Genomic DNA, 54,816 nt, shown 5'->3' on the forward strand with positions numbered 1-54,816 from the left:
CACTCGGCTTGAGTCACCGGTGAGGGCGCCACTCCTGACGACGACGATGTCATCAGCCTCGAGCCACTGAATGCGTGCCGCTGGGATGTCGGCGGGATCAACATAGACAAGGCCTGTGCTCGTAATCCGCCCTGCATCGATGTTCGTAGCTCGAATCAATGCCGTGCCTTCGCGGTGGTACAGCGGCGGCTCGCCGAGTCCGTATCTGATCGTAGCAAGGCGCTTCAAACGGATCATGCCTGTCGAGCCCTGGCCGATGAATGAATCGATCTCAGATTCTCGCCGCTCGCGCAGGGTGGCGATGAGCTGTTCCTGCTTCGCGATGAGGGCGTCGATCTGGGCGGTCTCGCGGTCGAGGTAGTCGGCGACTCGTTGTTGATCTGGGACGGGTGGGATCGGGACCGTCACGCGTGCAACGTCGTTGCGGCGTAGTGCGACGCGGGTCACTCCTGAGGCCAAGACCGACCACTGCCGGAGCACGAACTCTGACCGAAGCGCCCAATACACGAAGCGAGGCACTGCGGTGTTGGTTGGCCGGACCATCGTTAGGTGATAACCGCAGACGAGATCAGGCGCGTCAAATTCCACGTACGCCGGGATACCGATATCGTCCGCGGTTTCCGAATCCTTCGTGATGATCGTGTCGCCGATTTCCAGGCGGAATCGTTCGATCTGGTCGGGTGTTGCCGTCGCGCGCATGAACGTCAGGTCGCGGGTGATCGAGTCGTTCTTGTACACGTCCGTGTAGTTGCAGAGGCGGACCGGCTCTTGGCCTTCAACGGTATGTTTGTCGACGTTGCTGGGCCATGCTTGCGCTAGCTGGGAGAGCCGACCGGTCGGCCACGTCACCGCTCCACTTCCCTCAGCAGCTCCATGATCTCGCCGACGAGCTGGTTCAGTTCGGCGTCGATCTCTTCCAGCGGCCTCGGCGGCACATATTCGTAGAAGTGCCGGGTGAACGGGATCTCGTAGCCGACCTTGGTCTTGGCAGCATCGACCCAGGCATCCGGCACGTGCGGCAGCACCTCGGCCTCGAAGTAGGCCTTGATGACCTCGTCGCGGGCATCCGTTCCCGCCTCGTTGTCTCCCCAGGTGAACGGCACGTTCTCGGTGTCGCGCAGCTTGGCATCCGGCTTCGGGTTGCCCTTGCGATCGGTGACGACGTCACCGGTCTCGTCGCGCAGGGGGCGCTCGACGGTGATCGTCCAGTATCCGAAGGCAGAGGTGCGGAAGATCTTCGAGTGCTTCTGCTCGGCGTGCTCGTCATACAAGCGCACGATCTCGGCGCGGTCCTTCTCGCCGACCTCGCGGTTCTTCTGGCCGAGGTTCTTGCGCAGCTTCGTCCAGAACCGCGTGCCATCGATCAGCTGCACGGTGCCGATGCGGTCGGCCGGCTTGTTGTTGTCGAGCAGCCACACGTAGGTCGCGATGCCCGTGTTGTAGAACATGTTCGTCGGCAGGGCGACGATGGCATCCACGAGATCGTGCTCGAGCAGCCACCGGCGGATCTGGCTCGGGCCCGACTCCGCCGCACCGGTGAACAGCGGCGATCCGTTCAGCACGATGCCTGCGCGCCCGCCGCCCTCGTGCACCGGCCGCATCTTCGTGGCCAGGTGCTGCAGGAACAGCATCTGCCCGTCGCTGATCGGCGGCAGCCCGCCGGGGAAGCGGCTGTGCTCTCCGGCATCCTGAACATGCGCCTTCACCGCGGCCTGCGACGCCTTCCAGTCGACCCCGTACGGCGGGTTCGAGAGGCAGTAGTCGAACGTCTGCCCGGCGAACAGGTCATCAGAGAGGGTGTTACCGAGCCGGATGTTCGTGGCATCCTGCCCCTTCGCGATCATGTCGCTCTTGCAGATCGCGTACGACTGCGGGTTGATCTCCTGCCCGTACAGGCGCAGCCGAGCATCCGGGTTCAGCCCGGCGTGCTCGCTCGTGCCGACCAGGTGCTCCTCGGCGACCGAGAGCATGCCGCCCGTGCCGGCCGTGGGGTCGTAGATCGAGCGGACGATGCCGGGCTCGACGAGTGCCTTGTCATCGCCGGCGAAGAGCAGCTCGACGATCAGGCGGATCGCGTCGCGCGGGGTGAAGTGCTCACCGGCCGTTTCGTTCGACGCCTCGGCGAACTTGCGGATCAGCTCTTCGAAGAGGTCGCCCATCGCGGCGTTGGGAAGCGCCGCGGGGGACAGGTCGACGTCGGCGAAGCGCTGCATCACGATGAGCAGCCTGTTGCTCTCGGCCAGCGCCTCGATCTGGTCTTCGAACTTGAACCGGTCGAACACGTCGATGTTCCGCGAGAAGCCCGAGATGTAGTCGATCAGGTTCGCCTGCAGCCCCTGCGGGTCGCCGAGCAGGCGGCTGAAGGTCCAGTCGGTGGCGTTGTAGAAGCCGAGACCGGTCTTCTGCTTGATGCGGATGTCACGCAGGTCGTCGTTGTCGGTGCTCGCCAGCACCTCGGCGATCGCATCGCGGTGGGATGCCAGGATGCCGTCGAGCCGGCGCAGGATCGTCATCGGCAGGATGACGTCGCCGTACTGATGCGGTTTGAACGGGCCCCGAAGCTGATCCGCAATCGACCATACGAAGGTTCCGAGGCTACTCACTACTTAACCATGGCATGAAAGCACAGGCATACAAACCATGGCATGCACGCGTGCAGATCGAGAGCGCTTCGCCCGGATGCTGGATGGATGAAAGCCGTTCGTTCGCAGGCCAGCCTCAAGGTGGGGCTTCGTGTTCGCGAACTGCGCGACAAGCAGACGATGAGTCGCGCGAAGCTGGCGAACCGTGCCGACATGGACGTCTCGCACCTCGCCCGCATCGAAAGCGGAACCGGCAATCCGACGCTCTTCGTGCTGATCCAGCTGGCCACGGCTCTGGAGGTGTCGCCGATGACATTCGTCAAGGACCTGACCGCGAGGGACCTGCCCGACGACCTCAAGCCCTACTCAGAAGCCGACTACCGGCGCGAGCTGCGCAGCCGCGACGCCGAGTCACGCTGACGGCGCGCCGCTCTCCGTCACACGACGAATCGCCACACGTACTCCAGCCCGTCGGCCTGCCGGAACCACGCCAGCGTCACGACCACCTCCTCCGGGTCTGAGGCGCACAGGCACAGCTCGACGGTCTCGCCGGGCAGCACCTGGCCCCACAGATCGACCACCTGGTGATGGTCGACGTCGTCGCGGAAGACGCGCACGAAGTCGACCGCCTCACGGCCGGCGTTGAGCACCACAGGGTGCGCGCGGTCGCGTCGGGTGATCACCCACGGCACGCAGTATGCGACGGGTGGCGTGGGTTCGGCAGGATCGAGGGGATGCAGCATCCCGTCACCGTAGGAACGAGCTCAGACCTCGTCAGGCGGCAGCCGACGAAGATTCCCGATCGGTGGAGAACTCGGTGTCACTCGCTGTCTGTGGAGGAGGAGATCTCCGAGGACGACTCGACCGCCTGAGGCGCGCGGCGGAGCTTCGATCCGATGAACCGGGCGCCGTTCAGCATCCGGATCTCGAGCTTCTCGCTGCCCGGCGGTGGCTCGAGTTCTGCCGGGAGCGTTGCGGGCGGCGCCCCGAAAGCACGGCGCGATGTGGTGAGCACGCGCCGTCCGAGCAGATGGTTGCCGGCACCGCCGACGACCGCCCCGACGCCGAACGGCAGCGCCTTGCCGAGGATGGACGCCCCGCCGCGCTTCGCGAACTGGCGGATGAACGCCGACTTCAGGCGATCGACGATCGGGCCCATCGCCGCGCGCGGCAGCGACTTCGTCACCATCTCGCCCCAATACGACGAGCGCGTGCCGCCGGTGCCCGCCGCCTGGCGGGCGAGCTGCGAGACGAGATCGACGCCCTCCTTGCCGAGCATGAGCATCATGACGAGCGCACGCGCCCGCTCGGGATTGTCGACCGCGATGCCGTGCACCTCGGCGACCGACTGGGCGAACAGCGCGGTCGACTCCATGAATCCGATCGTCTCGACGCCCGACAGCGCCAGCGTGATGCCGGTGCCGATGCCCGGGACGACCGCGGTGGCGCCGACCGCCGCCCCGCCGGCCGTGACGGCGGCGAGATAGCGCGCCTCGAGGGCGCGCACGATCTGCTCGGGGGTCGCGTCAGGATGGCGGCGACGGATGCTGCGGATGTGCGCCACGACCAGCGGGCGCTGCACGCCCATCACCCGATCGAGGCTGCGCACGCTGAGTGGATGCTCTGTCGAGCCGACCGGGGGGACGGGCTTGTCCCAGGGGGAGTCCTCGGGGAGCGAGTGGATCTTGTGGACCTTCTCACGCATGGGGTGATCCTATGCACCACGGCCGCGAGAAAGCCGTAAGCCCCGACCCCCTTGACAGGGCGGGGCTCACGGCTATCTCAGGCCGGGTCACACGAAGAGGTTCGCGCGCTCCAGGTCCTCTGCGAAGTCGATCTCGACCGCGTACAGGTCGGAGACGTCCATCGGCTCGAGCAGCAGGCCGTCTTCGACGATGGCCAGCTCGAGACCGCGCTCGAAGTAGTCCTGGTCCTCGACGCGCTGCAGTTGACGCATGAACGCCTTCTTGTCGCGCGACGAGATGTAGTTGATGCCGACCGCTTCGCCGAGGCCGCCCTTGACCGTCTTCGACAGCTCGTTGATGTAGCCCTCAGCGGTGACGGTGTACTTGACCTCTTCGTCGCTCACCTTCGAGGTGTTGACGGTGACGAACGACTGGTCGCGCTCGATGAACTCGATGGCACGGCCGAGGATGCGCGGGTCGAACACGACATCGCCATTCATCCAGAGCACGCCGCCCTTTCCGGTGGCGTTCAGCGCGCGCAGCAGGCTCTTGGACGTGTTGGTCACGTCGTAGCGCTCGTTGTGCACGTAGTTCGCGGTGGGGAAGGCCTCGATGATCGTCTCGGCGCGGTAGCCGACGACGGTGGTGATGCGAGCGCTCTTGCCGAACGCTGCGCGGATGTTGTCGTGCTGCTGGCCCATGATCGTGCGGCCGTCGCTCAGCTCGGTGAGCGGCTTCGGCAGGGCGCGGCCCAGGCGCGAGCCCATTCCGGCTGCGAGGATGACGGTCTGAAGAGTCACGATTTCTCCTAATAAGAACTGTGTTCACTGTCGGTTCACCGACGGGACACCTCTTCGTGCCTCCGCAATGTTACCGACAGGTGCTGAATGACGACGGGGGAAGGCGGTCCCGTTGTCCTTTCGTGACCGATTGCACACGTTTCTCCCAGCGTCCGGCAAGGGGGTTGCATTCGCGATGTCGCCCGGTTTCGCCCGCCGGGGGCCTGTCAGCGGCGGTTGGTACCGTAGACGGGTGACAGCTGCGCTTGAGCCTGAGGATGCCCGTATCGACGACACGGCGAGCCCGAGCGAACCGTCGTCCGAGCCGAAGTCGAACGACGCTGCGTCCACGCCGTCGGCTGAGCCGAAGAAGCCGGCACGGGCGCCGCTGAAGACAGCCGGCGGCTCAGGCTCGAGCGCCGGTGCTGCCAAGACGGCCGCGGTGAAGAAGGCGGCGGCGACGTCGGCGGCCTCGAAGTCGGCAGCGGCGAAGAAAGCGGCGGAAGCGGATGCCGGCCGCGCGGCGGCAGTGAAGAAGGCATCTGCCACGGGCGCTGCGACGAAGACGGCGAACCGCACGACCGCCGCTCGGACCACAGCGGCGAAGACCACGGCGGCGAAGCGAGCCGAGACCGCCAAGAAGGCACAGGCCGCAGCCGCCGCGGCCGCGAAGAAGTCGGCCGCAGACGCCGAGAATGCGTCAGCAGCAGATTCCCCCGTCGATGGGCAGGACGTGACGCTCGAGGAGAGCACCACGACTCCGGCGAAGAAGACTGCTGCGGCCAAGAAGACTGCTCCGGCCAAGAAGACTGCTCCGGCCAAGAAGACTGCTCCGGCCAAGAAGACTGCTCCGGCCAAGAAGACTGCTACGGCGAAGACCACCGACCCGAAGTCTGTTGCTGACCTCAAGGCCGCCGCGGCGAAGGCGTCGGCGACCTCTGAAGGCGCGAAGTCCAGCGCTGCGAAGACCACCGCTGCGAAGACCACCGCTGCGAAGACAACCGCCGCGAAGACGACCGCCGCGAAGAAGTCCACCGCCGCGAAGAAGTCCACCGCCGCGAAGACCACCGCGACGAAGGCGGCTGCTGCGCCGGTCGCTGCTGCGGCGAAGATCACCACGGCGAAGACGACTGCAGCGAATACCTCATCGACGACGGCCAAGACGTCCAGCACGAAAGCCTCGCCGTCGACACCGTCCCCGGCCGACGCGTCTGCCTCCGCCGTGAAGACCCCGGTGACGAAGACCGCATCGAAGGCCGCGGTGAAGACGGCATCCGCTCCGGCGCTGGCGGCAGAGGACGAGATCGCAGAGATCATCCCGCTGACGCCCGCGATCACGACGGACGCCGTCATCGCCCTCGACTCCGAACCCGTGCGCCGGATGGTCGCCGCGTCGAACAGTGCAGATCTGGCGGAAGCGCGGCCGCCGCGCGGCGGAGACACGGGTTCCGCTGTCGTCGTCGAGCCGGGCGCCTCAGCTCCGGCCACGTCGCCGACCGATGCTCCGGCAGCGGACACCGCGGTGGCGGATGCTCCGGCGACTGATGCTCCCGTAACGGACACCGCGGTGGCGGACGCTCCGGCGACCGATGCTCTGGCAACGGACACCGCGGTGGCGGGTGCCCCGGCGACCGATGCCCCGGCGACCGAGACCCCGGCAGCCGATACCCCCGTGACGGACGCTCCGGCGGCCGTTGCTCCGGCAACCGGCACTCCGGCACCGGACGACGTGACCTCGACCGACGACACCGCTTCGGACGCGGCTGCGCCGGCCCGCGACGCCATCCGCATCCGCGGTCTGGTGAAGCGCTTCGGTGACAACAACGCCGTCGACGATGTCGACCTGACCGTCCCCGCCGGGTCGTTCTACGGCCTCGTCGGCCCGAACGGCGCGGGCAAGACCACGACGCTGTCGATCATCGCTGGCCTGCTGCGGCCAGACGCGGGCACCGTGCACATCAGCGGAATCGATCAGCGCGAAAAGCCCCTCGAGGCGAAACGCGTCATGGGCGTGCTGCCCGATCGGCTGCGCACCTTCGATCGGCTGACCGGACGCCAGCTGCTGCACTACTACGGTCAGCTGCGCGGGCTCGATCGCGCCGTCATCGAGAAGCGCACCGCCGACCTGGCCCGCGCCTTCGACCTCAGCGAGGCGCTGAGCCGCGTCGTGTCGGACTACTCGGCCGGCATGACGAAGAAGGTGATGCTCGCCGGTGCCCTGATCCACTCGCCGCGCGTGCTGGTGCTCGACGAGCCGTTCGAGGCCGTCGATCCGGTCTCGTCGGGCGTGATCCTCGACATCCTGCGGTCGTACGTCGCCCACGGCGGAACAGTCATCCTCTCCAGCCACGGCATGGATCTCGTCGAGCGGGTGTGCTCGCGCGTGGCCGTGATCGTGGGCGGAGAGGTGCTCGCCGAGGGCACCATCGACGAGGTCCGCGCAGGGCAGACGCTCACCGAGCGGTTCATCGAGCTCTCGGGCACCGGCGGCGAAGTGGAGGGGCTCGAGTGGCTGCACACGTTCTCCGGCTGAGGCTCGCGCTGCTCGTCGGTGCGCTGCGCGGAGAACGCAGGGTTCGCGCCGCGGTTGCGCTCGTGGCATCCATCGCCGCGACCATCGTCGTCTGCATCGCCGTCCTCGGCCTCAGCGAGGCGCCGCCGGCGACGGCTCAGACCGTCATCGTGCTCGGCGCGGCGGCGCTGATGCTGGCATTCTTCGTCGGGCCCATGCTCTCGGGCACCCCCGATCAGCTCGATCCACGGCGCTTCTGGCCGTTCGGCCTCGACGAGCGCCGGCTCAGCTGGACCCTCGTGCTGGCCTCGCTGATCAGCGTGCCCAGTCTCGCCCTGATCGCCGTCACCGTGTGCGTCGTGATCGTCGTCGTGCAGGTCGGCGCGCCGTGGGCGGCCGCGGTGCTCTTCGGCGTCATCGGTGTGCTCGCGATCTCACTCGCGGCGCGGATCGGCATGGCGATCAGCGCGATTCTGCTGCCCGAGCGTCGCTCGCGCGAGCTGACCGTCCTGTTCGCGCTGCCGGTCATCGTCATCGCCTTCCCCGTCGCGGCGTACTTCGCCTCCCTCCGATGGGACGGGCAGGTTCCCCCTGCCGTGCACACCGCCACCACCATCGTCGGGTTCTCGCCGCTCGCGGCTCCGCAGGCGTTCCTCTTCCACCTCGCCTCGGGCGATTCCAGGGCGGCGTGGGCGAGCGGGCTGGTCGCCGCCGCGACGATCGGCGGGATGCTGCTGCTGTGGCACCTGCTGGTCAGGCGACTTCTCACCGCATCCGAGCGTCCGTACGCGACGCGCGAGCGATCGGGACTGGGATGGTTCGGATCACTGCCCGCCAACGCGTTCGGCGCCATCGCCGCGCGCAGTCTCGTGTACTGGCTGCGAGACCGGCGCTACATCGTGAACATGATCGTCGTGCCGATCGCCGGGGTGCTCACCGTGTTCCCGCTGCTCGTGGCCGGAGTGCCGCTGTGGCTCGCGGCCCTCGTTCCCGTTCCGCTCATGGCGCTGTTCTTCGGCTGGCTGCCGCACAATGACGCGGCCTACGATTCGACGGCGCTGTGGATGCACATCGCCAGCGGCGTGCGCGGCCTGCCCGATCGGCTCGGTCGACTCGTGCCCGTGCTGCTGGTCGCTCTTCCCGTGCTCGCGATCGGCATCTCCGTCACCCTCGCCGTCATCGCGGACTGGCATCTCATGCTGCCGCTGATCGGCGTGACGGCCGCGCTGCTGTTCACCGCGCTGGGCATGTCGAGCATCGCGTCGGTCACCTGGCCGTACGCCGTCTCACGGCCCGGCGACAGCCCGTTCCAGCAGCCGCAGCGCTCGGCGGCGCACGGCTCGTACGGCGCCGCGCTGACGTTCGTGGGCGCCCTGCTCGCGAGCGCACCCACGATCTGGCTGTTCGCACTGACCATTCTCGAAGGCGATCAGCACGCGCCTACGACGTTCTGGGTCGGGCTGATCAGCGGCACCGTCGTGCTCTTCTGCGGTGCGGCGGTCGGCGCCGTGATCTTCGAGCGCAGCGGCGAGCGACTGATGGAGTTCGTCGAGACGACCTGAGTCGAGACCACCTGACCCGGGCGCCGCAGACGCGGATAGAATCTCGGCATGAGTACTCCGCTGGACAGCCCCGATCAGGGTGGCGTGGCAACGCTCGATCGCGAACTCGAAGAGCTGCTGCAGGAAGAGCATCTCGAGCCGGGGGACCACGAGCGCTTCTCGCATTACGTCAAGAAGGACAAGATCCTCGAGTCGGCGATCACCGGCAAGCCGGTTCGCGCGCTCTGCGGCAAGAAGTGGACCCCGGGTCGCGACCCGGAGAAGTTCCCGATCTGCCCGACCTGCAAGGAGATCTACGAGAGCATGGTCTCCTGACGCGCCGTCGCGTCAGTCCGCATCGACAACCCTTCGGCGCGTCGCTGCGCTCCTTGCTCAGGGACCGTGCGGCCGCTAAAGCGCGTCTACAAAGAGGGTCGGGATCGCCGGATCCGACTTGCTGAGCGCCAGCGCCCGCACCGGCAGCTCCTCGCGCACCCGCAGGTGATGCTCTCGAGCGGATGCCGTTCCCGCCACGCCCTCGTGCGCCGCATCGATCTCGCCGGCGTCGACGAGGACCACCTGCAGCGCGCGGGCGTCGGGGTGCTCGGCGGGCGTGTCGACCTGCTCGAATCCGTCGGCGACCGACACGGTCTCGGCGACCGCGACGCCGTCGGCGAGGGTGCGGAACGCGGCTTTGCGTCCGCCCTTCGAGCCCTTGTCGGTGGATGCCTTGGCCACCGCGACCCAGCCGCCTGACGAGTCCTGCCGGGCGACGAGCTTGTAGACCATGCTCGCGGTCGGATATCCCGAGCCGGTGACCACGGACGTGCCGACCCCGTAGAAGTCGACCGGGGATGCCGCGAGAGCGGCGATCGCGTATTCGTCGAGGTCGCTCGTCACAGTGATCCTCGTCTCGGTCGCGCCGAGCTCGTCGAGCTGCTGCCGCACGGCCGCCGCGACCAGCGGCAGGTCGCCCGAGTCGAGGCGCACGCCGCCGAGATCCGTACCCGCCACGCGGATCGCCGTCTCGACACCCTTCGCGATGTCGTAGGTGTCGACGAGAAGCGTGGTGCCGGTGCCCAGGCTGGCGATCTGCGAGCGGAACGCGTCTTCCTCCGAGTCGTGCAGCAGGGTCCAGGAGTGCGCCGCGGTGCCCATCGTCGGGATGCCCCACTGCCGCCCGGCCTCGAGGTTGCTCGTCGACGCGAAACCTGCGATGTACGCGGCGCGCGCCGCCGCGACTGCCGACTGCTCTGCGGCGCGGCGCGAGCCCATCTCGGCGATCGGACGCTCGCCGGCGGCGATGCTCATGCGCGAGGCCGCCGTGGCGACCGCGGAGTCGTGGTTCAGCACGCTCAGCGCGAGCGTCTCGAGCACGACCGCGTCGGCGAACGTGCCCTCGACGGTGAGGATGGGGGAGCCGGGGAAGTACAGCTCGCCCTCGCGGTAGCCGCGGATCGTGCCCGTGAAGCGGTAGTTCTCGAGGTACGCCACGGCCTCGGCATCCACCACCTCGTTGTCGCGCAGGTACCGCAGCTCGTCGTCGCCGAAGCGGAAATCGCGCAGCAGCGTCAGCAGGCGTCCGGTGCCGGCGACGACACCGAAGCGGCGACCGCCGGAGAGGCGGCGCGAGAACAGCTCGAACACGCTGGGCCGTGATGCGGTGCCGTCCCGCAGCGACGCCGCGAGCATGGTCAGTTCGTAGCGGTCGGTGAGGAACGCGGAGCTCATCCGGCCAGTGTATCCAGGCGCCGGATCCGGGATACTGATCAGCGGACCCGATCCGCCCCAACCGACCACGGAGGACTCCGGCATGCGCGACGAGCTGAACCGACTCGTGAACGGGGTGCTGTGGCCCGGCTTCCTCGGATCCGAGGTGCCGGCCTGGCTCGGCACGGCGCTCGATGAGGGATTGGCCGGAGTGGTCTACTTCGCGCAGAACCTCGTCGGCGACACGGCCGCGCTGAGCGCCGACATCCATCGTCGCGCGCCGCGCGCGCTGATCGGCATCGACGAGGAGGGAGGCAGCGTCACCCGCCTCGAGACCGAGACCGGCTCGAGCGTCCCCGGGGCGGCGCAGCTGGGGGTCCTCGACGACGTGGATGCCACCGAGGCGACCGGGTACGAGATCGGTCGACGTGTCGACGCTGTCGGATGCGACGTGGTCATCGGTCCGGTCGCGGATGTGAACACCGACCCGCGCAACCCCGTGATCGGCGTGCGCTCGTTCGGCGGGAGCACCGACCTCGTCTCGCGGCACACGGCCGCCGCGGTGCGCGGCATCCAGCGCGCGGGTGTCGCCGCGTGCGCCAAGCACTATCCGGGGCACGGCGACACGCACACCGACTCGCACCACGACCTTCCGACACTGACCCTCTCGCAGCGCGAGATCGACGAGCAGCACCTCCCTCCGTTCACCGCGGCGATCCGAGCGGGGGTGCGCTCGATCATGACCGCGCACATCAGCGCCCCGCAGTGGGGCGAGCAGCCCGCCACGCTCAACCCGGAGGTGCTCGGCCGGCTGCGCCGCGACGGGTTCGACGGAGTGATCATCACCGACGCCCTCGACATGGCGGCGATCCGCGAGCGGGTCGGGATCGGCGGGGGAGCCGTGCGTGCGCTCGCCGCGGGTGCCGATCTGCTGTGCATCGGCAATCCGACCAACCCCGGCGCCGCGATGCTGCCCGACCAGGACGAGCGCGACTACCGGGAGGCGCGTGACGCGATCGTCGCGGCGATCCGCAGCGGCGAGCTCTTGCGCGAGCGGGTGGAGGACGCCGCGCGTCGCGTGGCGCTGATGGCGGATGCCGTGCGGCAGCGCTCGGCAGCACCCGCGGTGCCGTTCGATGCGGACGGCATCGCCGATCGCGCCGTGCGCGCGCAGGGTGAGCTTCCCGTGTTCACCGACGTGCCCACGACCGTGATCGACCTGCGCCGAGCATCGAGCCTGGCGGTCGACAGCGCCGCGTCGCACGTCGCTTTTGCGCTCGCCGCGGGCGGCGAGACGGTGCGCCTCGATGCGGCCGCCGCCGGACGAGAGCAGATCGCCGACGTCGCCCGCCGGGCGAGCGCCGGACAGAGCGTCGTGCTCGTCGACAGCATCGAGCCCGGCTGCCCGCAGCGAGCGGCGCTCGACGGCATCCGATCTGCCGCCCCGGCCGTCGTCGCAGTCAACGTCGGGCTGCCCGCCGAATGGGGAGGGGCTCTGATCTCGTCGCCGGCCGCGAGCCTGCTCGCCGCCCGAGCCGCCCGCCGCGCCATGCTGAGTCGCTGAGTCGCGCCGAGTAGGCTTGTGCACCATGAACGACGCGCCCATCGGCATCTTCGACTCCGGCGTCGGGGGACTCACGGTGGCCAGGGCGATCCGCGCGCAGCTGCCGCAGGAATCGCTCGTGTACATCGGCGACACGGCGCACTCGCCGTACGGGCCGAAGCCGATCGCAGACGTCAGGCGGTACAGCATCGAAGTGCTCGACACGCTTGTCGAGCAGGGCGTGAAGATGCTCGTGATCGCGTGCAACACGGCATCCGCCGCCGTGCTGCGCGACGCCCGCGAACGGTACGACGTGCCCGTCGTCGAGGTCATCGGCCCGGCCGTGCGCCGCGCCGTCTCGACGACGCGCAACGGACGCGTCGGAGTGATCGGCACGGTCGGCACGATCGGGTCGCGCGCGTACCAGGACATGCTCGAGGTGAACGAGCGGCTCGAGGTGTTCACCGCCGCCTGCCCGCGGTTCGTCGAGTTCGTCGAGGCGGGCATTACCGGCTCTCCCGAGGTGCTGGCCGTGGCCGAGGAGTACCTCGCGCCGCTGCGGGATGCCCAGGTCGACACTCTCGTGCTCGGATGCACGCACTACCCGTTCCTGCGCGGTGCGATCAGCTATGTGATGGGACAGGGCGTCTCGCTCGTCTCGAGCGACGACGAGACCGCCGCCGACGTCTACCGTCAGCTCGTGAAGCACGGCCAGCTCGCCTCGCAGGGCGCCGTCGCCAGCTACGTGTACGAGGCGACCGGCGACTCGGCGGAGGACTTCACGGCCCTCGCGAACCGCCTGATGGGTCACGAGGTGCGCGACGTGCAGCTCGTGCAGACCGGCGTGATCGACCTGCCCTACCTGCTCGACGCCGAGGCCGACGCGGTCGGTCGCGACGGCGTCGGCCGCCCCTGAACCGGTCGACCCCGACCCGCTCGCTCCCGAACAGCTCCGCCCGAAATCACTGAGCCGTACAGCTCCGAGAGGACACCATGACCGACATCGTCCGCGCCGACGGGCGCCGCACCGACCAGCTCCGCGAGATCACGATCGAACGCGGCTGGTCGGCCCACGCCGAGGGCTCGGCGCTGATCAGCTTCGGCGGCACCAAGGTGCTGTGCACCGCATCGTTCACCAACGGCGTGCCGCGCTGGCTGACCGGCAAGGGCAAGGGATGGGTGACCGCCGAATACGCGATGCTGCCCCGCGCCACCAACTCGCGCAACGACCGCGAGAGCGTGAAGGGCCGCATCGGCGGCCGCACCCACGAGATCTCCCGGCTCATCGGCCGCGCGCTGCGCGCCGTGGTCGACACGAAGGCGCTGGGCGAGAACACGATCGTGATCGACTGCGACGTGCTGCAGGCCGACGGCGGCACCCGCACCGCGGCGATCACCGGTGCGTACGTCGCGCTCGCCGACGCCATCGAGTGGGGCCGCGAGAAGAAGTTCATCGGGCGCAACTCGAAGCCGCTGCTCGACACCGTCGCCGCCGTGTCGGTCGGCATCATCGACGGCGAGCCGATGCTCGACCTCGCCTACGTCGAAGACGTGCGTGCCGAAACCGACATGAACATCGTCGTGACCGGCCGGGGGCTGTTCGTCGAGGTGCAGGGCACCGCCGAGGGCGCGCCCTTCGACAAGCGCGAGCTCGACGCACTGCTCGACCTGGGCGTGAACGGCTGCGCGTCGCTGCAGCAGCACCAGCTCGCGGCACTGGGGGAGGGCCCTTCGACAGGCTCAGGGACCCAGGAAAGCTCAGGGACCCAGAACGGCTCAGGGACCCAGAACGGCTCAGGGGCCCAGGACGGCTCAGGGGGCCCGCAGTGAGGGTCGTCCTCGCCACGCACAACCCGCACAAGGTCGCGGAGTTCCAGCAGATCACAGCCAGCACCCGCCCCGACCTCGAGGTGATCGGCTACGACGGGCCTGAACCGGTCGAGGACGGCGTGACCTTCGCAGAGAACGCGCTCATCAAAGCGCGCGCGGCGTTCGCGCACACGGGGCTGCCGGCTCTCGCCGACGACTCCGGCATCTGCGTCGACGTGCTCGGCGGATCTCCCGGCGTGTTCTCGGCCTATTGGGCGGGGCAGAAGAAGGATGCCGCGGCGAACCTCGAGCTGCTGCTCGATCAGCTCCGCGACGTCGCCGACCCGCACCGCAGCGCGCAGTTCCACTCCACCATCGCGCTGGTCACCGCCGACGGCGAGCGCACCGTCGAGGGGATCTGGCCGGGGCGCCTGGCGCATCGGGCATCCGGAACCGGCGGATTCGGCTACGACCCGATCTTCATCCCCGACGGGCAGGACCCGGCGGCCGAGCGCTCGGTCGGCGAGTTCACCGATGCCGAGAAGCAGGCGCAGTCGCACCGGACCCGGGCCTTCCAGGCCCTCATCCCGCTGCTCGCCGCGCTGTAGGGCCGCGGCCGCCGGCAATTGAGAAGCATTACCGTTCCCGAGTAGCGGGAACACACCTCGGGCGGTGACGACCCGGCCTAGCCTGGAAGCATGCATGACCACGCACCCGCTGCAGGGGGAATCCGCGACGCCGGCCACCGGCGCCTGCTGGCGATCTCACTGACGCTCACCGCCACCGTCATGGTGGTGCAGGTGATCGGCGCGATCCTGTCGGGTTCGCTGGCACTGCTCGCCGACGCCGCGCACATGTTCACCGACTCGTCGGCCCTGATCATCGCGCTGATCGCCACCGCGGTCGCCGCGCGACCCGCTGACGACCGGCGCACGTTCGGCTACCAGCGCGCCGAGGTGTTCGGCGCCCTGATCAACGCGATCATCCTCATCGTGCTCATGGTCGTGGTCGCCGTGCAGGGTATCGAGCGACTGCTCGACCCGGGCGAGACGGAGGTGGCGGGCCCGCTCATGCTCACCGTCGCGGTCATCGGCATGGTCGCCAACGCCATCGCGCTGTGGGTGCTCAGCCGCGCGCAGAAGACGAGCATCAACGTGCGCGGTGCGTACCTCGAGGTGATGGGCGACCTGATCGGCTCGGCGATGGTCATCGTCGCCGCCATCGTGATCGTGACCACCGGGTGGATGCCCGCCGACGCGATCGCGTCGCTGCTGATCGCCGTGCTCATCCTGCCGCGCGCGATCTCCCTGCTGCGCGAGGTGTTCTCGGTGCTCGCCGAGTCGGCACCGCAGGGCATGGCGGTCAGCGAGATCCGCAAGCATCTCATGGTGTACTCGGGCGTCGTCGACGTGCACGACGTGCACGTGTGGCAGCTGACCCGCGGCGCCCCCGTGTTCACCGCGCACGTGAAGGTGGATCCGGCCGTGCTCGCATCCGGCGGGGCGTCGCGTCTGCTGCAGGATCTGCAGGGCTGCCTCGCGCACCACTTCGACGTCGAGCACTCCACCTTCCAGCTGGAGCCCGCCGATCACGACGAGTGCGAGGCCGCGCACGCGTGAACGCGCTCAGTCCTCGACACGCACCTCGTCCGGGGATTTGTCGGGCCGCAGCCCACGCCAGCGGGAGTGACGCAGGATGCCCCCGGGCGACCAGTTCGCGAACTCGACCTCGCCGACCAGCAGCGGCCGCACCCACAGCGCGTCCGACGCGTCGGGCGCGGGAACTTGCAGGGGCGCCTCCGTCACCCGCAGCGGGTCGAGCTGCGTGTCGAGGTCGCGCAGCATCCGGTCGGTGAATCCGGTGCCCACCCGGCCGACGTAGCGCAGCCCGCCGTCGGACTCGGGGGAGGGGATGGCGAGCAGCAGCGAGCCGATGCCGCTGCGGCGGTTTCCCTGGCCGGGGCGGATGCCCACGATGACGACCTCCTGAGCATGCGTCTGCTTGAGCTTCAGCCAGGAGCCCGACCGCCGGCCCGGGCGGTACCGGGAGTCGGGGTCTTTGGCGACGACGCCCTCGAGACCGTACTGCCGACTCGCGTCGAGCGCCGCGTCGAGGTCGTCGAATACGGGCGGCACCTGCACGGGCGCGTCGAGGTCGGCCGCGAGCTGCTCGAGCAGCTCCCGCCTCTGACGCAGCGGCACGCCGGTCAGGTCGTGTCCGTCGAGGTGCAGCAGATCGAAGAGCATGTAGACGATCGGGGTGCGCACGACCTCGCGTTCGATCTCGCGACCCTTGGTCAGGTGCATCCGATTCTGCAGACGGGCGAAGCTCGGGCGGCCGTCACGGTCGAAGGCGACGATCTCGCCGTCGACCACTGCCTCGGCGGCCGGCAGATGCGGGGCTCCGTCGGCGGTGAGCTCGGGGTAGCGGGCCGTGATGTCGGTGCCGCTGCGGGCGCGCAGGGTGAACCGGCCGGTGCCGTCGTCGCCGCGCTGCCAGGTGCCGACGGCGCGGATGCCGTCCCACTTGATCTCGGCCCACGACGGGTCGCTGAGCGAGCGCGCGAGACCCGGCGTGCCGGACTCGGAGAGCATGGGCGGGATGAACGACGGCAGCGGACCGGGGTCGGCGCTCTTCTCGGGTCGGCGAGGGGAGCGGCGACCGGGATCAGGATGCGTGTCCGCGTCCTTCATGCGGTGCAGCAGCCACTGCGACTTCTCGCCCTCGCCGTTCGTGCGGATGAGTGCGAGTCGCGCCGATCCGAGCCTGCCGCCGGTCTGCCCTATGAAGGTGCCGATCACCTCGTCGTCGCGCCACTTCTCGAGCGAGACCGTGCCGGTGTCCCACACCGTCATAGAGCCCGCACCGTATTCGCCTGCCGGGATCTCACCCTCGAAGGTGAGGTACTCGAGCGGGTGGGGCTCGGTCATCACCGCGAGGTGATTGCGGTCGGCGGTCTCGGGAACCCCCTTCGGCACGGCCCAGCTGATCAGCACCCCGTCGCGCTCGATGCGCAGGTCGTAGTGCAGCCGGCTGGCGTGATGCTCCTGGATCACGAACCGCGTGGCCCCGCCCGATCCCGAATATGCCGTGCGCGGCATGGGCTCGGGCGTCTTCGCGGCGTCGCGTTTCGCGAGGTACGGGGCGAGCGCGGTGCTGGCCGGTGCGAGGTCGGCGAGCGGATCGATGCCGGCTTCCATGCGCTCGAGGACCTCGTGCAGTTCGAGGTGCCGCAGATCCGGGTCGTCGAGCTCGTCCCACGTGCGCGGAGTCGCCACCCACGGCCGGGCGCGACCGCGTAGCGAGTACGGTGCGATGGTCGTCTTCGAGGCGCTGTTCTGGCTCCAATCGATGAACACCCTGCCGCCGCGCTGCGACTTCGCCATGACGTGCGTGGCGAGGCCGGGATGGTCGGCCTCGATCAGCCGCGCGAGCTCCTTCGCCACCGCCGAGACGTCGTCGCTCGACTGCACACCGGTGCCGTCGTCGGTGGTGGGCAGACGGGCGTAGAGATGGATGCCCTTGCTGCCGCTCGTGACCGGCATCGGCTCCAGCCCCATCCCGCTCAGGATGCCGCGGGCGATCCGCGCGACCTCCGCGCACTGCGCGAGCCCCGCACCGGGACCGGGGTCGAGATCGAGCACCATCCGGTCGGGCATCCCGCGCCCACCGGAGTGCGTGAACCGCCACTGCGGCACGTGCAGCTCGAGCGCGGCGATCTGCGCGAACCACACCAGCGAGGCGACGTCGTCGGCGAGCGGGTACTCCTTCGGTCCGTCGGAGTGCTCGATCGGCATCCGCCTGATCCACTCCGGCGCACCCCGCTCGATCTGCTTGGTGAAGAAGCTCTCAGCCGGGGCGTCGGCCGTGCCGACGCCGTCGACCCACCTCTTGCGGGTGACCGGGCGTCCGCGCATGTGCGGCAGCATGATCGGCGCGATCTGCGAGTAGTACGCGATCACCTCGCCCTTGGTCGTGCCCGTCTCCGGGTAGACGACCTTGTCGAGGTTGGTGATGCGCAGGCGACGGCCGTCGATCTGCACGACCTGCTCGCCGGATGCCATGGGGCCAGGGTAGTGGGCATCCGCAACCCCCTCGCCGCGGACGGGCCGCCTGGTGTTCACTGTCAGCATGAGAAGCATCTGGAAGGGCGCCCTGACGTTCGGTCTCGTGAACGTCCCGGTGAAGGTGTACTCCGCGACCGAGGACCACGATGTGCCGCTGCATCAGGTGCACCACGAGGACGGCGGGCGCATCCGCTACCAGCGCGTCTGCGAGATCGACGGGCAGCCCGTCGAGTACGCCGACATCGACCGCGCCTACGTCGACGACGGGCAGACGATCGTGCTCACCAAAGACGACCTGGCCTCGCTGCCGGCTGAGAGGAGCCGCGAGATCGACGTGGTCGAGTTCGTGCCCCGCGAGCAGGTCGACCTGCTGACCCTCGACCGGGCCTACTACCTCGAACCCGACTCGAAGTCGGCGAAGGCGTACGTGCTGCTGCGCAAGACCCTCGAGCAGACCGACCGCACCGCGATCGTGCGCTTCACCCTGCGGCAGAAGACGAGGCTCGCCGCCCTGCGCGTGCGCGGCGACGTGCTCGTGCTGCAGACGCTGCTGTGGGCCGACGAGGTGCGCGAAGCCGCGTTCCCCGCCCTCGACGAAGACGTGAAGATCAGCAAGAAGGAACTCGAGATGTCAGCCGCGCTCGTCGAGAGCTACTTGAGCGACTTCGACCCCGAAGAGTACGTCGACGAGTACCAGAAAGAGCTGCGCACTCTCATCGAGGCGAAGATCGAGGCGGGCGAGGGGTTCGATGTCACGGAGACCTTCGGCGACGAGGGCACGGCCGAGAAGGGCGGCGAGGTCATCGACCTCATGGAGGCGCTGCGCGCCAGCGTCGAACGCACCAAGGCGGCCAGGAAGGTCGGCACCGCAGCAGACGCTGACGACGCCGACGATGACGACGCCGACGACAAGCCCGCGTCGACGCGGAAGAAGGCGGCACCGAAGAAGTCCGAGCCGAAGAAGGCGGCGACAAAGAAGGCGGCGACGAAGAAGAAGGCGGGCTGAGCCCACCGGAGCGTCAGTGCGTGCCGTCGCCGTCGAGGTCGGGTGCGCGGTCGAACACCTCGGGGTCGAGCCGGAGGGCGTTCGCCTCGGCCGCGTCGGTGTCGACGTCCTCACCGGCGGCGGCGGCCTTCTTGGCCTTGTGCCGCTCGACGAGGTAGTGCCAGAGGGTCACGATCGCGGTGCCGCCGACGGCGAGCAGCAGGATGACGTCGATGTAGTCCACGACGAGGTCGCGGATCCACGGGATGTAGGCGATGACGTAGCCGAACATTGTCAGGCCGAAACCCCACAGCAGCGCGCCGATGAGGTTGAACAGCGAGTACCGCTTCCACGGCATGTGACCCACGCCGGCGGCGACCGGGGCGAAGGTGCGCACGATCGGCACGAACCGGGCGAGCACGATGGTGAGGCCACCGAAGCGCTCGAAGAACGCGTTGGTGCGCTCGACGTTCTTCACGCTGAACAGGCCGGATTCCTTGCGTTCGAACACGGCGGGACCGCCCTTGTGCCCGATCACGTAGCCGACTTCACCGCCGACGAACGCGGCGAGGGCGATCAGCAGCGACACCGCCCAGATGTTCACGCCGAAGATGTCGCTGGTGTGGGTGAGCAGTCCGGAGATGACGAGCAGCGTGTCACCGGGCAGCAGGAAGCCCACGAGCAGACCGGTCTCGGCGAAGACGATGAAGCAGACCACCGCGAGCGCCCAGGCGCCCGCACCCTCGATGATGTTCGCCGGGTCGAGCCACGGGATCAGCGCCGTCGGCGCCTGCAGTGCGGTCTGAAGCAAGAGGGGTCCCGTCTGGATGTCCGGCGGATGACGACGCGGCGACGGCCGCGGGGCCGATTCTATCCCTCAGTCGCGTGGATTCTGTGGGATAACCTGAGCGGTCGAGGAGGACGAGGAGCATGGCCGAGATGATGCGCGCCTACGCGCGCGGAGCAGACCCCGCGGATGCGGCGATGATCGGGCACGCGCTCGTGCCGGTGCCCGAGATCGACGCCGATGAGCTGCTGGTGCGCGTGCAGGCCGTCGGCGTCGGCACGCATGACGCCGTCTTCCTGCCGCACGACGGCGTGCGCCCGTATCCGATCGGGATGGAGGGCGCGGGCGTCGTCGCGCAGGTCGGCGCCGCGGTGAGCGGGTACGCGGTCGGAGATCGGATCGCGTTCGTCAGCCAGATGCATCCCAAGGGCGGCACCTGGGCCGAGTACGCCGTCGTGCGCCCCGCTGATCTGATTCTTCGGATCCCGGCCGGGCTGACCGCGGCCCAGGCGGCCGCCGTGCCGGTCGCCGGCGGCACGGCGATGCGCGCGCTCGCCGTGCTCGGTGACCCCGAGCCCGGGGCCACGCTGTTCGTCGTCGGGGCATCCGGAGCAGTCGGGTCGATGCTCGTGCCGCTCGCCGTGCGCGCCGGATGGCGGGTGGTCGCCTCCGCCTCGGCGGGCAGCCTCGAGCACGTGCGATCACTGGGCGCGGATGCCGCGGTCGACTACCGCAGCGACTGGCGAGCGCAGCTTCGTGCGCTGCACCCGAGCGGGGTGGACGCCGCTGTCGCGATCCCCGCAGGAACCACGGCGGGCGCCATGGAAGTGGTGCGCGACGAGGGCGCGATGATCACCGTGTCGGCCGATGACGTGGCGCCCGTGCGCGGCATCCGGGTGAGCGGTCTGAACTACGCGGCCCCCGTGCGCGCGCCGCTGCAGCAGCTGCTCGAGGAGGTGCAGGCCGGACGCTTCCCGCTGCACATCGACCTGCAGCTGCCGCTGGAGCATGCGGAGGACGCCCTGGCGAAGGTGCGCGCGCAGCGCGCCCGAGGCAAGACGGTGCTGACGATCGACTCGTGAGAGCGCCGGAGGACAACGGTGCGGAAGATGGGACTTGAACCCACACGCCCGGGGGCACAGGAACCTAAATCCTGCGTGTCTACCGATTCCACCACTTCCGCGCGCTTCCGAGTCTAGCGATCGGGTCGCTCGGATCACGCGTCGATCCGCCCTGTGGCGGTCCGAGCCGACCGGCTGTGGATAACTTCCGCGCCGGGTGGCCGATCTCTGTCAGGATGCCGGGCGTGAGTCATCCTTCCGCCGCCGTCGCCGAGAGAGTTCGTCGGCGACTGCGCCTGGAGAACACCGACCCGGCGGCGCATCCCGACGAGGCGCGACGCATCGCACAGGTCGAGGTGCGGCGGCACAACGACCTCGCCCTGCAGCGCGGCGAGGCGATGGTCGATGACGAAGCGGCCCTCGTGCGTGACGTGCTCGCATCCGTTTCGGGGTTCGGCGCCCTGCAGCCCCTTCTCGACGATCCCGAGATCGAGGAGATCTGGCTGAACGGTCCTGACCGCGTCTTCGTCGCGAGGGGCGGCGCCACCCACCGCGTCGACCTGCAGCTGACGGATGCCCTGATCCGCGACCTCGTCGAGCGGATGCTGCAGACCACGGGCCGGCGGGTCGACGTGAGCCAGCCGTTCGTCGACGCCTCGCTCCCCGACGGGTCGCGGCTGCACGTCGCGATCGCCGATGTGGTGCGCGGATCGTGGGCGGTGAACATCCGCAGGTTCCTCACCCGGCATCGCACCCTCGACGCGCTGATCGTGCAGGGCTCGGTGCCGCAGCACGTCGCCGACCTGCTGCTCACCGGGCTGCGCGACGGCCGCAGCATCATCGTCTCGGGCGCCACGCACGCCGGCAAGACCACGCTGCTGGGTGCTCTGCTGGCCGCCTGCGCGGCCGACCAGCGCATCATCACGGTCGAGGAGACGTTCGAGCTCGCCGTCGACGGCCCCGACGTCGTGGCGCTGCAGGGACGTCAGGCGAGCCTGGAGGGCACCGGCGAGATCACCCTGCGGCGGCTCGTGAAAGAGGCGCTGCGCATGCGACCCGATCGCCTCGTCGTCGGCGAGGTCCGCGATGCCGAAGCGCTCGATCTCGTGCTCGCGCTGAACACCGGTGTGCCCGGCGCGGGGACGGTGCACGCCAACTCGGCAGCGGAGGCCCTCGAGAAGCTCGCGCTGCTGCCGCTGCTCGCCGGGCGCAACATCGACCGCGCCTTCATCGCGCCCGCCCTGGCGTCGTCGATCTCGTTCGTCGTGCACTGTCGTCGCGAGCCCGACGGGTCGCGTCGCGTCGTCGAGGTGATCTCGCCGACAGGCGAGGTCGTCGACGGCAGGATCGTCAGCACGCACGTCTACCGGGCGGAGGACGCGACATGACTCTGCTCGTCGGCGCGCTGCTCGGCGCGGGCATGCTCCTGTGCGCATCGCCGTGGCTCTGGCCGCCGCAGCAGGACCGCCCCGCGCGCGAACCGCGCACCAGCCGCCTGCGACGGCTCCTCGACGAGGCGGGGTACGCGCGCACGCCGACGCGGACGATCACCGCGGTCATGGTCGCGATCGCCGCGGTCTCGGCCGCTCTCGCATGGCTGCTCACCGGCATCCCGGTGCTGGCCGGGCTCGCCGCGCTCGCGGGCGCCGCAGCGCCGGTGATGTTCCTGCGCGGCCGCCGGCTGCGGCTGCGCAAGGCACGCCGGCAGATGTGGCCCGACGTGTGCGATCTGCTGGTCGCGGCGATCCGCGTGGGGCTCTCACTGCCGGACGCGGTGGCGAGCCTCGCAGAATCGGCCCCGCCCGCTGTGCGCCCGGCGTTCGCCGTCTTCGCCCGCGACCTGCAGTCGACCGGGCGCTTCGAGTCGAGCCTCGACCGGCTGAAGGCGACCCTCGCCGATCCGATCGCCGACCGCATCGTCGAGACCCTGCGCATGGCCCGCCAGGTCGGCGGCACCGAGCTGACCGGGGTGCTGCGCGCGCTGTCATCGTCGGTGCGCGCCGACGCCGCGCTGCGCGGAGAGGTCGAGGCGCGGCAGTCGTGGATCCGCGGGGCCGCCGTGCTCGGCGCGGTCGCCCCGTGGGTGATCCTCGGCCTGCTCGCGATGCGTCCGGAGGGACGCGACGCGTACGGCAGCACCGAGGGCGTCATCGTGATCCTCGTCGGCGCGGTCGTGTCGGTGGTGGCGTTCCGCATCATGCTGCGCATCGGGCGTCTGCCCGAGCCGGAGCGGTGGTTCGGATGACCGTCGTGACCGATGCGGCGATCGCCGTGCTGCTGGGCGGGTCGCTCGCGCTCGGCCTGCTCGGCGTGCTCTCCGCCCTGCCCCGCTGGGGCGCGCCCTCGCTGGATCGACGGATCGCGCCCTACGTGCGCGATGTGGTCGACGATGAGGCTCTGCCGTCGGGCATCCTCCCGGCGGTCGGCATCATGCCCGTGCACGGCCGACGGCTCTGGGACAGGCTGCGCGAGATGCTCGACCGGATGCTCGGCGGCGGCGACACCCTGCGCCTGCGGCTCGCGCAGGCCGGGGTCGCCCAGACGCCGGCGACCTTCCGCGGGCGTCAGCTCGCGTGGGGAGTGGCAGGTCTTCTGGTCGGCGCGGTCGTCGTGGTGATCATCGCGGTCTCGGGCCGCATGAGTCCGCCGGCCGCGCTGCTGCCCGTCATCGCCGCGGCCGGGGCCGCGATCACGTACGACATGCAGCTCACGGCGCGAGCGCGCGCCCGTCGGGCCCGTCTCGCCGACGAGCTGCCCACCACGCTCGAGTTCCTCGCGCTGTGCCTCTCGGCGGGTGAGTCGCTGCTCGACGCGCTGCGCCGCGTGTCGGCGATCGGCACGGGCGAGCTGACCGAAGAGCTGCGCCAGACCGTGCTCGCGGTGCACACCGGCTCGCCGCTCGCCGATGCGCTCGGCGAGACCGCCACGCGGCTGCAGCTGCCCGGGCTCTCGCGCGCGACCGACCAGATCATCGCTGCGCTCGAGCACGGTGCCCCGCTCGCCGCGGTGCTGCATTCGCAGGCCGCCGATGCGCGCGACGAGGCGAAGCGCGTGCTCATCGAGCAGGCAGGGCAGAAGGAGATCCTCATGCTGCTGCCGCTCGTGTTCCTGATCCTGCCGCTGAGCGTGCTCTTCGCGGTGTACCCGGGCCTGTTCATCCTGCGACTGGGGCTCGGCTGAGACGAGATCGACGATTCGGAGGGAAGAGAGATGAAGACAATGCAGAGCTGGTTCGCGGCCGGCCGTGATCTGGCGGAGGACGAGCGGGGCGACGTGCCGGGCTGGGTGCTCGTCACGCTCATGACCGCAGCGCTGGTCGTCGTGATCTGGGCCGTCGCCGGCCCCGCGCTGGTCGACCTGTTCGAGCAGGCGATCTCGCGCGTCTCGGGCATCTGATCGCCGCGTGAGATGCGTGTGCGCTCGCTGCTCGCCGATGAGCGGGGTTCGAGTCCGGTCGAGTTCGTGCTCGTCGGTGCGCTGCTGACGGCGCTCACCCTCGCCGTGCTGCAGATCGCGCTCGCGATGTACGTGCGCAACGTCGTGCACGACGCCGCGGTCGAAGGGGCGCACCACGCGGCGCTCGCCGACACGACGCTCGGCGAGGGCGCCGCGCGCACCGAGGCCGTGATCACCCGGGCCGTCGGGGCGGAGTACGCCGGCGACGTCGCGATCGGGGAGGACACGAGCCTGGGCCATCCCAGCGTGCTCGTGCGGGTGCGCACCACGCTGCCCGTGCTCGGCCTGCTCGGCGTCCCGTTCGGTTTGGAGGTGGAGGCTCGTGCACCCGTCGAATCGTTCGGAGACGACTGAGTCGCTGCTTGACGACGAGTCCGGCTCCGCTGCGCTGGAGTTCATCGTCGCCGGCGTGCTGCTGCTCGTTCCGCTCGTGTACCTGGTGCTCGTGCTGGGCGCCGTGCAGGAGCAGACGCTCGGCGCCGAGGCCGCCGCGCGCCACACCGCGCGCGTGATCGGTCAGGCGCCGGATGCCGAGGCCGCCGCCGAACGAGGCGATGCGGTGCTCGCCGGGGTGATCCGCGAGTACGGGATGGACGGGGGCGCGGTCGACGTGGGGATCACCTGCCGCCCGACATCGGCCGCGTGCCCGAGTGCGGGGGCGACGGTGATCGTCACCGTGCGCACCGAGGTGACGCTGCCACTCATGCCGCCGATCTTCGGATTCGATGAGCTGGCCGCCATTGCGGTCGAGGCGCAGGCGGCGCAGAAGATCTCGAGGCTGTGGGGCAGCGGATGAGCCTGCGCACGCGGCTTCGCGCCGCGCTTGCCGATGACGACGGCAGTGTGCTGCCGCTGGTGCTCGGCTACGTGCTGCTCGCCATCGCGGTGATCTTCGTGTGCGTGTGCGCCACCGACCTGTACATCGCGCAGAAACGCCTCGACTCGCTCGCGGACGCCGCGGCGCTCGCCGGATCAGACGGGTTCACCCTGCAGGCCGAGGGTGACGGGGTGCGGGCCCAGCTCACCGACGACGGCGTGCGCGAACAGGCGTCGGCAGTGATCAGCGCCGTCGACGGCGACTCCGAGCTCGTCTCGGCGGGAACGCCCGACGGGGTGTCCGCGCGCGTCACGGTGGCCGCGGCCTGGCATCCGCCGCTCTTCTCGCCCTTCGTGCCCGACGGCGTGCCGCTCGAGGCGACGGCGACCAGTCGCACCGCGCTGCGCTGACCGTGCCGTCAGCGATCGTGCCGCGGCAGGAACTTCGGCGTCCACACGGCGAAGCCCGCAGCACCCAGCAGTGCCACGCCGCCCATCACCCCGGTCGCCAGCGGCAGGGAGGCGAGCGCGACGATCGACGCGATCACGACCGGGGCGGCCGCGCCGCCGGCATCCGTCAGGGTCCGCCACGCGCCCAGGAAGGTCGCCGGATCCCGTTCGGGGGCGAGGTCGGCGCCGTAGGTGAGCAGGATGCCGCTGGAGAGGCCGTTTCCGAGGCCGAGCACGGCGGCCATCAGCACGAACCACATCGTCGCCTGATCGAGGTCGTGCGTGACGGAGAGGGCGATGAGGCCTGCGCCCATGAGCAGCATGGCGGGCAGCGCCGCCCAGATGCGCCCGAAGCGGTCCATCACCTGGCCGCTCGCGTAGAACAGGGCGAAGTCGATGGCACCCGAGACGCCCACCACGATCGCGATCGTGCTGGCGTCGAGCCCGAGAGACACGCCCCACAGCGGCACGATCACCTGACGGGCCGAGCGCACCGCCGACAGCGCGGCGGCCGACAGGCCCAGACGCATCAGGACGCCGCGGTAGTACGAGATCGTCTCGAACACGCCGTACCGGTCGCGGGTCGGAATCGATCCGGTCACGACCTCGCCGGTGTCTTCGGCGACGGCGGCACCGGTGGGCTTGAGCAGCACCGGACTGGTCTTCTCGGGGTCGGGCCCGAACAGCACGAGCGGCACGATCGCCGCGCAGCACACGATCAGCGCCCAGATCGTCGACTGCTCCGACCCGGTCAGCCCGATCAGCGCGGCCGCGACGAACGGCCCGATGAAGACGCCGAAGCGGAAGCTGCCGCCCAGCAGCGACAGCGCCCTGGCGCGGAACCGGGGCGGCACGCGCGTCGTCATGAACGCGTGCCTGGCGAGCCCGAACGCCGCCGCGCAGAAGCCCAGCACGAACACCGCAGCGGCGAACAGGGCGAGGTGCTCGGCGAGCAGCATCCCGACACCGGCCGCGATCGACAGCGTGCCGGCGACGACCATCGTGAGCCGTTCGCCGAGCCTTGCGACCAGCGCACCGGCGGGCAGGTTTCCGCACAGCTGGCCGATCACCAGCGCGGCGGCCACCAGCGCGGCCAGCGACACGTCGGCGCCGAGCCGGGTGGCGATCACCGGGATGAGGGGGATGACCGCGCCTTCGCCCAGCGAGAAGAGCACGGTCGGCGCGTAGACCATCGGTCCGAACCGTCTCAGGACACCCGCGGCACTGTCAGTCACGACGTTCACGCTAGCCGCGCTCGCACGTCGACCGACGCAGGGACATACCGCGGTCAGGGAGACCGCCACCTGGCGCGATAGGGTGGACTGCCATGTTCGAACTCGATCTCTCCGCCGACATACAGGCCCTGCGACACACCTTCGGCGACATCCGCGAGGTCGTCGACGTCACCTCCCTGCGCGAGGACATCGCGCGACTCAGCGAGGAAGCCGGCGCCCCCGACCTCTGGGACGACCCCGAGCAGGCGCAGAAGGTGACCAGCGCGCTCAGCCACAAGCAGGCCGACCTCAAGCGCGTCACCGAGGTCGAGCGTCGCCTCGACGATCTCGACGTGCTCATCGAGCTGGCCAACGAGATGCAGGACGAGGACTCGGCCGCCGAGGCGCGCGCCGAACTCGAATCGCTCACGCAGACCATCAACCAGCTCGAGGTGCAGACGCTGCTCGACGGCGAGTACGACGACCGCAACGCGATCATCACGATCCGCTCGGGCGCCGGCGGCGACGACGCCACCGACTTCGCCGAGATGCTCATGCGCATGTACCTGCGCTGGGCAGAGCACCACGGCTACCCGGTGAAGGTGATGGACACCTCGTACGCCGAGGGTGCCGGCATCAAGTCGGCCACCTTCGAGATCACCGCGCCCTACGCGTTCGGCACGCTGTCGGTCGAGGCCGGCACCCACCGCCTCGCCCGGATCAGCCCGTTCGGCTCGGCCGACAAGCGCCAGACCTCGTTCGCCGCGGTCGAGGTCATCCCGCTGATGGAAGAGGCCACCGAGGTCGAGATCCCCGAGAACGACATCCGCGTCGACGTGTTCCGCTCGTCGGGCCCGGGCGGACAGTCGGTGAACACCACCGACTCCGCGGTGCGCCTGACCCACCTGCCCACCGGGATCGTCATCTCGATGCAGAACGAGAAGTCGCAGATCCAGAACCGCGCCGCGGCGATGCGACTGCTGCAGACCCGTCTGCTGCTGCTGCAGAAGGAGCAGGAGGCGGCGAAGAAGAAAGAGCTCGCCGGCACGATCACGGCCAGCTGGGGCGATCAGATGCGCTCGTACTTCCTGTACGGACAGCAGCTGGTCAAGGACCTGCGCACCGGCCACGAGTCGGGCAACCCGGCCAGCGTCTTCGACGGCGACCTCGACGACTTCATCTCGGCGGGCATCCGCTGGCGCAAGCGCAAGGACGAGGACTGATCCTCACCGACCACGAAGAACGGCCCCGAGCTCGAGCTCGGGGCCGTTCTTCGTCTACGCCGATGTCGCGGGGCGCCGGGTCACTGCATCGCGCAAATCGAGGCCGCGTCGGTGAGGGTCGAGCCGAACTCCATCGCGTCATCGGGGTCGGTCAGCGCCAGGTCGCCGTCGGCGATCTGCTGCAGCGACGCGTCGCTCATGTCCGATGCGACGAGCTCCTCGCCGAGGCACTGCAGCATGCCCTCGGGGTACTCCATGTCCTGCTGCTGGAGCATGATCTGCTCGAGTCCCAGCGCGACCTCGTCGGCGGTGGGACGCTCGCCGGTCGCGTCGGGCGCGGCCGACTCGTCGGGTGCCGCCGACTCGTCGGGGTACGGCGACTCCGAGGCGTAGGGCTCCTCCGAGGCGTACGGGTCGTAGGACGATTCCCACGCGCTGTCGGCGATGGTCGCGAACAGGGTGATGCTGAGCACGATCGTGGCGACGATGCCCATCACGATCGACAGGATCAGACCGACGATGCCGGGCCACTTCGCGGTGTTCTTGATGAACAGCGCGATGATCGACACGACGAACGCGGCGAAGAGCAGGAACGAGCCGATGCCGAACGTGACGAAGTTCGGGATGCACGCGATGATGCCGCCCACGACGGCGAGCCCGAGCCCGACGTACCCGAGCACCGGGGTCTTGCGCGGTCCGGCATCGGGCGCAGGGTACGCGCCGGCGTACGCCGGGGCCCCGCCGTAGGGCGCGGGCGCACCGTACGGGTTCTGCGGGTCGACGTTCGCGGTTCCCGGGTAGCCCTGCTGGCCGTAGCCGGGCTGTCCGTACGCGGGCTGCCCGTACGGGTCCTGCCCGTACGACGCCTGTCCGTAGGGCGCCTCGCCGTACCCGCTCTGCGGGTAGCCCTCCGGCGTGACGGCCGGGTACACCTCGGTCGGCTGGTCGGTGTCCCCGGCGCCGGGCGCGACCGGCGGGGTGTACTCGCCGTACGGATCGGCGGATGCCCCGGCATCCGGCACCGCACCCGCGTCCGCAGTCGGCTCCGTGGGCTCAGCGGCAGCGTTCTCGGGTGCGTAGTGCTCGGTCCACTGCTCGCCGTCCCACCAGCGCTGGCGTCCCGATCCGTCGTCGTACCATCCTGCGGGAACGCTCATGGCCTTCTCCCTCGTCTCCGTCGTCTGCGCCGGCGGATCGAACCGCGCGGCCTGCCCTCGGGGCGCATGCGCACCCCTACGTGTATATCAGTCGCGGTCGACGGGAACGCCTCGGGGGAGTGTCGCTGGCTGCCCCGGCTCGGTCGGCGCCTAGGCTCGAATGGCCATGATCCGGTTCGAGAACGTCACTAAGCGCTATCGCGGCACGAAACGCCCCGCACTGTCAGAGGTCGACTTCAACGTCGAAGCAGGGGAGTTCGTCTTCCTCGTCGGAGCCTCGGGCTCCGGCAAGTCGACGTGCCTGCGGCTGGTCCTCCGCGAGGATGTCCCCACCACCGGCCGTGTCGCCGTGCTCGGCCGCGACCTCCGCTCACTCGCCAACCGCAAGGTGCCGTACTTCCGCCGGCACATCGGCTCGGTGTTCCAGGACTTCCGTCTGCTGCCGTCGAAGACCGTCGCGCAGAACGTCGCCTTCTCGCTGCAGGTCATCGGCTCGTCGCGCGGATTCATCCAGCAGGCGGTGCCCGAGGCCCTCGCGCTCGTCGGCCTCGACGGCAAGGCCAAGCGGATGCCGCACGAGCTCTCGGGCGGTGAGCAGCAGCGCGTCGCGATCGCGCGCGCCATCGTCAACCGACCCAAGGTGCTGCTCGCCGACGAGCCCACCGGAAACCTCGACCCTGCGACCTCGGTGGGGATCATGCAGCTGCTCACCCGCATCAACGCGGGCGGCACGACGGTCGTGATGGCCACGCACGAGGCGGCGTTCGTCGACCAGATGCAGCGCCGCGTGATCGAGCTCAAGGGCGGCGAGATGGTGCGCGACGAGGTCGGCGGCGGCTACGGCGACACCTCCAGCATCCCGCGCCTCATGCCCGAGGCGGTGCCCGGCGCCGCCGTGGCCGCGGCGCTCACCGCCGTGCAGGAGATCCAGCGCGAGACGATCACCGGCGTCGTTCCGACGCCGCCCGTCGAGCAGTCGGCAGCCCCGCATCCGGCCTCCCGGACGGCGTCGAACCCGGACGCCGCGCAGTCGACCGCACAGGGCGCGCAGCGCCCGCCCGCGGTGGCCACCCCGCCCGAGGAGCAGGCGGAGGTCGCCGCTCCGCGAACCACCCCGATCGTGATCCCGGAGGTGGAGGTCGCCGAGCTCGGCATGGCCGACCGGCTCGGCCTCTCGCGTGACGACGACGAGGAAGTGGGCCCGACCTCATGAACTTCGGACTCATCGTCGGCGAGGCGCTGATCGGCCTTCGCCGCAACATCTCCATGGTCATCTCGGTGGTGCTCGTCACCTTCGTCTCGCTGACGTTCGTCGGCGCGGCCATCCTCATGCAGACGCAGATCCAGACGATGCGCGGCTACTGGGGCGAGAAGGCCGAGGTCACCATCTACATGTGCTCGCCGTTGTCGACGTCGCAGAACTGCACGTCAGACGAGGCGACCGAAGAGCAGATCACGACCGTCAAGGACGACCTCGCCGGTCCCGCGCTCAAGCCGCTGATCAGCGAGGTCGCCTTCGACGACAAGGAGACGACCTACCAGAACTGGATCGAGCGCTTCGGCGAGGAGCAGGCGAACGCGTTCGGCGTCGAGAACATGGGTGTCGCATTCCGCGTCACCATGAAGGATCCGCAGCAGTCGCGCGTGCTCACCGAGGCCTTCTCGGGAGTCGCCGGCGTCGACGAGGTGCAGGATCAGCGCCGTCTGCTCGATCCGCTGTTCTCAGCGCTCACCGTGGCGACCTACATCGCCGTGGGGGTCGCGGCTCTCATGCTCATCGCCGCCGTGCTGCTGATCGCCACGACCATCCGGCTGTCGGCGTATGCGCGCCGCAAGGAGATCGGCATCATGCGTCTGGTGGGCGCGTCGAACCGATCGATTCAGACGCCGTTCGTGCTCGAGGGCGTGTTCGCCGCGTTCCTCGGATCGGTGTTCGCCAGCGCGGCCGTGCTGGCCGGGGTGAAGTTCGGCGTCGAAGGGTATCTCGCCGAGCGGGTCCCGTTCATGCGTCCCCTGGTCGACATGCAGGATGCCGCGTTCGTCGTGCCCGTGCTGATCGGCATCGGCGTCGTGCTGGCGGCCTTGTCTGCCGGCTTCGCGATCCGGCGCTGGCTGCGCACCTGATCCTTCGACAGGCTCAGGAACCGACAGGGACGGGTCCAGGAACCGACAGGGATGGGCTCAGGAACGATAGGGATGGGCTCAGGAGCCGGTAGGCTGAGGGGCTGTCCATCGTCAGGAGAAGAACATGCCCAGGGAACGCGGGGAGAAGGTCATCGCGACCAACCGTCGCGCGCGTCACGACTACAACCTCGAGAAGTCGTACGAGGCGGGCCTCGTGCTCACCGGCACCGAGGTCAAGTCGCTGCGCCAGGGGCGTGCGAACCTCAGCGACGGCTACGCGTACGTGAAGGGCGGCGAGGCGTACCTCGACGCCGTGCACATTCCCGAGTACTCCCAGGGGCACTGGACCAACCACTCCGCCAAGCGCATCCGCAAGCTGCTGCTGCACAAGGACGAGATCCGCAAGCTCGAGCACGCCGTCTCGGCCGGCGGCTACACCCTCATCCCGCTGAAGCTGTACTTCTCCGACGGCCGCGCCAAGGTCGAGATCGCGCTGGCGAAGGGCAAGAAGGAGTACGACAAGCGGCAGACCCTGCGCGAGCGCCAGGACACCCGCGAGGCCGCACGCGCCATGCGTCTGCGCAACCGCGTGGGGGAGTAAGGCCCTTCGACAGGCTCAGGGGCCCAGTGGGACTCAGGCCCTTCGGCAGGCTCAGGGGCCCCGTGGGGCTCAGGCCCTTTGGCAGGCTCAGGGACCCATACAGGCTCAGGGGCCCAGTCGGGGCTCGAAGCCGAACGTGCGCCCCAGGAAGCGCAGCTCGGCCTCCAGCGATGCGATGATCGTCTCCGCCGCGCGGAAGCCGTGGCCCTCGCCCTCGAACAGCAGGTACTCGTGCGGCACGCCCCTGGCTTCCAGCGCGTCGCGGATCGCCTCCGACTGCGACGGCGGCACCACCCGGTCGTCCGACCCCTGCTGCAGCAGCACCGGCACGTCGATCCGGTCGGCGTGCGAGAGCGGCGACCGCTCGATGTACACGCTCTCCGCCTCGGGCAGCGGTCCGACCAGGCCATCGATGTAGTGGGCTTCGAAGTCGTGGGTCTCGGCCGCCAGCATCCGCAGATCCGCCACGCCGTATCGTGAGATGCCGGCGGTGAACGTCCCGCCGCGCACCAGCGCGCACAGCACAGTCCAGCCGCCGGCCGATCCGCCGCGGATCGCGATGCGGGCGGGATCGGCGAGTCCGGCGTCGGCCATGCCGCGCGCGGCGGCGATCACGTCGTCGACGTCGACGACGCCCCACTGCCCGTCGAGACGCTCGCGGTACGCCCGGCCGTAGCCGGTCGAGCCGCCGTAGTTCACATCGAGCACGCCGATGCCGCGGCTGGTCCAGTACGCGTACGCGGTGGATGCCGCCCCCGAGACGTGCGCGGTGGGGCCGCCGTGCACCATGACGATGTACGGCGGCAGCTCGCCGTCGGGCGCGGAGGCGTCGGGGCTGGTGGGCGGGTAGTCGAATGCGTGCACCGGCCCGTGCGGGCCGTCGAAGGTCACCGGGCGGGCACGGGGAACCCAGTGGGCATCCGCCTCGGCACCGCCGGTCACCGTCGTGATCGTGCCGTCGTCGAGGTCGACGCACCACAGCCCCGCCCCGACCGTCCGGCCCGCGCCCGAGACGAGCACCCGCGATCCCTGCGCGTCGTCGATGCTCGCGCCGGCCGTGATCGGCAGGGTGAGCAGCTCGACGACGTCGCCGTCGGGCGAGATGAGCACGATCTCATCGGCCCCGTTCGTGCGCACGGCGACGATGCGGCCGTCGTCGAGAGGCTGGTACCAGCGGTTGCCGAGCACCCACAGGCCTCCGCCGGTGTCGGCGTCGGCCAGGCAGAACGGCTCGGTCGTCGCCGGCGGGGTGGGCGCGGGCGGCGGCGCGACGTCCACGACGTGTGCGAGGTGCAGGTTCCAGCGTCCGGTGGCGTCGTCGGCGTACAGCAGCCGGTCGTCCGAGAGCCACTCCGGCTGCACGGGCGCCCGGCTCGGGACTCCGGCATCCCAGCCCGACTCGAGATGCATGACCGAGACGATCGCCCGCTCCCACGGCATGTGCTCGGCGTTCCACTGCACGTACGCCAGCTGCTTCCCGTCGGGCGAGAGCGCCGGATGTGCGACGAAACCGTTCACCGAGACGTGCGTCTGCACGGCAGACTCGTCGTCCGCCGCCGTGCCGTCGAGCGGGATCTCGACGATCGCGCGCACGTGCGGATCGGGTCGCAGGTCCTCGCGCACCGCGAGCAGGCGTCCCCGCTGCAGCCGCAGGCCGCCGTACGCGGGGCCTGCCGCGGTCAGCGGCTCGGGGGCGCCGCCGCGCGGCATCCGGTGCACCCGCTGGTCGCCGCCGTGCACGAAGTACAGCGTGCCGTCCGCATCGGCCGTCCACGCTCCGCCGCCGTACTCGTGCACGCGCGAACGCGCGTTCCACGGCGCGGGCAGGATCTCGTCGCCGCTCGAACTGCGCACCGTCACCCGACCGCCCTCGGCGGGAACGGATTCGCCCCACCACACCTCGTCGCCGACGAAGCGGGCTCCGTCGATGCGGGGGGACGCCTGCGCGATCATCTGCGCGGTGAACGGTGAGGGCCACGAGCCGTACGGTGCGGTCATGATCCGAGCCTAGCCAGACCCGCAGGCGACACACGGCGTCACACAGTGTGCGCCGCCCCGAGCGGCTGTCCTACCGTCTGAGGACACCCCGCCGCCCGGTCCCGAAGGAGAATCGCCATGAGCAGCATCCCGTTCTCCTTCGAGCTGTACCCGCCGCGCACCGCCGAGAGCACGCGCGCCCTGCACGACACGATCGACCGCCTCGCCGAGGCGGGGCCGGAGTTCATCTCGGTCACCTACGGCGCGGGAGGATCGACCGGCGGCCGCTCACTCGACGTGCTGCGATACATCCGCACGCACACCGACACCGAACCTCTCGCGCATCTCACCTGTGTGGGCAACACCTACGCGGGCGCCGCCCGTCTTATCCGCGAGTTCCTGGATGCCGGTGTGCTGAGCTTCCTCGCGCTGCGCGGCGACCCGCCGGCGGGCCAGAGCGAAGACGACGCGTTCCTCGGCGACCTCGAGAGCTCGGCGCAGCTCGTGCAGCTGATCGACCGTGTGCAGGCCGAGCGAGCGCCGTACGAGGAGTCACCGGTGCGCGGCAATCCGGGGGCCGTGCGGGTCGCACCGCGCCGCAAGGTGAACATCGCCGTCGCCGCCTTCCCCAACGGCCACCCGCGCTCGGCGTACAGCAGCCAGCACGTCGACGCGCTGCTCGCGAAGCAGGCCGCCGGGGCGACCGTCGCGATCACGCAGCTCTTCTTCCACCCCGATCACTACCTCGCGTTCGTCGAGCGTGCGCGCCGCGCCGGCGTGACGATCCCGATCCTCCCGGGCATCATGCCGATCACCTCGCCCGCGCGCCTGGCGCGGGTGCTCGAGCTGACCGGTGAGGAGCTGCCGAGCGAGCTCGCCATCGAGCTCGAGGTCGAGCCGACCACCGAGGGGCGTCGCCGGATCGGCATCCGCTGGGCCGCCGACCTCATCCGCGCCGTGGTCGACGGCGGGGCGCCCGGTGTGCACCTGTACGCGTTCAACCAGCACGAGACCGTGCTCGACGTCCTCCAGTCCGCCGGGGTCATCCCCGCGCGCCAGCTCTCCGCAGCATCGAAAGGAATCTCATGACCGCTTTCCCCGCAGGGACGATCCTCGGCTACCCGCGCATCGGCCGCCGTCGCGAGCTGAAGAAGGCCGTCGAGGCATTCTGGGCCGGCCGCTCCGACCAGGCCGAGCTCGAGCGCACCGCCGCCGAGCTGCGTGCGACGACGCGCGTCCGTCTCGCCGAGCTCGGCCTCGGCCGCGATGACTCGTCGATCCCCGAGTCGTTCTCGTTCTACGACCAGGTGCTCGACGCCGCGGTCACCGTCGGTGCCATCCCGACCCGCTTCGACGATCTGCGCGACGCCGACGGCACCATCGGACTGGATGCGTACTTCACCGTCGCCCGCGGCGAGGGCGAGCGCGCACCGCTCGAGATGACCAAGTGGTTCGACTCGAACTACCACTACCTCGTGCCCGAGATCGGCCCCGAGACGACCTTCTCGCTCGCCAGCGAGCACCTCGTGCAGCAGGTCGCCGAGGCCGCGGCCGCCGGGTACGTCACCCGTCCGGTGATCGTCGGACCGGTCACCCTGCTCGCCCTGGCGAAGGCGTCGGATGACGCACCGGAGGGCTTCGAGCCGCTCAGCCGCCTCGATGACCTGCTGCCGGTCTATGCCGCGCTGCTCGCGAAGCTGAAGGCCGCGGGCGCTGAGTGGGTGCAGCTCGACGAGCCGGCGCTGGTCAGCGAGTCGCTGCCAGTCGACACCGCGACTCTGGCGGATGCCGCAGCCCGCGCCCTCGCGGTGCTCGGCGGCGCGAGCGCACGCCCGCAGATCTTCGTGGCAGCCCCGTACGCCGCGCTCGGCGCGACGCTCGACGTGCTGGCCGCCGCCCCCGTCGAGGCGATCGGCATCGACCTCGTCCGCGGCGAGGTGCCCGCCGCGCTGCCCGCGCTCGACGGGAAGACCCTCGTCGGTGGCGTGGTCGACGGACACAACATCTGGCGCGGCGACCTCGACGCGGCCTTCGCGAAGCTCGAGTCGCTGCGCGCTCTCGGCGCGGCCGCGGTGTCGGCATCCACCTCCACCTCGCTGCTGCACGTGCCGCACGACGTCGACGACGAGACGGCCCTCGATCCGCGTCTGGTCTCGTGGCTCGCCTTCGCCGACCAGAAGGTCGGCCAGGTCGTCACCCTCGCGCAGGGTCTGGGCCAGGGCCGGGATGCCATCGCCGACGCTCTCGACGCGGCATCCGCCGCCCTCGCCGACAGGCACGACGCGCCCGGCGTGCGCGACGGTGCCGTGCGCGCCCGCGAGGTCGCCGAGGCGGAGTACTCACGCGTGTCGTACGCCGAGCGCGAGAGCGCGCAGCAGGCGCTGAACCTGCCCGCGCTGCCCCTGACGACGATCGGCTCGTTCCCGCAGACCGGCGACATCCGCCGGGCCCGCGCCCAGTTCCTGCGCGGCGAGCTGCCCGCTGACGACTACGACGACTTCCTGCGTCGCGAGATCGACCAGGTCGTCGCCCTGCAGGAGGAGCTCGGCCTCGACGTGCTCGTGCACGGTGAGCCCGAGCGCAACGACATGGTGCAGTACTTCGCCGAGCACCTCGACGGATTCGCCGTCACCCAGCACGGCTGGGTGCAGTCCTACGGCTCGCGCGCCACCCGGCCCTCGATCCTCTGGGGAGACGTGTCGCGCCCCGCGCCGATCACCGTCTCGTGGGCCGCGTACGCCCAGTCGCTCAGCGCGAAGCCGGTCAAGGGCATGCTCACCGGCCCCGTGACGATCCTCGCGTGGTCGTTCGTGCGCGACGACCAGCCGCTCGCTGAGACCGCCGACCAGGTCGCCCTCGCGCTGCGCGAGGAGATCACCGACCTCGAGGCGGCGGGCATCGCGATCATCCAGGTCGACGAGCCGGCGCTGCGCGAGCTGCTGCCGCTGAAGGCTGCGGATCAGGCCGACTACCTCGACTGGTCGGTGCGCTCGTTCCGCCTCGCGACCGGCGGTGCCGCTGCGGCCACGCAGATCCACACGCACCTCTGCTACTCGGAGTTCGGCGTGGTGATCGATGCGATCCGCGCCCTCGACGCCGATGTGACCTCGATCGAGGCCGCGCGCAGCCGGATGGCGGTCGTCGCCGACATCGCGCGCTTCGGCTTCGATCACGGGGTCGGCCCCGGCGTGTACGACATCCACTCACCGCGGGTGCCCAGCGTCGAGGAGATCGAGGCGCTGCTGCGTCGCGCCGTCGACGAGCTGCCGCTGCGGCAGCTGTGGGTGAACCCCGACTGCGGTCTGAAGACCCGCGCCTACGAGGAGACCGTCGAGTCGCTGCGCAACATCGTCGAGGCCACCCGTCGCGTCCGTGAGGACGTCGCGGTCACCGTCTGAGGCACCACCAGCACGAAGAGAGGCGCCCCTTCCCGACCGGGAAGGGGCGCCTCTCCTGGTCGCGGCGGCGCGATCAGACCGAGCGGAGCACCGCGACGACCTTGCCGAGCACGACCGCCTCGTCGCCGAGGATGGGCTCGAACGCCGAGTTGCGGGGCAGCAGCCAGGTGTGCCCGTCGCGCCGGCGGAAGGTCTTCACCGTCGCCTCGCCGTCGATCATGGCGGCGACGATCTCGCCGTTCTCGGCATCGTTCTGCGTGCGCACGACGACCCAGTCGCCGTCGCAGATCGCCGCGTCGATCATCGACTCACCGTTGACCTTCAGCATGAACAGATCGCCCTTGCCGACCAGCTGCCTCGGCAGCGGGAAGATCTCCTCCACCTGCTGGTCGGCCGTGATCGGCACTCCCGCGGCGATCTGCCCGACGAGGGGCACCAGCGCGGCGTCCCCCACGGACGGGGCGGTGTCCGCCGGGTTCTCGGTGCCGCTGCCGGGAAGGTCGATCAGCACCTCCATCGCGCGGGTCTTGCCCGGGTCGCGGCGCAGGTAGCCGCTCAGCTCGAGCTGCCCGAGCTGGTGAGTGACGCTCGAGAGCGACTTCAGCCCCACCGCGTCGCCGATCTCACGCATGCTCGGCGGGTAGCCGTGCCGGGCGATCGAGGTCTGGATGACCTCGAGGATCGCCATCTGCTTGGGGCTCAGGCTCTTGCGGCGCCGCGTGCGGGGAGCCTCGGCTGCGGTCTCGGGGGTGTCGCTCATGGCTGCTCCTTCATGCCCTCACACGGTGCGGATCCGCGTCGTCGCGGGGATCCGGTTCGAATGTCGGTGGCCCATGGTGGGCTGACTTCATCGAAACCGTATCCGAGTTCGCTCGGAAAACGGAAGATCTGTTCGAGCGTGTCGCAGAAGTGGTGGCACGGTATTCGAAGAATTCTTGACAGATGTTCGATATCGAAGATAGGTTCGGAACGTAGCTTCGCATCCGGCATCCCCGGCCGGATGCCGGATGCGAAAGCTGCACCACTTCCGCCCGATGGGCGGGGGAGAGCGAAGAGGAGCATCACATGAGCACCACCAGCATCCAGGCCCCCGAGACCTCTACGGTCACGGCCGCTGCAGGGCGTTCTGTCTCGACCCGGCTGCGCCTCACCGCGCGCGGTCGCCGTCTGCTCGCCGCCCTCGCAGCCGCACCGGTCATCGCCGGCATCGCCGTCTCTCTGCTGGCCGGGGGCTCGGCGGTCGCTTCCGGTGAGAGCGAGCCGGTCGCCTTCGAGACCGTGACGGTGCTGCCCGGTGACACGCTCTGGTCGATCGCCGCCGAGGCCGCGCCCACCTCCGATCCGCGCGACGTCATCGACGACATCAAGCGTCTCAACGACCTCACCACCGGCATGATCCAGGTGGGCACCTCGATCGCGATCCCGACGGCCTATTCCGGGTGAGTGCGCGCCGTCATGCGCGGCGGCGCGCGCGATGCGCCGCCTACGATGGAGCATGTGACATCCCTCGATGAGCTGCCCCTCCGCGCCGACCTGCGCGGGCTCACGCCGTACGGTGCCCCGCAGGCGCCGCTTCCGGTCGCTCTGAACGTCAACGAGAACACGCATCCGGTTCCCGACGAGGTCGCCAGTGACATCCTCGACGACATCGCCCTCGCGCTGCGAGACGTCAACCGCTACCCCGATCGCGAGTTCACGCCGCTGCGAGAGGCGTTCGCCGCGTATCTCGGTCACGGACTGACAGCCGAGCAGATCTGGGCGGGAAACGGCTCGAACGAGGTGCTGCAGCACATCATGCAGGCATTCGCCGGCCCCGGCCGGACGGCGTTCGGGTTCGCGCCCACCTACTCGATGTACCCGCTGATCACGCAGGGCACGGGCGCGCAGTGGATCGCGGGCACCCGGCACGACGACTTCACGCTCGACCCCGATGACGCCGCGCGGCAGGTCGCCGGGGCCGACCCCGACGTCGTCATCCTCTGCACCCCGAACAACCCCACCGGCACGCCGCTGGGACTCGACGTCATCGAGTCCGTGTACGAGGCGGCGCGCGGCATCGTGATCGTCGATGAGGCCTATCAGGAGTTCGCTCCGCACGACGCGCCCTCGGCGCTGAGCCTGCTGGCCGGCCGGCCGCGGCTCGCGGTCTCGCGCACGATGAGCAAGGCCTTCGCATTCGCCGGCGCCCGGGTCGGCTATCTGGCCGCCGACCCGGCGTTCATCGACGCGCTGCGGCTCGTGCGCCTTCCCTACCACCTCAGTGCTCTGACTCAGGCCGCCGCCGTCGCGGCGCTGCGCAACTCGTCGACCATGCTGCAGATGGTCGACGAGATCGTCGAGCAGCGTGACCGGATCTCGGCCACCCTCGAGGCCCTCGGGTACCGGCCGCACGCCTCGTGGTCGAACTTCGTGCTGTTCGGCGGAGTCGAGGACCCGCAGGCTCTCTGGCGAGCGCTGTACGACCGCGGAGTGCTCATCCGCGACGTCGGGATCCCGCATCACCTCCGTGTCTCTGCCGGCACCGAAGCCGAGACCACCGCATTCCTGGAAGCCCTCGCGTCGATTGGATCGCCCGCATGACCACCCGCACCGCCCGCCGGACCCGCAGCACCTCCGAGTCGACCGTCGAGGTCGTCGTCGACCTCGACGGCACGGGACGCAGCGACATCGACACGAGTGTTCCGTTCTTCGACCACATGCTGACGGCGTTCGCGAAGCACTCGCTCACCGACCTCACGGTGCGCGCCACGGGCGACACGCACATCGATGCGCACCACACGGTCGAGGACATCTCGATCGTGCTCGGCCAGGCGATCCGCGAGGCACTCGGCGACAAGGCCGGCATCTCCCGCTACGGCGATGCGCTGGTGCCCCTCGACGAGGCTCTCGCTCAGGCCGTGGTCGACATCTCGGGCCGCCCGTTCCTCGTGCACGACGGAGAGCCCGCCGGATTCGAGTTCCACCTCATCGGCGGTCACTTCACCGGATCGCTGGTGCGCCACGTGTTCGAGGCGATCACCCTCAACGCCGGCCTGACCGTGCACGTGCGCCTCCTCGGGGGCCGCGACCCGCACCACATCGCCGAGGCCGAGTTCAAGGCGTTCGCCCGCGCGTTCCGTCAGGCCAAGGCGCTCGACCCGCTCGTCGAGGGCGTCCCCTCGACGAAGGGTGCACTGTGACCGAGCGGCGCGTGGTCGTCTTCGACTACGAGTCCGGCAACGTGCACTCCGCCGTGAAGGCTCTGGCCGCGGCGGGCGCCGAGGTCGAACTCACCCGCGACCGCAGTCGTGCCCTCGAGGCGGACGGACTGCTCGTGCCCGGCGTGGGCGCGTTCGCGGCCGTTCGCGACGCGCTGGTCGCACACGGCGGTGACGAGATCATCGACCGGCGCCTGGCCGGCGGACGCCCGGTGCTCGGCATCTGCGTCGGCATGCAGGTGATGTTCGAGCGCGGCGTCGAGCGGGGCCAGCCCGCCGACGGGCTGGGGGAGTGGCCGGGCACGGTCGCCGAGCTGGATGCCCCGGTGCTGCCGCACATGGGCTGGAACACGGTCGAGCCGGGGGAGGGCAGCGTGCTGTTCCGCGGCATCGAGGACGAGCGCTTCTACTTCGTGCACTCGTACGCGGCCACGGCGTGGGAGCTCGACGTCATCGCGCCGTTCCCGCAGCCGGCCGTGACGTGGGCGACCCACGGTGAGCGCTTCATCGCGGCGGTCGAGAACGGTCCGCTCTCGGCGACGCAGTTCCACCCCGAGAAGTCGGGGGAAGCGGGCATCCGGCTGCTGCGCAACTGGATCGAATCGCTCTGATCCCACCGCGGCGGGCGTGACGAGCGCACCGAGGGACGCTCCGTGCCGTGGTCAGAGTCCGCGCGCGACGGCTGCCCCCGCAGCCAGCCAGGCGGTCTGCGTCGCCGGCGCCAGGGCTCCGAGCCGCAGGTGTCCGTCGACCATCTCGTGGTCGAACGGAATCGCGACCACCTCTCGTGCCAGGTCGCGGTAACCGGTCACCACCTGGTCGACATCGGCCGCAGTGGCCTTCGGGTCGGCCTGAGTGACGACGACCACCGATTGCCGGGCGAGCCGTGCCGATCGCTCGTCGCGGTCCTCGAGCGCCTCGAGCAGCAGAGCACCCGCCTCGGCGTGGTCGTCGCGAGTCGTGGTCGCCACGACGATCTGATCGGCATGGTCGATCATGCGCAGCCACATCGGGTCGGACTCGTCGTTGCCGGAGTCGATGATGATCAGACGGTAGTACTTCGTCGCCACGGCGTGGATCGCGTCGATGTCCTCCGAGCGCAGACGGTTCTCCTGCGCGAGCCGGATGGGTTTGGAGCGCAGCACGTCGTATTTCTCGCGCGCCTGATGGTGCACGTAGCGGGCGAGGTCGGCCGACTGGGCTCCCGCGCCCAGCAGACGATCGGTCTCGGGGAGCAGCTCGAACAGCGTGTGGTCATGCGGGCCGGTGTCGGTGCGCCAGCCCAGGGTGCCACGGGTCTGGTTGTTGTCCCAGGCGAGCACTCCCGCGCCCCCGAAGCGCGCGAAGACGGCCGAGAGCAGAACAGTCGAAGGGGTCTTGCCCGCGCCGCCCTTGCCGTTCACCACGGCGATCGTGCGCGGACCGGGCCAGTGCTGGCTGACGAGCAGCTCGTCGTCGCGCACTGCCCGCTCCGCTGCGCCGGGGGCGAGCGAGAATCCGATGCGGTTCAGCATGCCGCGGGCGCCCGTCTTGGCCGGCTCCTCGTGGGGCTCGTGCTGCAGGAACGACGGCCGCTCGCGCTGTTCACGTCGCGATCCGGGCGCCGGGGATGCCGGGGTCGCGACGGACGGGGATGCCGACGCCCGAGCGGGTGCCGGAGCCGGGGCTGCGGGCACGGATTCGGCAGCGGGGGCGGATGCCGGAGCAGCCGGGGCGGGAGGGGCGGATGCCGGAGCCGGGACTGCCGGAGCAGCCGGGGCGGATGCCGGAGCCGGGACTGCCGGAGCAGCGGGGGCTGCCGGGGCTGCCGGGGCTGCAGGAGCTACCGAGGATGCCGGCTCCGGAGCGCTGGACGCGCGGTGATACCGGGGCGCGTCGACGGGCCCGTCGGACGGCGTCAGGGGCACTTCCGAGACCAGCGGCTCCGACTCGGCCGATGACCGGCGCGTCGCGCCCGTCCGCCGGCGCAACGGACCTGCGCCGCTGCCTTTGTACGCGTCGGTCATGCCTCACGTCCCTCCGTGTCGATGGCGCACGGGCGAGGATGCCCCGCTCGTGCGCATCCGATCGTACCGTCGGGGGCCTGCGAGATCCCCGGTGGCCCGTGGCCCCGGGCGTCACGTCATTTGAGACGGCCTCCGTGCACGGCTACTCTGATCTCTCGTGCCCGCTCGGGCCGCCTCCACCCCTTTCGAAGGACGACATGAACGACTTCGCACAGTCCCCCTCGCTGATCCTGCTGCCCGCGGTCGATGTGGCCGGCGGCAAGGCGGTGCGCCTGACGCAGGGCGAGGCGGGCACCGAGACGAACTACGGCGACCCCGTCGACGCCGCAGGCGAGTTCGTCGATGCCGGCGCCCAGTGGATCCACCTCGTCGACCTCGACGCGGCCTTCGGGCGCGGCAGCAACACCGCGATCCTGCGCAAGGTCATCAAGCAGTACCGGGGCGTGAACATCGAGCTCTCGGGCGGCATCCGCGACGACGCGAGCCTCGACGCCGCTCTCGAGGCGGGCGCGACGCGCATCAACCTCGGCACCGCCGCCCTCGAGAACCCGGAGTGGTCGGCCGACGTCATCAGCCGCTACGGCGAGGCGATCGCCGTCGGCCTCGACGTGCGCGGCACGACGCTCGCCGCCCGCGGCTGGACGAAGGAAGGCGGCGACATCTGGGAGGTGCTCGAGCGTCTCGAAGAGGCCGGCTGCAGCCGCTACGTCGTCACCGACGTCACGAAGGACGGCACGCTGCGCGGCCCGAACCTCGACCTGCTGCGCGAGATCACCTCGCGCACGCCGAAGCCCGTGATCGCGTCCGGCGGCGTCGCGACTCTCGACGACATCGCGGCGCTGCGCGAGCTCGTGCCGCTGGGCGTCGAGGGCGCGATCGTCGGCAAGGCGCTCTACGCCGGCCAGTTCACCCTCGCCGAGGCGCTGGATGTCGCCGGCGACTGACGACTCCTGCGACCACGGGCACGGCAACACCGGCGACTCCGCCGGTGTGCCGTGGGAGGGTCGCAGCTTCCAGGCGAACCCCCACGCCGCGGACGACGGCTCGGCCGATCCCGCCCTGCTGGCCGCGCTGCTGCGCTTCCGCAGCGGGGAGGGCTCGCAGGTCGAGGTCGTCGACGCGTTCCGCGCCGCGCGTGTGCTCGTCCCGCTGATCGCCGAGGTGGGCGCTCAAGGGCAGGCTCAGGAAGCCATCTCAGAGGTGACCGGCCTGAAGGTCGACAAGACGCAGGAGCTCTCGATCGTCACCGTCGCCGCCCCCGACGGCCGTCGCGTGCAGCCCGTCTTCTCCTCCGTCGACACGATGCGCCGGTGGGATCCGACCGCCCGGCCGATCCCCGTCGAGGCGATCCGCGTGGCGCTGTCGGCGTCGAGCGAGCAGACCGACCTGATCGTGCTCGACCCGGCATCCGAGACCGAGTTCGTCATCCGTCGCCCGGCGGTCTGGGCGATCGCCCAGGCGCAGCGCTGGGAGCCCAGCCACCTCTCGCCCGAGGTCTTCACCGCGCTGCGCGAGAGCATCGCGCACGAGCTGGCGGTGATCGACGTGTCGGTCGCCCCTGGCGATCCGGATGCCCGGATGCGCGGCCCTGAGCTCATCGTCACCCTCGAGCTCGTCGACGGCCTGGAACGCGAGACGCTGGATGCCGTGCTCGCGCGGCTCGCGCAGCGTTGGGCAGCCGACGACCGGATGGCCGTGCTGGTGGACTCGCTGACCGTGAAGCTGACCCGCTCCGCCGGCTGACCCGGCCTGCAGGCATACGCGACCGGCGTTGCATGGCGCGCTCCGGATATGGTCGGGGCATGCGCAGACTGATCGCGGTCACCGGGCTGATGCTGACCGGCATCCTCACGACCTCCTGCGTGCCGCCGATCCTCGAGGCGTGCCCGGCGATCGGCTACATCACCAGCCTTCAGGTGGATGCCACCGCGATCCCGGAGGCGACCTGGGTGCAGCTCTGTGCGGATGTCGTGTGCTCTGCGGCTCCGGGGGAAGGCGAATCCGTCGATCTCGTCATCGGTGCGAGCGAGGACGGCCAGATGTGGGCGTTCTCGTTCATCGGGATCGAGACGCCTGACGACGTCATCATCCGCGTGACGGATGCCACCGGCGCGCTGCTGCAGGAAACCGAGCACCGAGTCGACTGGACTCATTCCACCGAGCGCTGCGGCGGTCCGTCGACCGCCGACCCGATCGTGCTGGTCAGTTGACCGGACCGGTCCACTTCTCGCCGGGACCCTTGCCGATCGGGTCGGGGATCACCGACGCCTCGCGGAAGGCCAGCTGAAGCGAGCGCAGACCGTCACGCAGCGAGCGAGCGTGCATGTCGCTGATCTCGGGAGCTCCCGCCGTGATGAGGCCGGCGAGGGCGTTGATCAGCTTGCGCGCCTCGTCGAGGTCGGTCTGCTGCTCGGGGGAGTCGGCCAGGCCCACCTTCACGGCCGCGGCGCTCATCAGGTGCACGGCCGTCGTGGTGATCACCTCGACGGCGGGCACATCGGCGATGTCGCGTGTCGCAGAGGCCGCGGCCTGCTCCTGCTGCTCCCAGCGATCGTGGCGGTCATCGTGGTGCTCGGCAGGAATCGTCACTTCGGGATGCTTTCTGGTAGACTTCTGCGGGCTTCGGAGTGTCATGCTCCGATACGAAAGAGGATTCTTATCCCACCCGCGCTTGCCGTTCCAGGCTACCGGGTTCAGCACCCCGCCGGTTCCGGTGGAAAGGGTGTCACAAGCCGGTGTGTCTGATCACGTCGGCGGGTGGGGAGAACTCCGATTTCGCCCGAGATGCGACCCGCATCCCGGTGGCCGAGAATCCACGTCTTAGGAGCTCCGCATCAGCGATCCCCGTACCAATGAGCGCATCCGCGTCCCCGAGGTCCGCCTCGTCGGTCCCGCGGGTGAGCAGATCGGCGTTGTCCGCATCGAGGCAGCGCTGCGTCTTGCCCAGGAGGCGGACCTCGATCTCGTCGAGGTGGCCCCCAACTCCAAGCCGCCCGTGGTCAAGATCATGGACTACGGCAAGTTCAAGTACGAGGCTGCGCAGAAGGCCAAGGAAGCACGCCGCAACCAGGCGAACACCATCCTCAAAGAGGTGCGCTTCCGCCTGAAGATCGAGGCTCACGACTACACGACCAAGCTCAAGCGCGCCGAGGGCTTCCTGAAGGCCGGTGACAAGGTCAAGGCGATGATCCTGTTCCGCGGCCGCGAGCAGTCGCGTCCCGAGCAGGGCGTGCGTCTGCTGCGCAAGTTCGCCGAGGATGTCGCCGAGTTCGGCACCGTCGAGTCGAACCCCACGATCGACGGCCGCAACATGGTCATGGTCGTGGCTCCGCTGAAGAACAAGTCCGAGGCGAAGGCAGAGCAGAACGCGGTCCGCACCGCGAACAAGCAGGCCGCGCGCGAGGCCAAGAGCAGCACGGACTCCGACCCGTCTGACGAGCCCGCGGCGTAAGCCGCCCCCATGCTCCCGCTTCCGAGCGGGTACCCACCGTCGCCCGCCAGGGCGCCACACGAAGGAAGAGAAGATGCCGAAGCAGAAGACCCACTCGGGTGCGAAGAAGCGCTTCAAGATCACCGGCAGCGGAAAGCTGAAGAAGCAGCAGGCCGGCATGCGCCACAACCTCGAGCACAAGTCGAGCCGGCGCACCCGTCGCCTCAACCAGGACCAGGTCCTCTCCAAGGCCGACACCAAGGTCGCGAACAAGCTTCTCGGTCGCGGCTGATCGCCGGACTGAACGTAGGAATAGGAACACACGAAAATGGCAAGAGTCAAGCGCGCAGTCAACGCGCACAAGAAGCGTCGCGTCATCCTCGAGCGCGCGTCCGGTTACCGTGGCCAGCGTTCGCGCCTGTACCGCAAGGCGAAGGAGCAGGTCACCCACTCGCTCGTCTACGCGTACCGCGACCGTCGCAAGCGCAAGGGCGACTTCCGTCGTCTGTGGATCCAGCGCATCAACGCCGCTGCCCGCCAGAACGGCATCACGTACAACCGCTTCATCCAGGGCCTCGGCCTCGCGGGTGTGCAGGTCGACCGCCGCATGCTGGCCGACCTGGCCGTGACCGACGCCGGTGCGTTCACCGCCCTCGTCGAGGTCGCCAAGAAGGCTCTGCCTTCTGACGTCAACGCGCCGAAGGCCGCTGCCTGATCCGAGTGATCTGAACGGGCGTCTCCCCTGGGGAGGCGCCCGTTTCGGTGTTTCCGGCCCCGATAGACTGGGCTCGTGCTCGAGAACCCCCGCTCTCCCCGCGTCCGTGCTGTCGCCAAGCTGACCAAGCGCAGCGCCAGGGTCGAGACGGGGATGTTCCTGCTTGAGGGTCCGCAGTCGGTGCGCGAAGTGCTGCAGTACCTGCCCGACGCGATCGTGGAGCTGTTCGCGACCCCCACCGCGTGGGAGAAGCACGCCGACGTGCGCGCTCTCGCCGATGAGCACGACGTCGAGGTCGAGTACGTCACCGAGGGGGTGCTCGCCGCCATGGCCGACACCGTGACCCCGCAGGGTCTTGTCGCCGTCACACGCCAGACCCCGACCTCGGTCAAGGACATCTTCGCCGCCGGGCCGAAGCTCATCGCGATCTGCGAGGAGGTGCGTGACCCGGGCAATCTCGGCACCATCATCCGCGCCGCGGATGCAGCAGGGGCGGATGCCGTGGTGCTCACCGGCCGCACCGTCGACCCGTACAACCCGAAGGTCGTGCGCTCGACGACCGGCTCGCTGTTCCATCTGCCGGTCTCGGTCGGGGGAGACCTCGACGATGTGATCCGTCGGGCGCACGCTGCGGGGATGAACGTCGTGGCCGCAGACGTGAAGGGCGACGACCTGCTCGCCGCTCGCGCCGACGGCCTGCTCGCGCAGCCCACCGCCTGGCTGTTCGGCAACGAGGCACGCGGACTCGACGACGACGCGCTGTCGCAGGCAGATCGAGCGCTGCGCCTGCCGATCTTCGGCCGGGCCGAATCCCTCAACCTCGCCACCGCCGCGAGCGTCTGCCTGTACGAGTCGGCGTTCGCGCAGCGCGCGACCGACTGAGCAGCCGCCGGCATCCGACCGGGACCGGCACCGATCACGAATCGGTAAACCCGCGCGGGGTGGCCACGGCGGGCCCCTGCTCTGGCCTAGTCTGTAGCTCATGGCAGAGCGCAATGACGCCCTCGTGGTTGTCGAGAACGTCCAGAAGCACTACGGCGATTTCCACGCCCTCAAGGACGTCGATCTGACGGTCGACCGGGGCGAGGTGGTCGTGGTCATCGGTCCGTCCGGGTCGGGCAAGTCCACTCTGTGTCGCACGATCAACCGTCTCGAGACGATCACGAGCGGCGAGATCCGGATCGACGGCAAGACGCTTCCCGCCGAGGGCAAGGGCCTCGCGAAGCTGCGTGCCGAGGTCGGCATGGTCTTCCAGTCGTTCAACCTCTTCGCGCACCTCACCATCCTCGAGAACGTCACCCTCGGCCCGATGAAGGTGCTCGGCAAGACCAAGGCCGAGGCCGAGAAGGAGGCCATGGCGCTGCTCGAGCGCGTCGGCGTCGCGCAGCAGGCATCCAAGCTTCCCGCTCAGCTGTCCGGCGGCCAGCAGCAGCGCGTCGCGATCGCGCGCGCCCTCGCCATGCACCCGAAGGTGATGCTCTTCGACGAGCCGACCAGCGCCCTCGACCCCGAGATGATCAACGAGGTCCTCGACGTCATGGTGGGCCTCGCCAAGGACGGCATGACCATGATCGTGGTCACGCACGAGATGGGCTTCGCCCGCAAGGCAGCCAACCGCGTGGTCTTCATGGCCGACGGGCAGATCGTCGAAGAGGCGGCGCCCGAGGAGTTCTTCACGAACCCGAAGAGCAACCGCGCGAAGGACTTCCTCTCCAAGCTCCTCACCCACTGACCCGCATCGATACGCAACCACAGCACAGAAGGAGACGCATATGCGACGCACACGAGCTCTCGCAGGGATCGGAATCGCCACGGCGGCGCTGCTGGCCCTCACCGGCTGCAACAGCGGCAGCCCCAGCAACCCGGGCGGCACCGACGCCGGCGACGGCGGCGACAAGCCGCTGTTCGAGGTCGCGAAGGACGTCAAGCTCGACGGCAGCCCCACGTTCGACAAGATCGAGAAGGCCGGCAAGGTCACCATCGGCGTCAAGGAGGACCAGCCCGGTCTCGGCTACCTCGACGCGACGACCGGTGAGCGCACCGGCTTCGACGTCGACATCGCGCGCTGGATCGCGGCCTCGCTCGGCTACGGCGAGGACAAGATCGAGTTCAAGCCGATCGCGTCCGCGAACCGCGAGCAGGCCATCGTCAACGGCGACATCGACTACTACGTCGGCACCTATTCGATCAACGACAAGCGCAAGGAGCAGATCGACTTCGCCGGTCCCTACTTCATCACCGGCCAGGGCCTGCTTGTCGCGAAGGACGCACCGGAAGCCGACAAGCTCGAGGACTTCAACGGCAAGACCGTCTGCTCGGCGACCGGCTCCACCCCGATCCAGAACATCAAGGCGAACTTCCCCGAGATCAAGACGCAGGAGTACGACCTGTACTCCGCCTGCGTGCAGGACCTGATCGACGGCAAGGTCGACGCGGTGACCACCGACCAGGCGATCCTGATCGGCTACGCCGCCCAGTACCCGGACGAGGTCAAGGTCACCGGCGGACTGTTCACCGAGGAGCGCTACGGCGTCGGTGTCGCCAAGGGCGATGACGTGCTGCGCAAGCACATCAACGACCTGTTCACCGACAACAACGACATCTGGCAGGCCATCTTCGACAAGAACCTCGGCGACTCGGGGATCAAGGTCGAGCAGCCTGAGGTCGACGCGTACTGATCACCCTTCGGGGCGGCCCTGAACGCAGGGCCGCCCCGAACACATCCTGAGAAGGGAAGACGGCGTGGACGTCATCTTCGGAAACCTCGACCTCTGGGGTGGGGCGATCGCGAACACGCTGCTGGTGTTCTTCGTCGGCGGGCTGATCGCCCTCGTGCTCGGCATCATCGTCGGCGCGATGCGCGTCTCGCCGGTGCCGATCGCCCGCGGCGTGGGCACGGCGTACGTGAACATCGTCCGCAACACCCCGCTCACGCTGGTCTTCTTCTTCTTCGTGTTCGGCTACCCGCAGCTCGGGCTTCCCGACCTGTCGAACACCGTGCTCGGCATCCTGGCCATCGGCATCTACACCGCCACCTATGTCGCCGAGGTGCTTCGAGCCGGTATCAACACCGTGCCGGTCGGCCAGGCCGAGGCCGCACGCGCGATCGGGCTCCCGTTCGGGCAGGTCATGACCCTGATCGTGCTTCCGCAGGCGTTCCGCTCGGTGGTCCCGCCCATGATGAGCGTCTTCATCGCCCTGCTCAAGAACACCACCGTCGCCGCCGGCTTCTCGATCGCCGAGCTCGCGGCGCTGCGCGCCACCATCAACGACGCGCCGGGGCGTCCGGGCAACCCGATGGAGGTCCTGCTCTGGGTCGCCGTCGTGTTCGTGGTGCTCGTGCTCGCGATGAGCGCAGTGCAGCGCCACCTCGAGAACAAGTGGAGGATCGCACGATGACCTCAGTGCTCTACGACGTCCCCGGCCCCCGGGCGATCGTTCGCAACCGCATCCTCGCCGTCATCACGATCCTCGTCGTGCTGGCTGCGATCGGCTTCGTCGTCTTCCGGATGTACACGACCGGCCAGTTCGAGCCGCAGAAGTGGTACGTCTTCACCTTCGCCAACGTCTGGAATGGCATCTTCGGAGCCCTGGGCAAGACCCTCGGCGCCTTCGCGCTCGCCGCCGTGCTGAGTCTCATCCTCGGCTTCGTGCTCGCCATCGGCCGCGTCTCCGACCACGCCTGGGTGCGCATCCCGGTGGGCGTCATCATCGAGCTGTTCCGCGCCGTGCCGGTGCTCGTGTTCATGATGCTGCTGTACTACGGCCTGCCCGTCCTCGGCGTCGACATGGACCCGTACTGGGCGGTCGTCATCGGCCTCATGGTCTACAACGGCTCCGTGCTGGCCGAGGCGCTGCGCGCCGGCATCGAGTCGCTGCCCAAGGGGCAGAAGGAGGCCGGATACGCGATCGGCCTGCGCAAGAGCGGCGTCATGCGCCTCATCCTGCTGCCGCAGGCGGTGCGGGCCATGCTGCCGGTGATCGTCGCCCAGCTGGTCGTCACCCTCAAGGACACCGCGCTCGGCTTCATCATCACCTACCCCGAGCTGCTGTACTACGCGAAGCTGCTCAGCTCGCAGCAGGGCCGGCCCATCCTGCAGTCCGCGTTCGTCATCGGCGGCATCTACATCCTGCTCTGCCTGATCCTCGCCGGCGTGGCGAAGTGGGTCGAGGTCAAGACCCGGCACTCGCCGAAGCTGAAGGGCTACACTCCGGATGCCGGTGCTGACCCTCGCATGCGCGACGAGTCGACGGTGACCGAGGTCATCGCCATGCAGAAGGGTCGCGGACGCTTCGATTCGACGCAGATCTGACAGCGGCATCATCGAGCAAGGCGTCCCCGGTCCGGGGGCGCCTTCCTCGTTCCCCGCGGACGGGTCGGTCACCGGCGCGCCGGTAGACTCTTCTCTCGTGTCAGAGTCTCCCGAAATCACTCCCGAAGCGGTCGAGGCCGCGGTCGAGGCGGCGCTGGCCGCGATCGCCGCTTCCGCCGACACCGCAGCGCTGAAGCAGGCCCGCCACGATCACGTCGCCGAGGGCTCGCCGCTGGCCGTCCTGAACGCGTCGATGCGTCAGGTCGCACCCGAGCACAAGGCCGCGTTCGGCAAGCTGATCGGGCAGGGCCGGGCCCGCGTGACCCAGGCCCTCGCCGCCAGGGAGACCGAACTCGCCGAGGCCGAGACCGCTGCTCGCCTCGAAGCCGAGCGCGTCGACATCACCGCCATCGCGTCGCGCTCCCGCGTCGGCGCGCGACACCCGCTGCCGCTCATGCAGGAGCAGATCAGCGACATCTTCGTCGGCATGGGGTGGGAGGTCGCAGAGGGACCCGAGCTCGAGCACGAGTGGTTCAACTTCGACGCGCTGAACTTCGACCAGGATCACCCCGCCCGCCAGGAGCAGGACACCTTCTACGTCGACCCGACCTCGCGCCACCTGGTGATGCGCACGCACACCAGCCCCGTGCAGGTGCGCTCGATGCTCGACCGCGAGGTCCCCATCTACGTGCTGTGCCCCGGCCGGGTCTACCGCACCGACGAATTCGACGCGACCCACCTGCCGGTGTTCACCCAGGTGGAGGGTCTCGTCGTCGACAAGGGCATCACGATGGCGCACCTGAAGGGCACGCTCGACCACCTGGCGAAGCAGCTGTTCGGCGCCGAGGCGAAGACGCGTCTGCGCACCAACTACTTCCCGTTCACCGAGCCCTCCGCGGAGTTCGACCTGTGGCACCCGACCTTCACCGGCGGCGCGCGCTGGATCGAATGGGGCGGCTGCGGCATGGTCAACCCGAACGTGCTGCGCGCGGCGGGGATCGACCCCGAGGTGTACAGCGGGTTCGCGTTCGGCATCGGCGTCGAGCGGGCCCTGATGTTCCGCAGCGATGTGAAGGACATGCGCGACATGGCAGAGGGCGATGTGCGCTTCAGCGAGCAGTTCGGGATGGTGGTGTGATGCGCGTTCCGATCTCGTGGCTGCGCGAGTACGTCGATGTGGCACCGGATGCCACGGCTGAGGACGTGCTTGCCTCGTTCGTGTCGGTCGGCTTCGAAGAGGAGGACATCCACCGCTTCGAGATCTCCGGCCCCGTCGTCGTGGGGCAGGTGCTCTCGGTCGAGCCCGAGCCGCAGAAGAACGGCAAGACGATCAACTGGTGTCAGGTCGACGTCGGCCCTTCGACGGGCTCAGGGACCCAGACCGCCGCAGGCGGCGGTGATCGGGATGTGCGGGGCATCGTCTGCGGCGCGCACAACTTCGTCGTCGGCGACAAGGTCGTGGTGAGCCTGCCCGGCGCCGTGCTGCCCGGGCCCTTCCCTATCTCGGCGCGCAAGACCTACGGCCACGTCTCCGACGGCATGATCGCGTCGGCCCGCGAGCTGGGTCTCGGTGACGAGCACGACGGCATCATCGTGCTCTCGACGCTCGGTCTCGACCCGGAGGTCGGGGCGGATGCCATCGCGCTGCTGCACCTCGACGACTTCGCCGTCGACGTGAACGTCACGCCCGACCGTGGCTACGCGTTCTCGCTGCGCGGCCTCGCCCGCGAGTACTCGCACGCCACCGGCGGCGAGTTCCGCGATCCGGCCGAGCGCGACTTCGTAGAGCTGCAGCCCGGATCCGGGTTCGAGATCCGCGTGGAGGACTCGGCGCCCATCCGCGGAGCGGTGGGAGCCGCGGAGTTCGTCGCGCGTGTCGTTCGGGACGTCGACCCGTCGCGCCCCACTCCGCCGTGGATGATCGCGCGGCTGGCGCTGGCCGGCATGCGCACACTGGGCATCCTCATCGACATCACCAACTACGTGATGCTCGAACTCGGCAACCCGATCCACGGCTACGACCTCGACAAGCTGCAGGGCGGCATCGTCGTGCGTCGTGCGACCGACGGCGAGCGGATGACGACGCTCGACGGCCAGGACCGCGCGCTGCACGTCGAGGATCTGCTGATCACCGACGGATCCGGTCCGATCGGCCTCGCCGGCGTGATGGGCGGCGGCACGACCGAGATGAGCGATGCGACCCGCAACGTGCTCATCGAGGCGGCCACCTTCGACCCGGTCACCATCGCCCGCACGGCTCGACGGCACAAGCTGCCCAGCGAGGCGTCCAAGCGCTTCGAGCGCGGCGTCGACCCGCTGATCCCGTTCGTGGCCGCCCGCCGCGTGGCCGACCTCATGGTCGAGCTCGCCGGCGGAAGGCTGACCGACGAGGGCGGCGCCCTCTACACCGAGGTCGAGATCGCGGGTATCGACCTGCCCCGCGGCTTCACGCAGGGCGTCATCGGTGTCGACTACACCGATGAGGAGATCGTCGGCGCGCTCGAGATGATCGGCGCCGAGGTCGCGGAGGCCGACGGTGGATGGTTCGTCATCCCGCCGAGCTGGCGACGCGACCTGACCGACAAGTGGACGCTCGTCGAGGAGATCGCGCGGATCCACGGGCTCGACCGCATCCCGTCGATCCTGCCGACCCCGCCGTCCGGCCGCGGCTACACGGCGCTGCAGCAGGGCCGCAAGCGCGTGGCGGACGCTCTCGCCGCGGCAGGTTTCGTCGAGACCCCCTCGTTCCCGTTCACGTCCGAGGAGAACAACGACCTGCACGGCTCGGCCTCCGGAGCCCACCTTCCCAGCATCCGCCTCGCCAACCCGCTCGACGGGCAGGCGGGGTTCCTGCGCCGCTCGCTGGTGCCCGGTCTGCTGCAGACCGCGCATCGCAACATCTCGCGCGGACTCGTCGACCTGGCGCTGTTCGAGGTCGGCTCGGTGTTCGCGCCCGAGGAGGGCGTCACGTACGGCACCGAGGTCATCCCGCCGCTGGGACAGCGCCCGTCCGACGAGACGCTCGCCGAGCTCAACGCGTCGATCCCGCCGCAGCCGCGCCTCGTCTCGGCGGTGCTGACGGGCAACATCACCTCGCGGCAGCCGGGTCGCGCCGCCGAGCACGTCGATCTGTCCGATGCGCTCGACGCGGTTCGCGTGATCGCAGTCGCCGCGGGCGTCGAGATCGAGGTCGCCCAAACCCGGCGTGCAGCACTGCACCCCGGCCGCGCCGGCGCGCTGAACGTGGGCGGCGAGCAGGTCGGTTACGTCGGCGAGCTGCATCCGCAGGTGTCGGCCGACGCTGATCTGCCCGGGCGCGCGTACGTGCTCGAGCTCGATCTCGACCGCGTGCTGACTCTCGCCGGTCACCGCGTCGTGGCCGAGTCGCTGTCGACGTTCCCCGCCGCGACGCAGGACGTCTCTCTCGTGGTCGGCGTCGAGGTTCCGGCATCCGAGGTCCGCGCCGCGCTCGTCGAGGGCGCCGGCGATCTGCTCGAGTCCGCACGTCTCGTCGACGACTACCGCGGTGACGGGCTGGCCGAGGGGCGGAAGAGCCTCAGCTTCGCGCTGCGGTTCCGGGCATCCGACCGCACCCTCACCGCGGCTGAGGCGACCGAGGCGAAGCTCGCCGGTGTCGCCGTCGCCGCCGAGCGGTTCGGCGCGAGCATCCGCGACTGA

General features: G+C 69.7%; 56 protein-coding genes and 1 tRNA gene (1 of these 57 running past the window's edge). 41 read left to right on the forward strand and 16 right to left on the reverse strand.

Annotated features, from left to right (window positions below; all coding sequences use genetic code 11):
- Both ACWIDW_RS11725 and ACWIDW_RS11730 read right to left on the reverse strand, forming a co-directional pair.
- Positions 1-738 carry the 5' portion of a restriction endonuclease subunit S gene (locus tag ACWIDW_RS11725; protein ID WP_454125488.1) on the reverse strand. Its footprint begins 357 nt before the window's first position, so 738 of the gene's 1,095 nt are visible here — the first part of the coding sequence; its start codon is at positions 736-738; its stop codon lies beyond the left edge, outside the window.
- 107 nt (positions 739-845) lie between these two features.
- A complete protein-coding gene (locus ACWIDW_RS11730; protein WP_454125490.1) occupies positions 846-2,603 on the reverse strand; it encodes a type I restriction-modification system subunit M in 1,758 nt (585 codons plus the stop codon).
- Positions 2,604-2,690: 87 nt separating this feature from the next.
- On the opposite strand from ACWIDW_RS11730, the gene ACWIDW_RS11735 reads away from it, so the two are divergent.
- Entirely contained in the window at positions 2,691-3,002 is a 312-nt protein-coding gene (locus ACWIDW_RS11735) for a helix-turn-helix domain-containing protein (RefSeq protein ID WP_454125491.1), read from the forward strand.
- 17 nt (positions 3,003-3,019) lie between these two features.
- Here the strand turns inward: ACWIDW_RS11735 and ACWIDW_RS11740 are convergent, their stop codons facing one another.
- The 4 genes from ACWIDW_RS11740 to ACWIDW_RS11755 all read right to left on the reverse strand — a co-directional run bounded on the left by ACWIDW_RS11740 (position 3,020) and on the right by ACWIDW_RS11755 (position 6,363).
- Positions 3,020-3,325 carry a hypothetical protein gene (locus ACWIDW_RS11740; RefSeq protein ID WP_454125493.1) on the reverse strand — a complete coding sequence of 102 codons (306 nt, stop codon included), beginning with the start codon at positions 3,323-3,325 and terminating at the stop codon, positions 3,020-3,022.
- Between the two features lie 77 nt (positions 3,326-3,402).
- Entirely contained in the window at positions 3,403-4,287 is an 885-nt protein-coding gene (locus tag ACWIDW_RS11745; RefSeq protein WP_454125494.1) for a hypothetical protein, read from the reverse strand.
- Positions 4,288-4,374: 87 nt separating this feature from the next.
- On the reverse strand, positions 4,375-5,067 hold the full coding sequence (locus ACWIDW_RS11750; RefSeq protein WP_454125496.1) for a phosphocholine cytidylyltransferase family protein: 693 nt from the start codon (positions 5,065-5,067) through the stop codon (positions 4,375-4,377).
- A gap of 24 nt (positions 5,068-5,091) precedes the next feature.
- A complete protein-coding gene (locus ACWIDW_RS11755; protein ID WP_454125497.1) occupies positions 5,092-6,363 on the reverse strand; it encodes a hypothetical protein in 1,272 nt (423 codons plus the stop codon).
- Between ACWIDW_RS11755 and ACWIDW_RS11760 the strand changes: the two genes are divergently transcribed.
- From ACWIDW_RS11760 to ACWIDW_RS11770, 3 genes are read left to right on the forward strand one after another with little or no spacing between them, the layout of a single operon-like run.
- Positions 6,281-7,579, forward strand: coding sequence for an ATP-binding cassette domain-containing protein (locus ACWIDW_RS11760; protein WP_454125498.1), 1,299 nt, complete (start codon positions 6,281-6,283; stop codon positions 7,577-7,579). The two genes, ACWIDW_RS11755 and ACWIDW_RS11760, sit on opposite strands and share 83 nt — an antisense overlap.
- On the forward strand, positions 7,555-9,120 hold the full coding sequence (locus tag ACWIDW_RS11765) for a hypothetical protein (RefSeq protein ID WP_454125499.1): 1,566 nt from the start codon (positions 7,555-7,557) through the stop codon (positions 9,118-9,120). The genes ACWIDW_RS11760 and ACWIDW_RS11765 overlap by 25 nt, the downstream gene beginning before the upstream one ends.
- Positions 9,121-9,168: 48 nt before the next feature.
- A complete protein-coding gene (locus tag ACWIDW_RS11770) occupies positions 9,169-9,435 on the forward strand; it encodes a DUF3039 domain-containing protein (protein WP_071640714.1) in 267 nt (88 codons plus the stop codon).
- Positions 9,436-9,510: 75 nt separating this feature from the next.
- Here ACWIDW_RS11770 and ACWIDW_RS11775 read toward each other — a convergent pair whose 3' ends face one another.
- Positions 9,511-10,830: a nicotinate phosphoribosyltransferase gene (locus ACWIDW_RS11775; RefSeq protein WP_454125500.1), complete on the reverse strand. Its 1,320-nt coding sequence runs from the start codon at positions 10,828-10,830 to the stop codon at positions 9,511-9,513.
- An 82-nt stretch (positions 10,831-10,912) separates the two neighbouring features.
- Here ACWIDW_RS11775 and ACWIDW_RS11780 point away from each other — a divergent pair, with 82 nt between their 5' ends.
- The 5 genes from ACWIDW_RS11780 to ACWIDW_RS11800 all read left to right on the forward strand — a co-directional run bounded on the left by ACWIDW_RS11780 (position 10,913) and on the right by ACWIDW_RS11800 (position 15,780).
- A complete protein-coding gene (locus ACWIDW_RS11780; protein ID WP_454125501.1) occupies positions 10,913-12,373 on the forward strand; it encodes a glycoside hydrolase family 3 protein in 1,461 nt (486 codons plus the stop codon).
- Between the two features lie 25 nt (positions 12,374-12,398).
- Entirely contained in the window at positions 12,399-13,268 is an 870-nt protein-coding gene (gene murI / locus ACWIDW_RS11785; protein ID WP_454125502.1) for a glutamate racemase, read from the forward strand.
- Positions 13,269-13,345: 77 nt separating this feature from the next.
- Positions 13,346-14,182, forward strand: a complete 837-nt coding sequence (rph, locus tag ACWIDW_RS11790) for a ribonuclease PH (RefSeq protein ID WP_454125503.1) — start codon at positions 13,346-13,348, stop codon at positions 14,180-14,182.
- Complete coding sequence (rdgB, locus tag ACWIDW_RS11795; RefSeq protein WP_454125504.1) at positions 14,179-14,769, forward strand: RdgB/HAM1 family non-canonical purine NTP pyrophosphatase; 591 nt, start codon at positions 14,179-14,181, stop codon at positions 14,767-14,769. The genes rph and rdgB overlap by 4 nt, the downstream gene beginning before the upstream one ends.
- Positions 14,770-14,859: 90 nt before the next feature.
- The gene (locus tag ACWIDW_RS11800) at positions 14,860-15,780 is read left to right on the forward strand and encodes a cation diffusion facilitator family transporter (protein ID WP_454125505.1); all 921 of its coding nucleotides are present in this window, start codon (positions 14,860-14,862) and stop codon (positions 15,778-15,780) included.
- Between the two features lie 6 nt (positions 15,781-15,786).
- On the opposite strand, the gene ACWIDW_RS11805 is transcribed toward ACWIDW_RS11800, so the two are convergent.
- Positions 15,787-18,225, reverse strand: a complete 2,439-nt coding sequence (locus ACWIDW_RS11805; protein WP_454125506.1) for an ATP-dependent DNA ligase — start codon at positions 18,223-18,225, stop codon at positions 15,787-15,789.
- A gap of 67 nt (positions 18,226-18,292) precedes the next feature.
- Between ACWIDW_RS11805 and ku the strand changes: the two genes are divergently transcribed.
- Entirely contained in the window at positions 18,293-19,234 is a 942-nt protein-coding gene (gene ku, locus ACWIDW_RS11810; RefSeq protein ID WP_454125507.1) for a non-homologous end joining protein Ku, read from the forward strand.
- A gap of 13 nt (positions 19,235-19,247) precedes the next feature.
- Here the strand turns inward: ku and ACWIDW_RS11815 are convergent, their stop codons facing one another.
- Positions 19,248-20,024, reverse strand: coding sequence for a DedA family protein (locus ACWIDW_RS11815; protein ID WP_454125508.1), 777 nt, complete (start codon positions 20,022-20,024; stop codon positions 19,248-19,250).
- A 119-nt stretch (positions 20,025-20,143) separates the two neighbouring features.
- On the opposite strand from ACWIDW_RS11815, the gene ACWIDW_RS11820 reads away from it, so the two are divergent.
- Positions 20,144-21,082, forward strand: a complete 939-nt coding sequence (locus ACWIDW_RS11820) for a quinone oxidoreductase family protein (RefSeq protein ID WP_454125509.1) — start codon at positions 20,144-20,146, stop codon at positions 21,080-21,082.
- Positions 21,083-21,101: 19 nt separating this feature from the next.
- Here the strand turns inward: ACWIDW_RS11820 and ACWIDW_RS11825 are convergent.
- Positions 21,102-21,183 (reverse strand) — tRNA-Leu (locus ACWIDW_RS11825).
- A gap of 123 nt (positions 21,184-21,306) precedes the next feature.
- On the opposite strand from ACWIDW_RS11825, the gene ACWIDW_RS11830 reads away from it, so the two are divergent.
- From ACWIDW_RS11830 to ACWIDW_RS11860, 7 genes are read left to right on the forward strand one after another with little or no spacing between them, the layout of a single operon-like run.
- Positions 21,307-22,449, forward strand: a complete 1,143-nt coding sequence (locus tag ACWIDW_RS11830; RefSeq protein ID WP_454125510.1) for a CpaF family protein — start codon at positions 21,307-21,309, stop codon at positions 22,447-22,449.
- A complete protein-coding gene (locus tag ACWIDW_RS11835; RefSeq protein ID WP_454125511.1) occupies positions 22,446-23,306 on the forward strand; it encodes a type II secretion system F family protein in 861 nt (286 codons plus the stop codon). Before ACWIDW_RS11830 ends, ACWIDW_RS11835 begins: the two co-directional genes overlap by 4 nt.
- On the forward strand, positions 23,303-24,241 hold the full coding sequence (locus ACWIDW_RS11840) for a type II secretion system F family protein (protein ID WP_454125512.1): 939 nt from the start codon (positions 23,303-23,305) through the stop codon (positions 24,239-24,241). The genes ACWIDW_RS11835 and ACWIDW_RS11840 overlap by 4 nt, the downstream gene beginning before the upstream one ends.
- Before the next feature lie 30 nt (positions 24,242-24,271).
- Complete coding sequence (locus tag ACWIDW_RS11845) at positions 24,272-24,457, forward strand: hypothetical protein (protein WP_454125513.1); 186 nt, start codon at positions 24,272-24,274, stop codon at positions 24,455-24,457.
- Positions 24,458-24,469: 12 nt separating this feature from the next.
- Entirely contained in the window at positions 24,470-24,871 is a 402-nt protein-coding gene (locus ACWIDW_RS11850) for a TadE/TadG family type IV pilus assembly protein (RefSeq protein WP_454125515.1), read from the forward strand.
- Positions 24,840-25,313: a TadE family protein gene (locus tag ACWIDW_RS11855; protein WP_454125517.1), complete on the forward strand. Its 474-nt coding sequence runs from the start codon at positions 24,840-24,842 to the stop codon at positions 25,311-25,313. Before ACWIDW_RS11850 ends, ACWIDW_RS11855 begins: the two co-directional genes overlap by 32 nt.
- Positions 25,310-25,744 (forward strand): pilus assembly protein TadG-related protein, encoded by a 435-nt coding sequence (locus tag ACWIDW_RS11860; protein ID WP_454125518.1) that lies wholly within the window; start codon positions 25,310-25,312, stop codon positions 25,742-25,744. Before ACWIDW_RS11855 ends, ACWIDW_RS11860 begins: the two co-directional genes overlap by 4 nt.
- An 8-nt stretch (positions 25,745-25,752) precedes the next feature.
- Here the strand turns inward: ACWIDW_RS11860 and ACWIDW_RS11865 are convergent, their stop codons facing one another.
- The gene (locus tag ACWIDW_RS11865; RefSeq protein WP_454125563.1) at positions 25,753-26,976 is read right to left on the reverse strand and encodes an MFS transporter; all 1,224 of its coding nucleotides are present in this window, start codon (positions 26,974-26,976) and stop codon (positions 25,753-25,755) included.
- Positions 26,977-27,110: 134 nt separating this feature from the next.
- Between ACWIDW_RS11865 and prfB the strand changes: the two genes are divergently transcribed.
- Positions 27,111-28,220, forward strand: coding sequence for a peptide chain release factor 2 (gene prfB / locus ACWIDW_RS11870; protein WP_454125520.1), 1,110 nt, complete (start codon positions 27,111-27,113; stop codon positions 28,218-28,220).
- 80 nt (positions 28,221-28,300) lie between these two features.
- Here prfB and ACWIDW_RS11875 read toward each other — a convergent pair whose 3' ends face one another.
- Positions 28,301-29,377: a DUF2510 domain-containing protein gene (locus ACWIDW_RS11875; RefSeq protein WP_454125522.1), complete on the reverse strand. Its 1,077-nt coding sequence runs from the start codon at positions 29,375-29,377 to the stop codon at positions 28,301-28,303.
- Between the two features lie 166 nt (positions 29,378-29,543).
- Here ACWIDW_RS11875 and ftsE point away from each other — a divergent pair, with 166 nt between their 5' ends.
- From ftsE to smpB, 3 genes are all read left to right on the forward strand, one after another.
- Positions 29,544-30,590 carry a cell division ATP-binding protein FtsE gene (gene ftsE, locus ACWIDW_RS11880; RefSeq protein ID WP_454125524.1) on the forward strand — a complete coding sequence of 349 codons (1,047 nt, stop codon included), beginning with the start codon at positions 29,544-29,546 and terminating at the stop codon, positions 30,588-30,590.
- On the forward strand, positions 30,587-31,501 hold the full coding sequence (ftsX, locus tag ACWIDW_RS11885) for a permease-like cell division protein FtsX (protein WP_454125526.1): 915 nt from the start codon (positions 30,587-30,589) through the stop codon (positions 31,499-31,501). The genes ftsE and ftsX overlap by 4 nt, the downstream gene beginning before the upstream one ends.
- Positions 31,502-31,625: 124 nt before the next feature.
- On the forward strand, positions 31,626-32,102 hold the full coding sequence (gene smpB, locus ACWIDW_RS11890; RefSeq protein WP_313357028.1) for an SsrA-binding protein SmpB: 477 nt from the start codon (positions 31,626-31,628) through the stop codon (positions 32,100-32,102).
- A 105-nt stretch (positions 32,103-32,207) separates the two neighbouring features.
- Here smpB and ACWIDW_RS11895 read toward each other — a convergent pair whose 3' ends face one another.
- A complete protein-coding gene (locus ACWIDW_RS11895; protein ID WP_454125528.1) occupies positions 32,208-34,100 on the reverse strand; it encodes a prolyl oligopeptidase family serine peptidase in 1,893 nt (630 codons plus the stop codon).
- 117 nt (positions 34,101-34,217) lie between these two features.
- Here ACWIDW_RS11895 and ACWIDW_RS11900 point away from each other — a divergent pair, with 117 nt between their 5' ends.
- Positions 34,218-35,168, forward strand: coding sequence for a methylenetetrahydrofolate reductase (locus tag ACWIDW_RS11900; protein ID WP_454125529.1), 951 nt, complete (start codon positions 34,218-34,220; stop codon positions 35,166-35,168).
- A complete protein-coding gene (metE, locus tag ACWIDW_RS11905) occupies positions 35,165-37,477 on the forward strand; it encodes a 5-methyltetrahydropteroyltriglutamate--homocysteine S-methyltransferase (RefSeq protein WP_454125530.1) in 2,313 nt (770 codons plus the stop codon). The genes ACWIDW_RS11900 and metE overlap by 4 nt, the downstream gene beginning before the upstream one ends.
- A gap of 73 nt (positions 37,478-37,550) precedes the next feature.
- Here metE and lexA read toward each other — a convergent pair whose 3' ends face one another.
- Positions 37,551-38,237, reverse strand: a complete 687-nt coding sequence (gene lexA / locus ACWIDW_RS11910) for a transcriptional repressor LexA (protein WP_454125531.1) — start codon at positions 38,235-38,237, stop codon at positions 37,551-37,553.
- A gap of 305 nt (positions 38,238-38,542) precedes the next feature.
- On the opposite strand from lexA, the gene ACWIDW_RS11915 reads away from it, so the two are divergent.
- From ACWIDW_RS11915 to hisH, 4 genes are read left to right on the forward strand one after another with little or no spacing between them, the layout of a single operon-like run.
- Positions 38,543-38,920, forward strand: a complete 378-nt coding sequence (locus ACWIDW_RS11915) for a LysM peptidoglycan-binding domain-containing protein (protein ID WP_454125532.1) — start codon at positions 38,543-38,545, stop codon at positions 38,918-38,920.
- 45 nt (positions 38,921-38,965) lie between these two features.
- A complete protein-coding gene (locus ACWIDW_RS11920) occupies positions 38,966-40,057 on the forward strand; it encodes a histidinol-phosphate transaminase (protein ID WP_454125533.1) in 1,092 nt (363 codons plus the stop codon).
- Entirely contained in the window at positions 40,054-40,656 is a 603-nt protein-coding gene (gene hisB, locus ACWIDW_RS11925; RefSeq protein ID WP_454125534.1) for an imidazoleglycerol-phosphate dehydratase HisB, read from the forward strand. Before ACWIDW_RS11920 ends, hisB begins: the two co-directional genes overlap by 4 nt.
- Positions 40,653-41,285 carry an imidazole glycerol phosphate synthase subunit HisH gene (hisH, locus tag ACWIDW_RS11930; RefSeq protein WP_454125535.1) on the forward strand — a complete coding sequence of 211 codons (633 nt, stop codon included), beginning with the start codon at positions 40,653-40,655 and terminating at the stop codon, positions 41,283-41,285. The genes hisB and hisH overlap by 4 nt, the downstream gene beginning before the upstream one ends.
- A 51-nt stretch (positions 41,286-41,336) precedes the next feature.
- On the opposite strand, the gene ACWIDW_RS11935 is transcribed toward hisH, so the two are convergent.
- A complete protein-coding gene (locus tag ACWIDW_RS11935) occupies positions 41,337-42,680 on the reverse strand; it encodes a MinD/ParA family ATP-binding protein (protein WP_454125536.1) in 1,344 nt (447 codons plus the stop codon).
- A gap of 197 nt (positions 42,681-42,877) precedes the next feature.
- Here ACWIDW_RS11935 and priA point away from each other — a divergent pair, with 197 nt between their 5' ends.
- Genes priA through ACWIDW_RS11950 form a run of 3 tightly spaced genes read left to right on the forward strand, consistent with a single transcriptional unit; the run spans position 42,878 to position 44,890 of the window.
- Positions 42,878-43,624, forward strand: a complete 747-nt coding sequence (gene priA, locus ACWIDW_RS11940; protein WP_454125537.1) for a bifunctional 1-(5-phosphoribosyl)-5-((5-phosphoribosylamino)methylideneamino)imidazole-4-carboxamide isomerase/phosphoribosylanthranilate isomerase PriA — start codon at positions 42,878-42,880, stop codon at positions 43,622-43,624.
- Complete coding sequence (locus ACWIDW_RS11945; RefSeq protein WP_454125538.1) at positions 43,608-44,423, forward strand: SseB family protein; 816 nt, start codon at positions 43,608-43,610, stop codon at positions 44,421-44,423. Before priA ends, ACWIDW_RS11945 begins: the two co-directional genes overlap by 17 nt.
- 59 nt (positions 44,424-44,482) lie before the next feature.
- The gene (locus tag ACWIDW_RS11950; protein ID WP_454125539.1) at positions 44,483-44,890 is read left to right on the forward strand and encodes a hypothetical protein; all 408 of its coding nucleotides are present in this window, start codon (positions 44,483-44,485) and stop codon (positions 44,888-44,890) included.
- Here the strand turns inward: ACWIDW_RS11950 and ACWIDW_RS11955 are convergent.
- Positions 44,883-45,263, reverse strand: coding sequence for a DUF1844 domain-containing protein (locus ACWIDW_RS11955; RefSeq protein ID WP_396654441.1), 381 nt, complete (start codon positions 45,261-45,263; stop codon positions 44,883-44,885). The genes ACWIDW_RS11950 and ACWIDW_RS11955 overlap by 8 nt on opposite strands.
- 250 nt (positions 45,264-45,513) lie before the next feature.
- Here ACWIDW_RS11955 and infC point away from each other — a divergent pair, with 250 nt between their 5' ends.
- From infC to pheT, 10 genes are all read left to right on the forward strand, one after another.
- Positions 45,514-46,131: a translation initiation factor IF-3 gene (gene infC / locus ACWIDW_RS11960; protein WP_454125564.1), complete on the forward strand. Its 618-nt coding sequence runs from the start codon at positions 45,514-45,516 to the stop codon at positions 46,129-46,131.
- A 73-nt stretch (positions 46,132-46,204) separates the two neighbouring features.
- Positions 46,205-46,402 carry a 50S ribosomal protein L35 gene (gene rpmI / locus ACWIDW_RS11965; RefSeq protein ID WP_087133207.1) on the forward strand — a complete coding sequence of 66 codons (198 nt, stop codon included), beginning with the start codon at positions 46,205-46,207 and terminating at the stop codon, positions 46,400-46,402.
- A gap of 36 nt (positions 46,403-46,438) precedes the next feature.
- Positions 46,439-46,825, forward strand: a complete 387-nt coding sequence (rplT, locus tag ACWIDW_RS11970) for a 50S ribosomal protein L20 (RefSeq protein WP_313356549.1) — start codon at positions 46,439-46,441, stop codon at positions 46,823-46,825.
- A gap of 75 nt (positions 46,826-46,900) precedes the next feature.
- Positions 46,901-47,707 carry a TrmH family RNA methyltransferase gene (locus ACWIDW_RS11975; RefSeq protein WP_454125540.1) on the forward strand — a complete coding sequence of 269 codons (807 nt, stop codon included), beginning with the start codon at positions 46,901-46,903 and terminating at the stop codon, positions 47,705-47,707.
- Between the two features lie 100 nt (positions 47,708-47,807).
- Positions 47,808-48,557 carry an amino acid ABC transporter ATP-binding protein gene (locus ACWIDW_RS11980; protein ID WP_454125541.1) on the forward strand — a complete coding sequence of 250 codons (750 nt, stop codon included), beginning with the start codon at positions 47,808-47,810 and terminating at the stop codon, positions 48,555-48,557.
- A gap of 40 nt (positions 48,558-48,597) precedes the next feature.
- Positions 48,598-49,503 carry a glutamate ABC transporter substrate-binding protein gene (locus ACWIDW_RS11985; RefSeq protein ID WP_454125542.1) on the forward strand — a complete coding sequence of 302 codons (906 nt, stop codon included), beginning with the start codon at positions 48,598-48,600 and terminating at the stop codon, positions 49,501-49,503.
- A 64-nt stretch (positions 49,504-49,567) separates the two neighbouring features.
- Complete coding sequence (locus ACWIDW_RS11990) at positions 49,568-50,224, forward strand: amino acid ABC transporter permease (protein WP_313356553.1); 657 nt, start codon at positions 49,568-49,570, stop codon at positions 50,222-50,224.
- The gene (locus ACWIDW_RS11995; RefSeq protein WP_454125543.1) at positions 50,221-51,138 is read left to right on the forward strand and encodes an amino acid ABC transporter permease; all 918 of its coding nucleotides are present in this window, start codon (positions 50,221-50,223) and stop codon (positions 51,136-51,138) included. Before ACWIDW_RS11990 ends, ACWIDW_RS11995 begins: the two co-directional genes overlap by 4 nt.
- A gap of 97 nt (positions 51,139-51,235) precedes the next feature.
- Positions 51,236-52,276, forward strand: coding sequence for a phenylalanine--tRNA ligase subunit alpha (gene pheS, locus ACWIDW_RS12000; RefSeq protein WP_454125544.1), 1,041 nt, complete (start codon positions 51,236-51,238; stop codon positions 52,274-52,276).
- Complete coding sequence (pheT, locus tag ACWIDW_RS12005) at positions 52,276-54,816, forward strand: phenylalanine--tRNA ligase subunit beta (protein WP_454125545.1); 2,541 nt, start codon at positions 52,276-52,278, stop codon at positions 54,814-54,816. The genes pheS and pheT overlap by 1 nt, the downstream gene beginning before the upstream one ends.

The organism is Microbacterium sp. NPDC055312, from assembly GCF_053645675.1.

Excerpts from the sequence above, each read along its gene's own strand:
- ACWIDW_RS11900 (WP_454125529.1), top strand. The coding sequence starts at position 34,218 with ATGAGCAGCATCCCGTTCTCCTTCGAGCTGTACCCGCCGCGCACCGCC.
- ACWIDW_RS11980 (WP_454125541.1), top strand. The coding sequence starts at position 47,808 with ATGGCAGAGCGCAATGACGCCCTCGTGGTTGTCGAGAACGTCCAGAAG.
- rplT (WP_313356549.1), top strand. The coding sequence starts at position 46,439 with ATGGCAAGAGTCAAGCGCGCAGTCAACGCGCACAAGAAGCGTCGCGTC.
- ACWIDW_RS11735 (WP_454125491.1), top strand. The coding sequence starts at position 2,691 with ATGAAAGCCGTTCGTTCGCAGGCCAGCCTCAAGGTGGGGCTTCGTGTT.
- ACWIDW_RS11995 (WP_454125543.1), top strand. The coding sequence starts at position 50,221 with ATGACCTCAGTGCTCTACGACGTCCCCGGCCCCCGGGCGATCGTTCGC.
- ACWIDW_RS11945 (WP_454125538.1), top strand. The coding sequence starts at position 43,608 with ATGTCGCCGGCGACTGACGACTCCTGCGACCACGGGCACGGCAACACC.
- ACWIDW_RS11850 (WP_454125515.1), top strand. The coding sequence starts at position 24,470 with ATGCGTGTGCGCTCGCTGCTCGCCGATGAGCGGGGTTCGAGTCCGGTC.
- ACWIDW_RS11865 (WP_454125563.1), bottom strand. The coding sequence starts at position 26,976 with ATGGTCTACGCGCCGACCGTGCTCTTCTCGCTGGGCGAAGGCGCGGTC.
- ACWIDW_RS11820 (WP_454125509.1), top strand. The coding sequence starts at position 20,144 with ATGGCCGAGATGATGCGCGCCTACGCGCGCGGAGCAGACCCCGCGGAT.
- ACWIDW_RS11845 (WP_454125513.1), top strand. The coding sequence starts at position 24,272 with ATGAAGACAATGCAGAGCTGGTTCGCGGCCGGCCGTGATCTGGCGGAG.
- ACWIDW_RS11840 (WP_454125512.1), top strand. The coding sequence starts at position 23,303 with ATGACCGTCGTGACCGATGCGGCGATCGCCGTGCTGCTGGGCGGGTCG.
- ACWIDW_RS11860 (WP_454125518.1), top strand. The coding sequence starts at position 25,310 with ATGAGCCTGCGCACGCGGCTTCGCGCCGCGCTTGCCGATGACGACGGC.
- ACWIDW_RS11805 (WP_454125506.1), bottom strand. The coding sequence starts at position 18,225 with ATGGCATCCGGCGAGCAGGTCGTGCAGATCGACGGCCGTCGCCTGCGC.
- rph (WP_454125503.1), top strand. The coding sequence starts at position 13,346 with ATGACCGACATCGTCCGCGCCGACGGGCGCCGCACCGACCAGCTCCGC.
- ACWIDW_RS11755 (WP_454125497.1), bottom strand. The coding sequence starts at position 6,363 with ATGATCTCTGCGATCTCGTCCTCTGCCGCCAGCGCCGGAGCGGATGCC.
- ACWIDW_RS11770 (WP_071640714.1), top strand. The coding sequence starts at position 9,169 with ATGAGTACTCCGCTGGACAGCCCCGATCAGGGTGGCGTGGCAACGCTC.
- metE (WP_454125530.1), top strand. The coding sequence starts at position 35,165 with ATGACCGCTTTCCCCGCAGGGACGATCCTCGGCTACCCGCGCATCGGC.
- ACWIDW_RS11895 (WP_454125528.1), bottom strand. The coding sequence starts at position 34,100 with ATGACCGCACCGTACGGCTCGTGGCCCTCACCGTTCACCGCGCAGATG.
- hisB (WP_454125534.1), top strand. The coding sequence starts at position 40,054 with ATGACCACCCGCACCGCCCGCCGGACCCGCAGCACCTCCGAGTCGACC.
- ACWIDW_RS11740 (WP_454125493.1), bottom strand. The coding sequence starts at position 3,325 with ATGCTGCATCCCCTCGATCCTGCCGAACCCACGCCACCCGTCGCATAC.
- ACWIDW_RS11745 (WP_454125494.1), bottom strand. The coding sequence starts at position 4,287 with ATGCGTGAGAAGGTCCACAAGATCCACTCGCTCCCCGAGGACTCCCCC.
- ACWIDW_RS11875 (WP_454125522.1), bottom strand. The coding sequence starts at position 29,377 with ATGAGCGTTCCCGCAGGATGGTACGACGACGGATCGGGACGCCAGCGC.
- ACWIDW_RS11835 (WP_454125511.1), top strand. The coding sequence starts at position 22,446 with ATGACTCTGCTCGTCGGCGCGCTGCTCGGCGCGGGCATGCTCCTGTGC.
- lexA (WP_454125531.1), bottom strand. The coding sequence starts at position 38,237 with ATGAGCGACACCCCCGAGACCGCAGCCGAGGCTCCCCGCACGCGGCGC.
- ACWIDW_RS11920 (WP_454125533.1), top strand. The coding sequence starts at position 38,966 with ATGGAGCATGTGACATCCCTCGATGAGCTGCCCCTCCGCGCCGACCTG.
- smpB (WP_313357028.1), top strand. The coding sequence starts at position 31,626 with ATGCCCAGGGAACGCGGGGAGAAGGTCATCGCGACCAACCGTCGCGCG.
- ACWIDW_RS11950 (WP_454125539.1), top strand. The coding sequence starts at position 44,483 with ATGCGCAGACTGATCGCGGTCACCGGGCTGATGCTGACCGGCATCCTC.
- ftsE (WP_454125524.1), top strand. The coding sequence starts at position 29,544 with ATGATCCGGTTCGAGAACGTCACTAAGCGCTATCGCGGCACGAAACGC.
- ACWIDW_RS11985 (WP_454125542.1), top strand. The coding sequence starts at position 48,598 with ATGCGACGCACACGAGCTCTCGCAGGGATCGGAATCGCCACGGCGGCG.
- murI (WP_454125502.1), top strand. The coding sequence starts at position 12,399 with ATGAACGACGCGCCCATCGGCATCTTCGACTCCGGCGTCGGGGGACTC.
- ftsX (WP_454125526.1), top strand. The coding sequence starts at position 30,587 with ATGAACTTCGGACTCATCGTCGGCGAGGCGCTGATCGGCCTTCGCCGC.
- ACWIDW_RS11800 (WP_454125505.1), top strand. The coding sequence starts at position 14,860 with ATGCATGACCACGCACCCGCTGCAGGGGGAATCCGCGACGCCGGCCAC.
- rpmI (WP_087133207.1), top strand. The coding sequence starts at position 46,205 with ATGCCGAAGCAGAAGACCCACTCGGGTGCGAAGAAGCGCTTCAAGATC.
- priA (WP_454125537.1), top strand. The coding sequence starts at position 42,878 with ATGAACGACTTCGCACAGTCCCCCTCGCTGATCCTGCTGCCCGCGGTC.
- ACWIDW_RS11915 (WP_454125532.1), top strand. The coding sequence starts at position 38,543 with ATGAGCACCACCAGCATCCAGGCCCCCGAGACCTCTACGGTCACGGCC.
- ACWIDW_RS11935 (WP_454125536.1), bottom strand. The coding sequence starts at position 42,680 with ATGACCGACGCGTACAAAGGCAGCGGCGCAGGTCCGTTGCGCCGGCGG.
- pheT (WP_454125545.1), top strand. The coding sequence starts at position 52,276 with ATGCGCGTTCCGATCTCGTGGCTGCGCGAGTACGTCGATGTGGCACCG.
- ku (WP_454125507.1), top strand. The coding sequence starts at position 18,293 with ATGAGAAGCATCTGGAAGGGCGCCCTGACGTTCGGTCTCGTGAACGTC.
- ACWIDW_RS11775 (WP_454125500.1), bottom strand. The coding sequence starts at position 10,830 with ATGAGCTCCGCGTTCCTCACCGACCGCTACGAACTGACCATGCTCGCG.
- ACWIDW_RS11780 (WP_454125501.1), top strand. The coding sequence starts at position 10,913 with ATGCGCGACGAGCTGAACCGACTCGTGAACGGGGTGCTGTGGCCCGGC.
- prfB (WP_454125520.1), top strand. The coding sequence starts at position 27,111 with ATGTTCGAACTCGATCTCTCCGCCGACATACAGGCCCTGCGACACACC.